At 48.5% G+C, this 57,671-nt stretch carries 52 protein-coding genes and 1 pseudogene (1 of these 53 running past the window's edge); 20 read left to right on the top strand and 33 right to left on the bottom strand.

The features are described 5' to 3' along the window. Window positions 1-2,021, top strand: the 3' portion of a protein-coding gene (gene recJ / locus H6G00_RS32270) for a single-stranded-DNA-specific exonuclease RecJ (protein WP_190799867.1). 343 nt of this gene lie to the left of the window's left edge; only the last 2,021 of its 2,364 coding nucleotides appear in the window; its start codon lies beyond the left edge, outside the window; its stop codon occupies window positions 2,019-2,021. Here recJ and H6G00_RS32265 read toward each other — a convergent pair. The 10 genes and pseudogenes from H6G00_RS32265 to H6G00_RS36935 all read right to left on the bottom strand — a co-directional run. Beyond that, window positions 2,009-2,365: a thioredoxin domain-containing protein gene (locus H6G00_RS32265; protein ID WP_190642618.1), complete on the bottom strand. Its 357-nt coding sequence runs from the start codon at window positions 2,363-2,365 to the stop codon at window positions 2,009-2,011. The two genes, recJ and H6G00_RS32265, sit on opposite strands and share 13 nt — an antisense overlap. 43 nt (window positions 2,366-2,408) lie before the next feature. Then, on the bottom strand, window positions 2,409-3,122 hold the full coding sequence (locus H6G00_RS32260; protein WP_190799926.1) for an NnrU family protein: 714 nt from the start codon (window positions 3,120-3,122) through the stop codon (window positions 2,409-2,411). Window positions 3,123-3,171: 49 nt separating this feature from the next. After that, window positions 3,172-5,076: a protein kinase gene (locus H6G00_RS32255; protein WP_190799866.1), complete on the bottom strand. Its 1,905-nt coding sequence runs from the start codon at window positions 5,074-5,076 to the stop codon at window positions 3,172-3,174. A gap of 198 nt (window positions 5,077-5,274) precedes the next feature. Continuing rightward, the gene (locus H6G00_RS32250; RefSeq protein ID WP_190799865.1) at window positions 5,275-5,928 is read right to left on the bottom strand and encodes a V4R domain-containing protein; all 654 of its coding nucleotides are present in this window, start codon (window positions 5,926-5,928) and stop codon (window positions 5,275-5,277) included. 18 nt (window positions 5,929-5,946) lie between these two features. Then, complete coding sequence (locus H6G00_RS32245; protein ID WP_190799864.1) at window positions 5,947-6,432, bottom strand: hypothetical protein; 486 nt, start codon at window positions 6,430-6,432, stop codon at window positions 5,947-5,949. Window positions 6,433-6,505: 73 nt separating this feature from the next. Beyond that, window positions 6,506-6,844 (bottom strand): hypothetical protein, encoded by a 339-nt coding sequence (locus tag H6G00_RS32240; RefSeq protein WP_190686789.1) that lies wholly within the window; start codon window positions 6,842-6,844, stop codon window positions 6,506-6,508. Further along, window positions 6,841-7,527, bottom strand: a complete 687-nt coding sequence (locus H6G00_RS32235) for a V4R domain-containing protein (protein ID WP_190799863.1) — start codon at window positions 7,525-7,527, stop codon at window positions 6,841-6,843. Before H6G00_RS32235 ends, H6G00_RS32240 begins: the two co-directional genes overlap by 4 nt. 223 nt (window positions 7,528-7,750) lie before the next feature. Then, window positions 7,751-9,373: a GDSL-type esterase/lipase family protein gene (locus H6G00_RS32230; protein ID WP_190799862.1), complete on the bottom strand. Its 1,623-nt coding sequence runs from the start codon at window positions 9,371-9,373 to the stop codon at window positions 7,751-7,753. 247 nt (window positions 9,374-9,620) lie between these two features. Further along, entirely contained in the window at window positions 9,621-10,268 is a 648-nt protein-coding gene (gene hisH, locus H6G00_RS32225; protein ID WP_190799861.1) for an imidazole glycerol phosphate synthase subunit HisH, read from the bottom strand. Window positions 10,269-10,343: 75 nt separating this feature from the next. Next, window positions 10,344-10,435 (bottom strand): annotated as a pseudogene (locus tag H6G00_RS36935) (DUF4058 family protein); the annotation flags it as partial. A 95-nt stretch (window positions 10,436-10,530) separates the two neighbouring features. Here H6G00_RS36935 and H6G00_RS32220 point away from each other — a divergent pair. Further along, window positions 10,531-11,082, top strand: coding sequence for a peptidase C15 (locus H6G00_RS32220; RefSeq protein ID WP_347278254.1), 552 nt, complete (start codon window positions 10,531-10,533; stop codon window positions 11,080-11,082). On the opposite strand, the gene H6G00_RS32215 is transcribed toward H6G00_RS32220, so the two are convergent. Next, a complete protein-coding gene (locus tag H6G00_RS32215) occupies window positions 10,994-11,368 on the bottom strand; it encodes a class III extradiol ring-cleavage dioxygenase (protein ID WP_242042634.1) in 375 nt (124 codons plus the stop codon). The genes H6G00_RS32220 and H6G00_RS32215 overlap by 89 nt on opposite strands. A gap of 258 nt (window positions 11,369-11,626) precedes the next feature. Here H6G00_RS32215 and H6G00_RS32210 point away from each other — a divergent pair, with 258 nt between their 5' ends. The 5 genes from H6G00_RS32210 to H6G00_RS32190 all read left to right on the top strand — a co-directional run bounded on the left by H6G00_RS32210 (window position 11,627) and on the right by H6G00_RS32190 (window position 14,948). Continuing rightward, window positions 11,627-12,454, top strand: coding sequence for an aldo/keto reductase (locus tag H6G00_RS32210; protein ID WP_190799860.1), 828 nt, complete (start codon window positions 11,627-11,629; stop codon window positions 12,452-12,454). A gap of 75 nt (window positions 12,455-12,529) precedes the next feature. Then, a complete protein-coding gene (locus tag H6G00_RS32205) occupies window positions 12,530-13,027 on the top strand; it encodes a hypothetical protein (protein ID WP_190799859.1) in 498 nt (165 codons plus the stop codon). Window positions 13,028-13,114: 87 nt separating this feature from the next. Continuing rightward, entirely contained in the window at window positions 13,115-13,990 is an 876-nt protein-coding gene (locus H6G00_RS32200) for an MBL fold metallo-hydrolase (RefSeq protein WP_190642607.1), read from the top strand. 129 nt (window positions 13,991-14,119) lie between these two features. After that, window positions 14,120-14,473, top strand: a complete 354-nt coding sequence (locus tag H6G00_RS32195) for a DUF4870 domain-containing protein (protein ID WP_190642606.1) — start codon at window positions 14,120-14,122, stop codon at window positions 14,471-14,473. A gap of 208 nt (window positions 14,474-14,681) precedes the next feature. Continuing rightward, a complete protein-coding gene (locus H6G00_RS32190) occupies window positions 14,682-14,948 on the top strand; it encodes a hypothetical protein (protein WP_190642605.1) in 267 nt (88 codons plus the stop codon). On the opposite strand, the gene H6G00_RS32185 is transcribed toward H6G00_RS32190, so the two are convergent. The 6 genes from H6G00_RS32185 to H6G00_RS32160 all read right to left on the bottom strand — a co-directional run bounded on the left by H6G00_RS32185 (window position 14,940) and on the right by H6G00_RS32160 (window position 23,241). Continuing rightward, window positions 14,940-16,322 (bottom strand): DUF3370 domain-containing protein, encoded by a 1,383-nt coding sequence (locus tag H6G00_RS32185; RefSeq protein WP_190799858.1) that lies wholly within the window; start codon window positions 16,320-16,322, stop codon window positions 14,940-14,942. The genes H6G00_RS32190 and H6G00_RS32185 overlap by 9 nt on opposite strands. Window positions 16,323-16,447: 125 nt before the next feature. Beyond that, the gene (locus H6G00_RS32180) at window positions 16,448-18,991 is read right to left on the bottom strand and encodes a glycogen/starch/alpha-glucan phosphorylase (RefSeq protein ID WP_190799857.1); all 2,544 of its coding nucleotides are present in this window, start codon (window positions 18,989-18,991) and stop codon (window positions 16,448-16,450) included. 281 nt (window positions 18,992-19,272) lie between these two features. Then, window positions 19,273-20,820 carry an FAD-dependent oxidoreductase gene (locus H6G00_RS35890; protein WP_190799856.1) on the bottom strand — a complete coding sequence of 516 codons (1,548 nt, stop codon included), beginning with the start codon at window positions 20,818-20,820 and terminating at the stop codon, window positions 19,273-19,275. Window positions 20,821-21,002: 182 nt separating this feature from the next. Continuing rightward, complete coding sequence (locus H6G00_RS32170; RefSeq protein WP_190799855.1) at window positions 21,003-22,394, bottom strand: peptidylprolyl isomerase; 1,392 nt, start codon at window positions 22,392-22,394, stop codon at window positions 21,003-21,005. Between the two features lie 233 nt (window positions 22,395-22,627). Continuing rightward, window positions 22,628-23,014 carry a type II toxin-antitoxin system VapC family toxin gene (locus H6G00_RS32165; protein ID WP_190799854.1) on the bottom strand — a complete coding sequence of 129 codons (387 nt, stop codon included), beginning with the start codon at window positions 23,012-23,014 and terminating at the stop codon, window positions 22,628-22,630. After that, complete coding sequence (locus H6G00_RS32160; protein WP_190642599.1) at window positions 23,011-23,241, bottom strand: DUF2281 domain-containing protein; 231 nt, start codon at window positions 23,239-23,241, stop codon at window positions 23,011-23,013. Before H6G00_RS32160 ends, H6G00_RS32165 begins: the two co-directional genes overlap by 4 nt. 269 nt (window positions 23,242-23,510) lie before the next feature. On the opposite strand from H6G00_RS32160, the gene H6G00_RS32155 reads away from it, so the two are divergent. From H6G00_RS32155 to H6G00_RS32145, 3 genes are all read left to right on the top strand, one after another. Beyond that, window positions 23,511-23,705, top strand: coding sequence for a hypothetical protein (locus H6G00_RS32155; protein ID WP_190799853.1), 195 nt, complete (start codon window positions 23,511-23,513; stop codon window positions 23,703-23,705). Between the two features lie 122 nt (window positions 23,706-23,827). Further along, a complete protein-coding gene (locus H6G00_RS32150) occupies window positions 23,828-24,178 on the top strand; it encodes a hypothetical protein (protein ID WP_190642597.1) in 351 nt (116 codons plus the stop codon). A 303-nt stretch (window positions 24,179-24,481) separates the two neighbouring features. Next, entirely contained in the window at window positions 24,482-24,727 is a 246-nt protein-coding gene (locus tag H6G00_RS32145; protein WP_190799852.1) for a hypothetical protein, read from the top strand. Between the two features lie 114 nt (window positions 24,728-24,841). On the opposite strand, the gene H6G00_RS32140 is transcribed toward H6G00_RS32145, so the two are convergent. From H6G00_RS32140 to H6G00_RS32115, 7 genes are all read right to left on the bottom strand, one after another. Next, the gene (locus tag H6G00_RS32140; RefSeq protein WP_190799851.1) at window positions 24,842-25,447 is read right to left on the bottom strand and encodes an AAA family ATPase; all 606 of its coding nucleotides are present in this window, start codon (window positions 25,445-25,447) and stop codon (window positions 24,842-24,844) included. A gap of 453 nt (window positions 25,448-25,900) precedes the next feature. Continuing rightward, window positions 25,901-28,387 (bottom strand): phosphoketolase family protein, encoded by a 2,487-nt coding sequence (locus tag H6G00_RS32135; protein ID WP_190799850.1) that lies wholly within the window; start codon window positions 28,385-28,387, stop codon window positions 25,901-25,903. Between the two features lie 242 nt (window positions 28,388-28,629). Further along, window positions 28,630-28,755 (bottom strand): hypothetical protein, encoded by a 126-nt coding sequence (locus H6G00_RS36400; protein ID WP_277882017.1) that lies wholly within the window; start codon window positions 28,753-28,755, stop codon window positions 28,630-28,632. A gap of 201 nt (window positions 28,756-28,956) precedes the next feature. Next, window positions 28,957-29,457: a 2-oxo-4-hydroxy-4-carboxy-5-ureidoimidazoline decarboxylase gene (gene uraD / locus H6G00_RS32130; RefSeq protein ID WP_190799849.1), complete on the bottom strand. Its 501-nt coding sequence runs from the start codon at window positions 29,455-29,457 to the stop codon at window positions 28,957-28,959. A gap of 9 nt (window positions 29,458-29,466) precedes the next feature. Then, window positions 29,467-29,823 carry a hydroxyisourate hydrolase gene (uraH, locus tag H6G00_RS32125; RefSeq protein ID WP_190642589.1) on the bottom strand — a complete coding sequence of 119 codons (357 nt, stop codon included), beginning with the start codon at window positions 29,821-29,823 and terminating at the stop codon, window positions 29,467-29,469. Window positions 29,824-29,835: 12 nt separating this feature from the next. Continuing rightward, window positions 29,836-30,999, bottom strand: coding sequence for an FAD-dependent urate hydroxylase HpxO (gene hpxO / locus H6G00_RS32120; RefSeq protein WP_190799848.1), 1,164 nt, complete (start codon window positions 30,997-30,999; stop codon window positions 29,836-29,838). Window positions 31,000-31,243: 244 nt separating this feature from the next. After that, entirely contained in the window at window positions 31,244-32,890 is a 1,647-nt protein-coding gene (locus H6G00_RS32115; RefSeq protein WP_190799847.1) for an alkaline phosphatase family protein, read from the bottom strand. 283 nt (window positions 32,891-33,173) lie between these two features. Here H6G00_RS32115 and H6G00_RS36395 point away from each other — a divergent pair, with 283 nt between their 5' ends. Next, on the top strand, window positions 33,174-33,899 hold the full coding sequence (locus H6G00_RS36395) for an acyltransferase (protein WP_190799846.1): 726 nt from the start codon (window positions 33,174-33,176) through the stop codon (window positions 33,897-33,899). Window positions 33,900-33,984: 85 nt separating this feature from the next. After that, the gene (locus H6G00_RS32105) at window positions 33,985-34,986 is read left to right on the top strand and encodes a glycosyltransferase family 2 protein (RefSeq protein ID WP_190799845.1); all 1,002 of its coding nucleotides are present in this window, start codon (window positions 33,985-33,987) and stop codon (window positions 34,984-34,986) included. Window positions 34,987-35,055: 69 nt separating this feature from the next. On the opposite strand, the gene H6G00_RS32100 is transcribed toward H6G00_RS32105, so the two are convergent. The 4 genes from H6G00_RS32100 to H6G00_RS32085 all read right to left on the bottom strand — a co-directional run bounded on the left by H6G00_RS32100 (window position 35,056) and on the right by H6G00_RS32085 (window position 41,871). Further along, window positions 35,056-36,726: a GMC family oxidoreductase gene (locus tag H6G00_RS32100; RefSeq protein WP_190642584.1), complete on the bottom strand. Its 1,671-nt coding sequence runs from the start codon at window positions 36,724-36,726 to the stop codon at window positions 35,056-35,058. Between the two features lie 158 nt (window positions 36,727-36,884). After that, window positions 36,885-38,582: a GMC family oxidoreductase gene (locus tag H6G00_RS32095; RefSeq protein WP_190799844.1), complete on the bottom strand. Its 1,698-nt coding sequence runs from the start codon at window positions 38,580-38,582 to the stop codon at window positions 36,885-36,887. A 253-nt stretch (window positions 38,583-38,835) separates the two neighbouring features. Continuing rightward, window positions 38,836-40,917 carry a GDSL-type esterase/lipase family protein gene (locus H6G00_RS36390; protein WP_190799843.1) on the bottom strand — a complete coding sequence of 694 codons (2,082 nt, stop codon included), beginning with the start codon at window positions 40,915-40,917 and terminating at the stop codon, window positions 38,836-38,838. A 690-nt stretch (window positions 40,918-41,607) separates the two neighbouring features. After that, a complete protein-coding gene (locus tag H6G00_RS32085; RefSeq protein ID WP_190799842.1) occupies window positions 41,608-41,871 on the bottom strand; it encodes a hypothetical protein in 264 nt (87 codons plus the stop codon). A gap of 38 nt (window positions 41,872-41,909) precedes the next feature. Here H6G00_RS32085 and rfbF point away from each other — a divergent pair, with 38 nt between their 5' ends. The 5 genes from rfbF to H6G00_RS32060 are packed head-to-tail and all read left to right on the top strand — an operon-like array spanning window position 41,910 to window position 46,828. Beyond that, window positions 41,910-42,683, top strand: a complete 774-nt coding sequence (rfbF, locus tag H6G00_RS32080) for a glucose-1-phosphate cytidylyltransferase (RefSeq protein WP_190642581.1) — start codon at window positions 41,910-41,912, stop codon at window positions 42,681-42,683. A 32-nt stretch (window positions 42,684-42,715) separates the two neighbouring features. Continuing rightward, on the top strand, window positions 42,716-43,930 hold the full coding sequence (gene lhgO / locus H6G00_RS32075; RefSeq protein WP_190799841.1) for an L-2-hydroxyglutarate oxidase: 1,215 nt from the start codon (window positions 42,716-42,718) through the stop codon (window positions 43,928-43,930). An 8-nt stretch (window positions 43,931-43,938) separates the two neighbouring features. Beyond that, entirely contained in the window at window positions 43,939-44,964 is a 1,026-nt protein-coding gene (locus H6G00_RS32070; RefSeq protein ID WP_190799840.1) for an SDR family oxidoreductase, read from the top strand. Continuing rightward, window positions 44,964-45,512, top strand: a complete 549-nt coding sequence (gene rfbC / locus H6G00_RS32065) for a dTDP-4-dehydrorhamnose 3,5-epimerase (protein ID WP_190799839.1) — start codon at window positions 44,964-44,966, stop codon at window positions 45,510-45,512. Before H6G00_RS32070 ends, rfbC begins: the two co-directional genes overlap by 1 nt. Window positions 45,513-45,514: 2 nt before the next feature. Next, window positions 45,515-46,828: a Gfo/Idh/MocA family oxidoreductase gene (locus H6G00_RS32060; protein WP_190799838.1), complete on the top strand. Its 1,314-nt coding sequence runs from the start codon at window positions 45,515-45,517 to the stop codon at window positions 46,826-46,828. Between the two features lie 1,058 nt (window positions 46,829-47,886). Here H6G00_RS32060 and H6G00_RS32055 read toward each other — a convergent pair. Further along, a complete protein-coding gene (locus H6G00_RS32055; protein WP_190799837.1) occupies window positions 47,887-48,201 on the bottom strand; it encodes a hypothetical protein in 315 nt (104 codons plus the stop codon). Between the two features lie 8 nt (window positions 48,202-48,209). Here H6G00_RS32055 and H6G00_RS32050 point away from each other — a divergent pair, with 8 nt between their 5' ends. Further along, window positions 48,210-49,085, top strand: a complete 876-nt coding sequence (locus H6G00_RS32050) for an urease accessory protein UreD (RefSeq protein ID WP_190799836.1) — start codon at window positions 48,210-48,212, stop codon at window positions 49,083-49,085. Here the strand turns inward: H6G00_RS32050 and H6G00_RS32045 are convergent. Beyond that, window positions 49,080-50,006 (bottom strand): glycine betaine ABC transporter substrate-binding protein, encoded by a 927-nt coding sequence (locus H6G00_RS32045; RefSeq protein WP_190799835.1) that lies wholly within the window; start codon window positions 50,004-50,006, stop codon window positions 49,080-49,082. The genes H6G00_RS32050 and H6G00_RS32045 overlap by 6 nt on opposite strands. Window positions 50,007-50,174: 168 nt before the next feature. Here H6G00_RS32045 and H6G00_RS32040 point away from each other — a divergent pair, with 168 nt between their 5' ends. After that, on the top strand, window positions 50,175-50,690 hold the full coding sequence (locus tag H6G00_RS32040; RefSeq protein WP_190799834.1) for a DUF411 domain-containing protein: 516 nt from the start codon (window positions 50,175-50,177) through the stop codon (window positions 50,688-50,690). 95 nt (window positions 50,691-50,785) lie between these two features. Here H6G00_RS32040 and H6G00_RS32035 read toward each other — a convergent pair whose 3' ends face one another. From H6G00_RS32035 to H6G00_RS32025, 3 genes are all read right to left on the bottom strand, one after another. Then, window positions 50,786-53,428, bottom strand: a complete 2,643-nt coding sequence (locus H6G00_RS32035; protein ID WP_190799833.1) for a DUF4114 domain-containing protein — start codon at window positions 53,426-53,428, stop codon at window positions 50,786-50,788. A 542-nt stretch (window positions 53,429-53,970) separates the two neighbouring features. Further along, window positions 53,971-55,758 carry a peptidoglycan-binding domain-containing protein gene (locus tag H6G00_RS32030; protein WP_190799832.1) on the bottom strand — a complete coding sequence of 596 codons (1,788 nt, stop codon included), beginning with the start codon at window positions 55,756-55,758 and terminating at the stop codon, window positions 53,971-53,973. A gap of 218 nt (window positions 55,759-55,976) precedes the next feature. Continuing rightward, on the bottom strand, window positions 55,977-56,333 hold the full coding sequence (locus H6G00_RS32025; protein ID WP_190799831.1) for an MGMT family protein: 357 nt from the start codon (window positions 56,331-56,333) through the stop codon (window positions 55,977-55,979). Between the two features lie 570 nt (window positions 56,334-56,903). Between H6G00_RS32025 and H6G00_RS32020 the strand changes: the two genes are divergently transcribed. Then, complete coding sequence (locus H6G00_RS32020; protein WP_190799830.1) at window positions 56,904-57,629, top strand: hypothetical protein; 726 nt, start codon at window positions 56,904-56,906, stop codon at window positions 57,627-57,629. The last annotated feature ends 42 nt before the right edge of the window (window positions 57,630-57,671 follow it).

Below are 57,671 nucleotides of genomic sequence, written 5' to 3'. Positions count from 1 at the left end.
AGCAGCTTACTTACTTCATTCCCAATCGCCTGACCGAGTCGCACGGCTTATCGGTTCATGGAATTGATGCTCTGGCAGCGCAAAACTGCCGCCTGATCGTTACCTGTGACACGGGTAGCACTAATTTGCCTGAACTCGAATACGCCAAAAACTTGGGAATCGATGTGATTGTCACCGATCATCACACTTTGCCCAGAGATCGCCCTCCCGTCACCGCCATCATTAATCCCCGCTACTTTCCCCCAGAGCATCCCCTAGCGCATCTCTCCGGTGTAGCAGTTAGCTATAAGCTAATCGAGGCACTCTACCAGACCCTACCAAACCCCGATCGCCCATTAGAAGGGTTATTAGATTTGGTCGCGATCGGGCTGATCGCCGACTTGGTTCAATTGACAGGAGACTGCCGTTATCTGGCGCAACGAGGCATTGAGCAGCTTCAAAAAAATACTCAAGCTGCTCCTGCTCGCCCTGGAATTGCTCGGCTTTTAGAACTTTGTAAGCGCAGTGGCGATCGCCCCACCGACATTTCCTTTGGCATTGGCCCTCGGATCAACGCTATCAGCCGCATTCATGGAGATGCCCGATTTGGGGTTGAACTGCTGACCAGCCAAGATGCAGAGCGTTGTCGCTACCTGGCAGAAGAAACAGAGCTAGCTAACGCCCGCCGCAAAGCCCTGCAAAAGGACTTGCTGCAGCAAGTGACTGCCCGCTTAGCCCAAATTGACCTCTCTACCACTAGCGTAATTGTACTGGCTGATCCTCAATGGCCGGTCGGTGTGCTGGGATTGGTAGCAGGTCAAATTGCTCAAACCTACGGTCGTCCCACCATTCTTTTAACCACTGAATCTACTGATTTAGAAGCAGTTACATCAGTTACACCAGAAGGAGCGATCGCGAGGGGTTCAGCCCGCTCCGTCAATCAAATTGATCTGTACCAGTTGGTTAAGGAACAGTCACACCTGCTAACCAGTTTTGGTGGGCATCCCTACGCAGCAGGATTGAGTCTACCCGTTCAAAATCTTCCTCTGTTTACCGAAGCGATTAACCGCCAGTTTCGGCAGCAGTTTGGCAATGAGTCCATTTCTGCCGTTATTCGGGCTGACCTGACCGTAACAGTGGCAGAACTAGGCAAGGATCTCTTTCGGGAACTCAAGCTTCTAGAGCCTTACGGGATGGGAAACCCAATTCCCAGGCTGCTCCTGCTAAACTGCTGGTTTAGAAATGTCAGGAACCAAAATATCAAGGACTGGAAAGGGCGCAAAATTCGCTATATCAAAACTGAGTTTGATATCTGTGATGATTCGACTGACCAGAGCTTTCCAGGAATTTGGTGGGAGCATTACCGAGACGAAATTCCACCCGAGCGGTGTGATGCGATTGCCGAGCTAGACTACAACACTTACAAAAAGCGATATGAGATTCGACTGATCGCTCTTCGCCCTCGCATTGGAGACAGCCCAATTAACGCCACCGTCCTAGCAAACTGGATTCTAGATTGGCGGCAAGGGAAAAACCTACAGGGGCTAGAGCTAGACAACAATCCGCTACAAATAACGCACTGCCCCAGCAGTTGGACTGAAATGCAATTTTGGTTTCGTAGAGCGCTACAGGAAAACCGCAAGCTGGCGATTGCCTATCCTCCTCCCAGCCAGCAACAACCCTCCCAAATCTGGCAGCAGCTTGTCGGAATTGCCAAGTACCTCAGCCGTACTGGACAAACCGCTACTCGCAAGCAACTTCACGAAAAATTAGGGATCGGCGATCGCAGCCTTCAAATTGGGTTCAAATGTTTGAAAGCACTAGGGTTTGAGGTGACTTCCTCAGACCAGGGTTTTCAGATTACCTGGCAAGCATCGCAAGGAGCAAGCTCAGACCAGCAAACGACTCAAGTTACCGCTCAATTTCTCTCAGCCGTTCAGGAAGAGCAATTCCGTCAGCAGTATTTCTACGAAATTCCCCTTCCCGTGATTCAATCCGTCGCTCAGCAAACCGAGCGCCTTGGGCAGGCTCAAGCCGTATAGCTATAGCTCGTGATCGCATCTAAGGTCATTTGCAGGTCGTCAGCAGCAATCCGCAGATCATCGCGATTACGGAATTTATCTAGCCGATGCAGCACCTTACCACCTGCAAACACAATGACGGTTGGCAGAGTTGTAAGCCGATAGGTGTTAGCTAGCTTTAGATTTTCATCTGCATTTATACTTACTAACTTGATTTCAGCACCGCATTCACTTTGACACTTAATCAGCATTGGGTTGATCAAGCGACACAGTCCGCACCAAGGGGCCCAGAAATTGACCACAACAGGAGTCGAGGCAGTTAAAACTTCTTCTTTAAATGTTTTTTCAGTAACAGCTAGCACCATGATCCCTCTAAATTTCTTGTTTAAAATCCGCTTTGGGATCATGCTACCAGCCTATGCTCCCTGTCGCACGGATCAAAATTGGATGTGCCCACCAAAGTAACAGCACAAAAACTACTATACCCACGTATGCAGGCTTAAGGAACTCTTTAATATCAAGGGTTTGCCGCCCTTGAAAAATTGCCAGAAAGGGCATAATCGAAGTTCGAGATTTTAAGGTTTCAAAAGATTCGCCGTAGCGGGCCTGTAGACGGCGATCGCCATGCCATACACCAAATAGATGATGCAAAATCAACCCAGCCGATGTAACCAGCATAAACGTCGTACCTAGCCAAAGGGCATGGGCGACACACCAAATTACCTGTCCAACCATTTGAGGGTGGCGAGTAATCCGAATAATTCCGGTTTCAAATAGATGCACCTGGGGTTTTTGAATTGCCGCAATTTCCAGCAAATTAAAAGTTGCTGGGTAGAGAAAGATAAAAGAAATTGCCGAAAGTGTCCATACAGCAATTTCTACACCGGGAATGCCCTGCAATTGCCAAAGCTGTAACCCGTCATAGCGGTGATTAATAAAGTAAATAATCAGAACTGTCGCCAAGGGCAAACTAACCAGCGCAAAAAAAACGCGGTAGAGTCGTGCACCAACTAGTTTCTCAGCACGAGGGCGCAATGCCGCCAAACCACTATGGGCGATCGCAAACCCAACCAATAGCCCCAAAATCACAAAATGACTGGGCGTTAGCCATTCATTAGACATAGCCACTAACAGACACCTATCCGCGATGTATCAAGCACTAACGTATACTCTAAAACAATAAATCGATGTCTAGCTGCATGAGATCAACGGTATAGAGATTGCCTTGGTTGCCGTCCCAGGTAGCAACCAGGAGATTACTTTGGTTGAACGGGGCGATCGCAGTAATGGGAGCTAGTCCATCAATCCGGCTAATTTGCTGCCCTTCACGGTCTAGAAGTACAATTTGCCCCTGGCTATCTGCCAAAATGTAGCCCCAACGAGTAGCCAGCAAAAGTTCAGGCACAATTTCAACTCCGAGCCGTGTAATTCTGAAGGGTTTCAGGTCAATCAGCAATACAGACTGAGGATTGCACAAATCAGTTGATAGCAGTTGATAAGGGACAGAAGTTGCAATAACTTGTCCTATCGGCACAGGCACAACGAGAGAACCGAGACGATTGCCCCGGCGCGTAAACCCTTCAATCAAGGTCGCTGAAGAATGCTGTTTTGAATTTGGAAACAGCGACATCGTTCGAGACGGCAAACCAGAAGCAACTACGACATGACGAGAATCCAGCGCAATCAACCTAATACTAGAAGGATGTCCTTTGAGCGATAGCTTAATAGATTGAGTAGAAGTCTTGAATTTAAAGTCCATCTCCGAAAGATGCCAAAATTCCAAACTATTGAACTCGGCATCAGTAGGAGTAGTCAGAGTCGCCAACCAGTTCCCTTTGGCAGCAGCAACAAAATCTTGACTTGGCACAGTTACGAGTTGTGGCGTAGGGTGCGCTGCCTGATTAAACAAAGGGAGAAAATAAACTGCCTCAGATGTGACCGCAAAACAACCTTGAGAATGAAGCCATAAATTCCGCACGGGTGAAGGCAGAATTGTGTGCCAGGTCTGCCGCAAATCACCTGCGCTAATCAAAGTGTCAGCAGGGAGCAGTTGATGAGCAACCTGAGTGCCCGTCGTCCAACAAAGATTTGCCAGTGGAATAGAGTGCGATCGCTGTAATGGTGTGTTGGACTGTGGAGCCAGCGACAACTGGGCGATCGGGTGAGGCAGTGGCTCACACTGCTGATAGCCAAATTCGCAAACCGGAGCAGGTCGCTTCGGTTGCAGCAATGGCACGTTTGCCTGCGATTCCAGCAAAGAACCAAACCCTTGCTCCATTGCAACAATCTGTAAAGCAGACAGCATCTCTGCTGCTGAGCGAAACCGTCGAGCCGATAGCTTTTGCAACGAAGTAATCAGAATTGGCTGCCACGCAGGTGGGATGGAGTCAGGCAACTTTAAGGGATGATTCAAATGAGCCGACATCAACTCTGTTGGAGTACCTGAAAACGGGCGGTGCCCAGTAATCAGTTCAAACAGCAAAATACCTACTGAGTAAAGGTCAGAGGCAGGCGAATATTGCCCGTAGAATCGCTCTGGAGCCATATAAGCAGGTGAACCCGTATTGCCCGTTCCCTGCTCAACCAATTCCTGATTGAGACGAGCAATGCCAAAATCAGAAATTCGTGCCGTCCAGCCTGAAGGTTGCAAATTCAGCAGAATGTTCTCTGGCTTAATGTCGCAGTGGACAATACCCCGACTGTGAGCATGGTCCAGCCCTGCCAAAATATCAGCCACTAGCTTCAGGCTTTGCGGCAAATTCAGGAAGCTATCTCCCACCATCAGGTTGCGAAGGGTGCCGCCTTCGCAATAATCCATCACCAAGTAGCGCCCTGTGCGAGTGTGCTCCAAGGCTTGACAGGTAACAATATTTTCGTGCTGCAAACTCAGCAAAAATCGCAGTTCACGCAAAAACTTGTGCGTTGGAAATCGCTGATGCTCTAGATTTTTCAGCGCTACCAAACGACCCGTCTGCCGGTGTACGGCGCAGAAAACCCGGCCAAACTGCCCTTGCCCCACCAATCCGAGGAGCCGATACTTCGATCGCTTTAACTCACTTCCAACGGGGCTGGACACAACGACAATTTTCTATAGCTTAGTCTATAGAACCTAACAAAATTAATAGAAATCTGGCTCAGATGAGGCTGCACTCTGAGCGGTACGACCTTTTTAGACTTAGGCTTTAAAGCTTAACTAGAAAACTTAGAGTAGAAGTTGCAACCAAACCATATTTCCATATGTACCTGGGTGCAAGCTTAGCAACGAAGGTTTAGTTTAGCCAGAAATTTGCTGCATTATAGCTTCGTGTTCCAGATTTGTAACCAGAGTCTCAGCAGGCTCTAGGCGCTTGGTCAAACCGATGACAAACCGATTACAGTCGGCTTCAAGCGACTCGCAGGTCGTCTGGACGCAGTGAAGTTCTCGTCCTGTCAGTTGACTGAAGAAAGTACTCAAAATTCCAGCTTCCAGGAAACAACTGGGTTGTTTACCCTGGGGAGCTAATTTAGCAAAGGGAGAGTTCCAAGTTTTAATGACCAAAAACCCACGATGCTGGTAGGTTTGGTCAAGCTCAATCTTGCCCCAGCCATGCGTAATCCAACATTGCTGCAAGGATTGGAGAAACTCGACCATCGGCATATCGGCAGGTGAGACGCTGTAATAATCCGTCAATTGTTCACAGAAGCGAACGTAGAAGTTCTTACCCCACCAACGACCGCAGTTAAACAACACTAACCGCGATGCTTGTCCTGTTTCCTTTTCTAATCCAGCATAGATGCCCTGGATCAGGGTTTCAGGAATTGCCAGCAGGCGATCGCCCTGACGATTTTCCAGCAAGCCTAACTCCAGATCACCCCGCACATAGGCATCAGTTGCGAAGTAATTGCTGGGAATACGATTATTGGTGAGTAAATCAGCAACGGAAATCATGGTTTTGGGGAGTGAGGATTAGCGGTTAGGAGTTGAAGTATTGGCAGGCTGCTGGAGCGTGTTTTGCGCTAGCAGCAGCATGGGGCTTAGTAGGGTTAAGTGCCTGGGATTTAGGGCTTGCTTAAGACGCTGATTGAGGAGTCGGTATAACACTGCGTCTATGGAGCGGGTGTCGTAAACCTGAATAGTTTGGCTCAACCAGCCCAACAACCGTTCTTTGACAAATGTTTCATCGTTGAGTAGCATTCCCATCGCGCAGTAGCGAAGCAGCAGCAGCGCATTTTTGATACTGCGTTCCAGCATCTCAACTTTTTGCTGAGGCAGTTCTAACTGAAGCTGATCTGCGACCGACTGCATGATTTTGAGTTCGCGATCGCGCAAGTTGCGATAGGCTTCTAGCCGCTCAGGGAGAGAGTCTACGTATTCACCTAGAAGGCTAAGTTCCTCGGGCTTGAGATAACGATTCTCTGCTTCATCAAAAATGGTTTCAAGTTGTGGATGCATGGCGGAGAGAAGTGATGAGGGATGAAGGAAAATTGGAAGGTGAATGGCTAGGGTTGGGAAGTTGTATTGAACTTTAGAAGAGGTCAGAGAAATCTTCTAAGGTGAAGTCTTCGTTGGATGATGGGGTAGAGGTTGCTGGGGTGGGCGTAGTGGCGATCGCGTTGCCGTCCCAAGCGATCGCGCCGAAGAATTGACTAACAGTTAGGGTCAAGCTCAGTGATGCGTCATTGCCGTGTAGAGCAGTGAGCTTGAGTTCTTGTACCTCTGGTGAATGTCCTTCCCAGTTGAAGGCGGTGAAAAACTGATGGACGGTTTGCTGCAACCAAGGTTTTGAAGTTGGGGTAGAACCATTCATCCCACCATTCATCCCATTGGTCTTTCCGTTGGTGTGTGCTACTGCTGCATTGCTCATCTCAACAGTTCTCCACCCCGCAGACGCTTCTCAATGTCTCTAGCTGTTGCGCCTTCGTTGAGCCAGAAGGAGGCTGCATCAATCCGATCTTGGCTGCCTAAGAGGAATTTGCAGTAAGTTTCGCCCATTGAGTAGCACTGAATCTCGATACAACCAAGCTGTTTTTTGACCAGTTCGGTGAAGAAACCAGCAAACAGTCCGGCGTAAATGTGGCAGACCGGCTTACCTACATCTCCTAGAGTACGAGCAACAGCAGAATCAAAGATATTGATAAACATGAAGCCTTGTTTGCGATCGCCCATATCTACCTCCCAGCGTCCCCACCCTTGAGAGGTGAAGGGCCACCACCAGGTTTCTAAGAGAAAGAGCAAATTGGTTTGACGAACAGTGCGGTCATATTCTTTCTCAAACCACTTCTCGAAGAAGAAAGCATCTTTTTGACCCCATTCACAGCCAATCGTGTACATCGTAGCTGCGGAGGCATCACCCACTTCTTCTTCCAGTCCTTCAACCAGCCCGATGATGAAATCCTCGGTGGTGAAAATGTTTTGACTGCCGTTCCAGTCTGTGATCGTGCCCTTGTCAGGGTTGAATTGGAAGAAATCACGGAACCCATAGTGGTTGTGTTTTCTAGAGTTTTTTGATTTGGGCAGGTTTTGAGGAGGTTGGGTCACCGTCACCATAGGAGTTCTCTTGACTGGGTTGAGTATCGATGAGAGCTTGAGTAACTCAGGTAAATAGATGCTACTTCCTATAGGAAAATTGACTGAAACGGCCAAGCGCAAATCTACTGGTTTGCTCCCCTTGGGTTACTCTTGTCTTCAATATTCCCCCGATTTGGTGAATCTAACGGACAAGTATCCGTAGATTTTTGTGAACCTGAATCCGCAGCGTCAATGGATGGCGCTAGGCAACAATCCTAAACTGGCTGCGGCCGAGAGAGGGAGTGCCGGAGAGGGTGGCGATCGCGAGCGCTGACCCACTGCCCACGCCATCGCGATCAAAACTAAGCAAACCACTGCTGGTGTTATATAGGAAGTTGGCACTCGTCCCGACAGATGTGGGATTACTGCCGCTGATGAAGGCTCCGGTTGCAGATGCGGTGCCACGCAAGCTAACTCCCCGTCGCAAACCGCCGCCAAATCCTGAAGCCGAAATTTGCAGCAGGTCATCTCTACCCAAGTCGGTGATGGTATCTCTACCCTGACTGGCGAACTTGTAAGTAAAGGTATCTGCTCCTCCTGCTCCTCTTAGCAGGTCACTTCCAGCACCTCCCGTGAGAACATTTGCGCCACTGTTTCCAGTTAATTCGTCGTCAAAGGATGAGCCAGTCAGGTTCTCTAGGTTGGTTAAGCGATCGCGACTGTTAAAAGAAGAAAGAACGCCTTGGTTAGATAGTCGGGCATACCAGGTATCTCCCAATTTGTCGTAACCTGCTTTGGTGGGGTGAATGCCATCACTGCCAATATCACCTAGGTTTAAGGAACCTCCTGCATTCACAAACGTAACTCGCTTACCTTGAGCAGCTTTAGCACTGACCAAATCTGGAATGGCTTCATTGAAGTCCTGCAAGCGAGCATTTCGAGATGAGTTTGTAACGGGTGTGACGGTAGATATGACGAGTCTGGCGTTGGGCGATCGGCTGGTAATCTGATCAATCAGCTCACCCAAGTCTGCCTTCATTTGGTCAAGTGTTCGGTTGTTGCTAGCGCTGGTGTCGTTTGTGCCAATTTGCAGAAGAATAACGTCAGGACTGTAAGTTTCAAAATACTCAGAATCATCCACGATATTGGTAATCTGGCTAATTCTTAGTCCAGGGTTGCCCTCGTGGTCTTTGTCCCTTAAGTCGCTGGGACCGTCAGATCTTGAACCGATTAGATCAACGGCAAAGCGATCGCCAATAAATCGATCTTCAAGCTGAGTGCGATAGGCTCCTGCGACCCGATTTGTATGTTCACCGGAGGTAATTGAGTCTCCCAGTGGCAAAACTGAGATGATGCGGCTGGCACTTCCAGTGCTCAGGTTGGCAGAAATGCGATAAGTTGACCCGGCATAACTAGCAGTGTCTATTCCCGTACCGCCATTCAGGGTATTCCTACCAGTGCCTCCAGTCAGCGTGTCATTGCCGTCTCTACCATCCAGAGAATCATTGCCAGCGCCGCCATTCAGTGAGTTGTGCCCTGCATTACCCAGGATTCTATTGTTTAAGCTGTTACCAACACCGTTTAACGAATTTCTTCCTTGTAGAGCAAGGGTTTCAACGTGATCAGGCAGTTGCAGGCTGACCGTAGATCTGATTAAATCTATCCCCTCATTTGCTTCTTCAACGACGCGATCGCTTTGGCTGTCTACTACGTAAGCATCATTACCCAAGCCACCAATCAGAGCATCTCTACCGATGCCACCATCAAGCGAATCGTTCCCGAGTAATCCTAATAATCTGTCGTTGCCACCTAGCCCGAAAAGTTGATCGTTTCCGTTGGTGCCTCTAATTCCGTTATCTCTGGAGTTACCCGTTATCCTTGCCATTTTGCTGCCTTGTAATAGTCATGGATTGTCATGCTGAAGCTGACGGAACAGATATCACTGCACCGCTTCCCCGTAGGCAGAAGATAGTTTCTAAAGCGCTACTTTGATGGGTTTGTCGGGTTCTACGTTAACGGCTATATCTAGGTAGCACTACTGAACAAAGGAGATCTTTACTGAGCTTTCAAGCTATTTGGGCTTTGGTGAGAAAAGGATGAAGGGTAGGGAATGAAGGATAAGGAAAGGATTTTTAGCTATGGGCTGTTGCGAATTGCAGGCTGTTGACGTGGGTGACGAAGTTAGAGAGGATTTGCAATCCGCTAGTTGAAGATTTTTCGGGGTGAAATTGGGTCGCCATCAAGTTATTGTGGGCGATCGCCGCAGTCACGGTTTGACTACCATGCGTGATCGTTGCTGCGGTGACTGTAGAGTCAGTCGGGTCAGCGTAATAAGAGTGGACGAAATATGCCCAGGGGTCAGCGGGAAGCTGCTGCCAGAGTGGAAGATTAGGCTGGGTGAACTGGAGTTGATTCCAACCCATGTGAGGAATGGTAATACCTGATTCTGGGCGAAAGCGACGCACGGTTCCAGCAATTACTCCTAGACCTAGTTCGTGACCTTCTTCACTGTTTTCTAGAAGAATTTGTAAGCCTAAACAAATTCCCAGGAAGGGTTTGCCGCTAGCGATGATGTCTTTGATCGGTTGAATTAAATCGCGCGATCGCAAATGTTGAATTGCCGGATCAAATGCGCCTACTCCCGGTAAAACGACTGCATCAGCTCGTTCTAACTCTTGAGCGGAATCGGTAATTTGGGGGGTTGCACCTGCTTTCTCTAAGCCTTTGCAGGCAGAGTGCAAGTTTCCCATGTCGTAATCGACAACGGCAATAACAGTCATTTCCTGCTCCTGGAAGTGATGGCTTCTTTCATCCTACTCGTTTGACGGTCACCGGGAAAGAAGCGAGGCAGCGGTGTCAGCGATCGCCACGATTAATTGATTATGAACTTCAGACCATAGGTCAGGGTTTCTAGACAAGGGTTCATTCCTGGAAATAGAGACGGCATAACGACACCTCAAATGAAGCAGTGGCAGAAGTAAGACTCAGATAGATATATTCTTATGGTCAGGCTTACGCTTTTAGTCTTTCTCAGAAATCTCTGTGACTCAAATTCTACTCACTTCTTTTACGACCTGGATGGCGCATCAGCAATCGAATGCATCAGATGATTTGCTGGTAGAAATTCAGCAGAATTATCCTTCAATAGGTTTGCATTTTTTGAGGCAGCTTCCAGTTGATTTTCAATTGGCCCCGGAGCAGGCGATCGCTCACTTTAACCAGCTTCAACCTGATGCTGTAATCTTGTGTGGAATGGCAGAGTCTCGTCAGAAATTGACTGTAGAGTCGAGGGCGATCACAGATGACATACTTCTCCATACAAGAGTCAATCTAGAGAAACTAATCACAGAACTAGAGTTTACTGAAATCAGTCATGATGCAGGACAGTTTGTTTGCGAAGCACTCTATCATGCGATGCTGAAACATCTACAGGAAGCTGGTTTAGACTGCCCCTGCATCTTTGTTCATATCCCTGTTTTGACTTCAATGAATTCTCAACAAATTGTCAAAGACTTCCAAGCGATCGTCGAGTATGTTCGCAGCGAAACCCATTATGTAAATGCAAAAGCTGACATGCTAAAACCCCATAGGTAAAGCTGGAATGCAATTGAGTTGCTTTGGCTTCTGCACCGCCTGCTCCCATTGCAACAAATAGCGGCAAGAAGTGTTCTTCGCTGGGGTGATTTTGAGCTGCATGAGGAGCAGTACGTTGACCGCCTAGTAGGTCATCAACGCGCTGGTGTGTGACGGTTTCTGTTAGCCATTCGTCAAACTGAGCAACCCATTCGGGCGGAGATGCCTCAAATGGATAAGCGCCAAACATACGTAGATTGTGCGTTGCGGCACCACTTGCCACGATCAACACATCGGACTGACGCAACGGTGCCAGAGCTTGCCCTAGACGGAGATGATGTGCTGCCCCTAAATGCGGCTGAAGTCAGAGTTGCGTAACTGGAATATCAGCGTCAGGATCCATCAGCATCAGTGGTGTCCAGGCACCATGATCCAAGCCTCGCTACAGATTGTTTGATTTCTTATTGTACTAATTCTTACAACTTATTTCTGCCACTAGTAGGGTGTAGAGTGTTCTGTCTCTCTGGCAAGGTGGTTACGATAGAGAGCGGCACAAAGGTTAATCATGCAAACTGTGAAGCTAGTTTCGGGCGCAACGATGCCTGTACTTGGGCAGGGCACTTGGCGGATGGGGGAAAATGGCAGGCAACGCAAGGAAGAGGTGGATGCTCTACGGTTTGGCATTGACATGGGCATGACGCTAATCGATACCGCTGAGATGTATGGGGAAGGCGGTGCCGAGGAAATTGTGGGAGAAGCAATCGCCCCCAACCGCGACCAAATCTTCCTGGTCAGCAAGGTTTATCCCCACAACGCTACTCGCCGAGGCACTATCGCTGCCTGTGAACGTAGCCTGAAGCGGTTGAAGACCGATCGCCTTGACCTTTACCTGCTCCACTGGCGCGGTTCAACGCCTTTGGCTGAAACCATTGAAGCGTTTCAGGAATTGCGGCAGGCTGGAAAGATCCGCGACTTTGGCGTGAGCAATTTCGACCGCGATGACATGGAAGAAGCTCATAGCCTGGATCAGGGGTTAACTACGACCAATCAGGTGCTTTATAACCTGAGTCGGCGTGGCATTGAGTGGGATTTGTTGCCCTGGTGCCGGGAGCAAAATGTAGCAGTGATGGCTTATTCACCGTTAGAACAGGGGCGAATGTTGAATAACTCGTCGCTGAAAACTATTGCGAAACGGCATCATGCTTCTGCGGCTCAGGTGGCGATCGCCTGGTTACTGCAACAAGGAGTCATCGTTATTCCAAAATCGAGTAATCGCGATCGCATTCAGGAGAATTACGCAGCGCTTGACCTGACACTAACCGATGCTGACTTAACTGAGTTGAATCAAGCTTTCCCACCGCCCCAGAAAGCCAAACCGCTTGAAGTTCTCTAAAACTCCTCTTGCAGATCTGGCAATTTAGTACAAAATTACTATATTGAGACTTGCCCAGTTGAGCAGAGATACCTTATGAGTACCATTGCCAGACGACCCTCGATGGTTGAGCTAAGCCAGCGCATTCTGGATATGGCAAAAACTGGGGTTTATCGGGAGTCCGTGTTTGAGGCGCTGAAACCCGTCGCGACTAAGAAACAAATTCGAGAGGCGATCGCCCATGCTAAAAAGTTTGGGCTGCATTCGGTTGCTAGTTTGCGGGACGAGGAATTGGGCACCTATTACGAAGTTGATCTGGTCAAGCTGCGATCAATAGAACATACGATTTCCACTTCTGTTCCAGCCAGTCAGTCAACGGATTTAACGAAACAAACAACGGATGCGATTGTCACGATTCGGCTAATGTTGACAGCAGCGAAGGGAGCAGCGATCGCTCTTACCATCATCGGGTTTGCTTATCTGCTCACAGGGAAGCAGCAGGCTAGCTTTGGCTTGTTTAGCAGTGCTGCTAGTGCAGCGGGGCTGTGGATGTTGCAGAAAGCTTTTGCCAAAAAGGTAGACGGTCAGAGTTAGGTTGCAGTTTGTTGAACAGTTCCTCTAAAACGCCACAAAAGCGATCGCAGTGTGTAGCGTGGAATTATTCCACCACGAGGTGCAGCTATGGCGCAACTGAGTCAACGTCGTCCTCAAAACGTGAGTGGCGATTTTTATGTCGATCGCTCCTGCATCGACTGCGATACTTGCCGCTGGATGGCTCCAGAGGTATTTCATGAAGCTGGAGATCAGTCTGCTGTTCATCATCAGCCTGTGAATGACGATGAACGATTACGGGCAATGCAGGCATTGCTGGCTTGCCCAACTGCCTCGATTGGCACGGTTGAAAAACCGACTGACATCAAGCAAGCACAAGCAAGTTTCCCGATTTTGGTTGAAGGTCCGGTTTATCACTGCGGCTATCATGCCGAAAGTTCCTTTGGTGCTGCCAGTTACCTGATTCAAAGACCAGAAGGAAATGTGCTGGTCGATTCGCCCCGCTTTGCCCCTCCTCTGGTGAAACGACTGGAGCAACTGGGTGGAGTTCGTTACCTTTACCTGACGCACCGGGATGATGTAGCGGATCACCAGAAGTTTCACGATCATTTTGGCTGCGATCGCATTCTCCACAAAGACGAGATTAGCCGAGGTACGCAGTCAGTAGAGATTCAGCTATCGGGCACAGAACCCACGCCACTTACCGATGATTTGCTGATTATTCCAGTTCCTGGTCACACCAAAGGGCACACGGTTTTGCTGTATGACAACAAATTTTTGTTTACGGGCGATCATCTTGCTTGGTCAAATGAGCTAAACCACCTTTACGCCTTTCGCCGTGCCTGCTGGTATTCCTGGACAGAGTTAGTTCAATCGATGGAAAAACTGGCGAATTACTCCTTTGAATGGGTATTACCTGGTCATGGTCGTCGCTATCATAGCGATCGCAAAACCATGCACCAAAAAATGCAGCAGTGCCTTCAATGGATGAAAAATGAGAGATAAAGTTGTCTTGCAACCCTCGTTTTTCATCCCTTTAAAAGTACGGTAACTTCGACTCTTCAGCCTGAAGAATGGATATTAATATTGAGGTGTAGCGATCGCCAGATAACCACCACCTTTAGGAAAACTCGAATGCAAGATTCACCAAACACTTTTGGCATAGATAAACAAAAGCTGCTGTCAGCGCTCAGTCATGGCTCAATTTTCCTGAGTTCTTTGATTGCTTCTGTGGGCATCCCGATCGCGATTCTGTTTATCTCGGAAGATCCGGTTGTCAAAGAGAACGCGAAGGAAGCAATCAACTTTCACCTCAACGTGTGGCTGTATGGCGCAATCTTTGGTTTTCTTTGCCTGTTGCTGATTGGCTATCCGCTGCTGCTGGTTTTGTTCATCGTTCACTGGACAATGCCTGTTTTGGCAATTATGCACACTTTCCGCGAACCTTCACAGCCTTATCGCTATCCGTTTATTTTCCGCGTAGTGTAAGGAACTGGGAATTAGGAACCTAAGTAATGTGATCCTATTCGAGCTGTAACCTTGGCTCTTCAGATCTCCAACTTCTCAGAAAAGTTGGAGATTTTGTCTTTGTAGTGCAATCCTCAAACTCTGCCTTTTTGCTGAGCGCATCTGGTAAACCATCAAGCTAGCATCGTTACAGAAGTTAACAAACGAGTGTCGCGCTTTAAGGTTTCAGATGTTTAATCTACTAGATGCAACAAAAGATTATTGGCGCAAGCTAGACGAGCTAGAGGCGGCTTACCAGCGAGGTGAGGTTTCTCTGGCTGAAGTTAATACAAAAGTGCCTGAACTGATAGCAGAGCTAAGCCGCGAACGTCGTGCTGCGATCGCCCTGATGCAGTCTAGTTGGAGCCGCGTTTGGCGCGAACATCAGCAAGCGATCATTGGCACTGTGGCAATTGGTGTTTTGACCTATGCCTGGATGGTTGCTGAATTAGTTTGAGTCAGTTCGCTCCAAAGTTTGAACAGTTAACACTTGGGGTGGCGTAGAGTCAGGCGGGTAGAGGAAATCAACCTGAACAAGACGGCGATCACCCTCTGGCATTTCCAACGTCACTAACGGCTCGCCTTGCTGTCCTCGGCGCTGTACGACATGAATGTATCGTGTTCGAGGTAAGCCCCGGTCGTCGGTGTAGCGCACTCTCACCGTTCCTCGAAAGAAGGTTTGGGTGGGCAGTGGCTCAAAAAAGCGCAGTCCATTTTGACTCAGTAGGTCTTCTTTGATCGGAGTTTGTAGAGCGATCGCTACCTGTTGAGTTTGATCTGTTGGATTGTGTAAAGGCAGCGAGAGGCTGTACTGAATAGCATAGTTGCCGTGCGCCTGATAAGCTGTGTCCGGGTAACGTATCAGCATAGGGGCGGTCTGCACTTGATTTGTGCCTAACCTGCCAGCTACCAAAGTACTGAGTCCATAGGAAAAAGCTTCACCCGGTGCTGGAATACTTAGCGTAAGGGCATCAGGGCTATCTGCTACCTGAGCTTCCCAAACAGAACCTTGAGCCACTCCAGCCACTCGTCCATAAACCACCTGTCCTCCCGTTTGGTCTAGGGGTGTGGGGGTGCGATCGCGGGCTCCAGCAAGACTTCCGGTTTGCAGGAGCGATCGCCACTCATCCAAGGTAGGAGCCTGCTCATTCCCTGTCTCATCTTCTCGGGCAAATAGGGCTAGACTCGCTACATACACCCGACCATCACTTCGCAAGCGCATCAGGGTAGAACGTCCGTTGATTGGCGGGTCGAGCGTTTCAACGGGTATTGGCACGTTCAGCAACATCTCATAGCCTCCAGGTGGAACGATCACTTGAGGCGAAAAGCCTTCCTGACGATGCCCCCGCAAAATATCATTCATGACGCGACCACCCGGTCCGGCATACACTTCTCCTAGAGGATTTTCTACTAGGGCAGGCAGGTCAATGAAGGGGGCATCCGGTTGGCTGAGATAGGTTGCAGCCTGCAATACATCTACTGCAACCGGTTGACTACCAGGGTTGTGAACAATCACGCCTAAATAAAGACTCGTCAATTCTTCTGGAGACGGTGCCCGATAAACGTGGTGAGCAAATAAATCAAACCGTCCTTCAAATGGAAAATTTAAGTGTGCGGCAGGCTGCTCCATTCCTTCTGTGGGAAAAGTTGAGAGCAGAATTCCTTCTGTCTGCACCAGTTCTGGGCTGTTGCTGTTAAACATCGGAATTTGGTCAAGCCCACCCGGAAGCGATCGCACTTCTTGAGGACGGACAAATTCTTGAGGTTCTGGTGGCGGTGGCGGAGTAGGGGTAGGGGTAGCCTGAGCAAGGGTGAGTAGAAAAGCGAACATGCAGGAAGTAGTCGTAGATAGACGGTAATGCTAGTTATTGGTCATTGGTAGCTGTTTATAGCCAATTTGTAGTCAACGACCAATAACTAGTGCCTAAAAATGTATCACCAACTGGTCACGAATCCTCAACCCCCGTTACTTCCCAATCCTGCGGTTGCCTGAGCATATTCCCGCAGTTCGACTGGGACGGGTTGGGCGTGCCAAATGTCCTCACAGTATTCACGAATGGCGCGATCGGAGGAAAATTTGCCCGTCCGCACTGCATTAAGAATTGACATGCGAGTCCAGTTATCCTGATCTCGGTAGGCTTCACTCACTTTGTCTTGACAGTCAACATAAGATTGATAATCTGCAAACAGCATGTAAGGGTCGTGATGTAGCAGTGAGTCTAACAGCGGTTTGAACAGGCTAACATCACCGTGGGAGAAGTGCCCTGTAGCAATCAGGTCAATCACTTCACGTAGTTGAGGATTGCTGTGGTAATAGTTCCAGGGATTATATCCTTTGGATTTCAAATCATTCACTTCATCGGTGGTTAAGCCGAATAAAAAGAAGTTTTCTGCACCCACTTCTTCTCGGATTTCAATGTTGGCACCATCGAGTGTACCGATGGTGAGTGCGCCATTCATGGAAAACTTCATGTTGCCTGTACCAGAGGCTTCTTTCCCTGCGGTAGATATTTGCTCAGAAAGCTCGGCTGCTGGGTAAACCCGCTGGCTGAAGGTGACGTTGTAGTCAGGCAAGAAGACTACTTTGAGGCGATCGCGCACGTCTGGATCATGATTCACCACATCTGCAACCGAGTTGATCAGCTTAATGATCAGCTTTGCCATGAAATAACCGGGCGCTGCTTTACCGCCAAATAAGAAAGTACGCGGCGTAATGTCAATATCTGGGTTGTGTTTAATCCGACTGTAAAGCGCAATAATGTGCAGCACATTCAGGTGTTGACGCTTGTACTCATGAATCCGCTTCACCTGGACATCAAACAATGAGTCAGGATATACGGTTATTCTAGTCCGCTGGTGAATGTAAGTTGCTAAATCCTGTTTGATGTCCTGCTTGATTTGTCGCCATTCCTGACGGAAACTCGCATCATCAGCAAAGGGTTCTAATTCTCTCAAATCTTCTAGATGCTTAATCCAGTTGTCGCCAATTTTGCTGGAAATGAGTTTAGTCAGCCTGGGATTACTCAACACCATCCAGCGGCGTGGTGTAACTCCATTCGTTTTGTTGCTAAACTTCTCTGGCGAAAACTCATAAAAGTCGCGCAAAACAGTTTCTTTGAGTAGCTCAGAGTGGAGAGCGGCGACTCCGTTTATGGCGTGGCTACCCACAGAGGCAAGATTAGCCATGCGAATATATCTCTCTCCTGTTTCGTCAATCAATGACATGCGGGCAACTCGCGCCACGTCGCCAGGATATTTCATTCTCACTTCATCCAAGAAGCGAGTGTTGATTTCGTAGATGATTTGCAGATGCCGGGGCAAAAGACTACCAAACAAGCTCAAAGACCAGCGCTCCAGAGCTTCTGGCAAAAGGGTGTGATTGGTGTAACTGAGTGTGTTTCGAGTGATGTTCCAGGCTTTGTTCCACTCCACTAAGTGTTCGTCTACGAGCAAGCGCATCAGTTCTGCAACGGCGATCGCAGGGTGAGTGTCATTCAACTGGAGCGCAAACTTTTCGTGTAGGGTGTCTAACGTTTTACCAGTTTGCAAGTGAATTCGGATGATGTCTTGCAGGGAGCACGAGACAAAGAAAAACTGTTGAATCAGCCGCAGTTGCTTACCCTGAATCTGCTCATCGTTAGGATAAAGCACTTTGGTGATGTTTTCAGAACTCATTTTTTCATCGACCGCACCGTAATAATCTCCTTTGTTGAATGCCTGAAAGTCAAAGGATTCTGGTGCTTCTGCTTTCCAGAGTCTTAAGGTGTTGACGGTGTTGTTTCTGTATCCGGTAATGGGTGTGTCATAGGGAATTCCATTCACCGTCTGATTGGGAACCCAGCGCACGCGAAGTCTACCGATGTCATCGTGGTAGGTTTCGATGTGTCCGCCAAATTTAACCTCGACGGTCTCTTCAGGGCGAGCAATCTCCCAAGGGTTGCCATAGTGCAGCCATTTGTCGGTGATTTCGACCTGCCAGCCATCTCGAATTTGCTGATCAAAGATGCCAAATTCGTAGCGAATGCCGTAGCCGATTGCAGGCACCTCCAAAGAGGCAAGAGAATCTAAGTAGCAGGCTGCTAATCGCCCCAAGCCACCATTTCCCAAACCTGGCTCTTCTTCTTGGTTGAGCAAATCTTGCAGATCTAAGCCTGATTCTTCAACGGCTTGACGCACCTGATCATAAATATCCAGGTTGATCAGGTTATTTCCCAGGTGTGGACCCATCAAGAACTCGGCAGATAGGTAGCCTACAACTTTAACGCCCGGTTTGCGGCAAGTGGTGGTGGTGTTGAGCCAGCGCAGAAGGAGGCGATCGCGCACAGTATAGGCTAGCGCCATGTACAAATCATTCTTGGTGGCATTGCTGGGAAATTTGCCCTGAATGTAGACCAAATTATCTGCTAAGGCACGTCTGAGGGTTTCTACCTCTAGACCTGTGCGATCGTCGTCCACCTGAACTGGAATATTTTGAGTTTGTGTAGGGTTTTGGGTCTGCATGTAGATTAACAGGAGTCCTGTCTATAGCTCGATTAAAGCGCTAGGTTCAAATGCGGTTTACAACCGTCCCTACTAATATCTGTGCTGATGGTTAAGACGGGTTGATTCTCCCTAAAGAATTAAGGTACGTAAAATTCGTAAGTTGCGTGAAGCACAGCGGAACCTAACACTTGCAGGACTCCCCGTTGGGTTTCGCAATGCTCCACCTAACCTACATCGCTGTAGGGACATGGCAATGCCATGTCCCTAAGGAATTCATACATCAGATCAGCATATGTCGCCTATTTTGTGGTTTTGGTCTTTGCAGGACTTAATCCTTTAATTGCGGGTGCGTTTACGACCTCACCTGTGGCACTAAAGCGGGAGCCGTGGCAGGGGCAATCCCAGGATTTTTCAGCAGAGTTCCAGGCAACAATGCAACCTAAATGAGGACAAACGGCTGAACATTCGTGTAGTTCGCCAGATTCATCCCGGTAAGCGGCTATTTTGGTAAGTCCCTGTCGAACGACTGCCCCTGTCCCAGGAGCCAACTGCTCAGCGTCATCAATCTCACCGCCTGTCACCCAGTCCGCGTACTGTGCAGCGACATTGATTCCTTCTGTAATTAGGTCAGAGGCAGCACCCACTGGCACTCGTCCTGGATTGTACAGCTCTTCCCAAAGGTTCTTATGTCCAGCAATCAGGTCGGTTAAGAGCATTCCAGCGATCGTGCCGTGAGTCATACCCATTCCTGAATCGCCTGTTGCGATGTAAACGTTCTCTGCTTGGTCAGGACTTTGCCCAATATATGCCAGTCCATCTGCTGATTCCATGACTTCACCTGACCAACGAAACTCAATGCTTTCCACCATTGGGAACCTTTCTTTTGTCCAGGTTTCCAGGGCCGCATAGCGGGCATCGGCATCGTTTGCCTGTCCGGTTTTGTGGTCTTCACCCCCAACAATCAGCAAATCGTAGGTTTCTCCACTGGTTTGCATTGTCTGTAAACGGACGTAGTGATAGGGGTCAAGCGTATCCCAATATAAACCTTTGGCGATCGCCCCCTCTGGCACTTTTGCAGCAATCACATAGGTTTGATAAGGTGCCTGCTTTAAGTGAGTAAAGACGCGATCGTTAATCGGAGAATTGGTTGCAATCACAAGTGCATTAGCAGTGACGGTGAACCCTTCCCGCGTCTTTACCTGGGTTGGAGAACCGCCCTTTACCTTGCTGACGTGAGTGTGGGTGTAAATGCGTCCACCATGACGGGTAATTGCATCTGCCAGTCCTGCCAGATACTTTTGGGGGTCAAACTGGGCCTGTTGGGGAAAGCGCAAACATGGGCCGGTGTCGAAGCTGCTGATAGGCGATCGCGCCAACTTTTCAACCCCAGTTAAACCGGAGCGATGAACAGCTTCTAGCTCTTGATCTAAATCCTTAACATCATCTAGTGTGGCAGCAAACAAGTAGCCATCCAACCGCTCAAAATCGCAGTCAATGTTCTCAGCGGTAACAATGGATTCGACACAGGCGATCGCCGCTGTAAAGCTGTCAGCGACTAATTTTGCCGCTTCTTTATCATGAGTATTCTCAATTTCGTAGTAGCGATCGTCGAGTGCTGTAGCAATGTGAGCGGTTGTCCGAACTGTTTGACCACCCCCAATCGTTCTACCCTCCAATACCACGACAGATTTCTTTTGCTTGGCTAACAAATAAGCCGTTGTGAGTCCCGCAATTCCTGCTCCGACTACACACACGTCTGCATGAAGAGATTCCTTTAGAACGGATTGCTCAGGAACCTTTGCGGTTCTCATCCAAACCGAAGTACTTTCTCCAGAATTCTGGTGCATTACTCTTATTCCTCGTTTCTCATTACAAGGAATCTTTACATAGCTTTACAAAAGCTGGGTTCTTTCGAAAGAGGGAGAGGATAGCAAAAGTAACCCTTAGGATAGGCGATCGCAGCAAAGACTAGAAGCTGAGCCGCACTATCCAAGGGTAAACCTCTGTTTTTTGTTCTACAAATAACCCATCACCCTACAAAATCGGACTGGGTTACCAGGTTCGCATTTACATTTTCTAGTGTCAACAGATTAGTACGACCCACCTGAATGAGGGTATCACTTTGCTGTTGACGAATAGTTAGCTGCCCAAACGACAACCCCCCACTCAGTTGAATTTTGTCGAGTCTGTTAGCGAAATCTGTGATTACATCTAAGCCTTCTCCACGACCGATGATAAGGGTATCTCGACCGCCTCCTGTGGTGATCCGATCTCTGCCAGCGTTCCCTGCAATCCGATCGTTGCCTGCGCCACCGTTGATCGCATCGTTGCCAACTCCACCCTGAAGAAAATCGTTGCCTGCACCCCCAACTAGTCTGTCTGCACCAGCTTGACCCAGCAGGCGATCGTTTCCGTTTAATCCTAAAATTTGGTCGTTGCCTGCCAATCCTCGAATCGCGTCATTTCTGTTTGTGCCCACTAGGTAGTCAGCCCCAGCAGTAGCCCTTCTGCTTGCAACCGCTACAGAGAACGTGTCTTGAATCGTGTCTCCCAGCAAATTAGTTGCACGAATTGTGATGGCAGCTATTCCCGTTCGAGTGGGACGGTAATTGAGTTGAAGCTGGTTATTGCGAACTGTCGCATTCACCAGGTTAGGGTTGGAATTGTTAATAACTCTGAACCGCAACTCATTGACGCGGGAAACTGTGATGCTGCGATAGCGAACTAGATTCTCATCACCACTCAATACGGGATTTCTGGGATCTGCAACGCTTAATGGCAAGTCGGTAAAGGCAGATTGACCAAAGAAATTAGCAGCCCCGAAGATGGGCAATCTGGCGATCGCATCAATGACATTCAAATCACCCCTTCCACGCACCTGACCAAAGACAGTAAATCCACCATTTTGGTTATCCAAGTTGCGAGAGTTGTTAGCAAGGTTGAAGAACCATTGGTTCGTCGCACTATTGGGATTGTTGCCCACTTTAGCCATCGCGATCGTGCCACGTAGGTTAGAGCGACCCGCACTAAACTCATTGCGTACAGGAGCATCCGCTGGAATCACCTCTACCGCATCCGCACCGCTTCTAGGGGTTTGCTCTAATACCTTATCCAATCCATCAACGGTAAACCCCCCACCTTGAACGATAAAACCAGGAACAGAGCGATGGATAATTGAATTTCTATAGGCCCCACGACTGACATAGTTTTGAAAGTTTCGCACAGTCAACGGAGCGCCTGCCCCAGGCTGATCGAAAAGTACAACATTGGTGACTCCACCACCCAAGGAGGTGTTGAATAGCTCAAAGCGAGCAACTAGCCCTGTTGTAAATGGATCGTCAAAATTGTTTAGTAGGTTAACAGCAGTATTTTGAGCATTTCTAATCACTAAATCAGAAATGGGGTTCACCACAATTGACATAAACGATCTCACCAAGACGACATCTGATTCAAATCCAGAGTGATCTTAAAGTTGATGAGTCAAGATAGCAACCTACAGTTGAGGCAAAGCTGAGAACATCACTAAAAATTTAACTAATCCCCATTTAGCGTTTGTCCAATGGAAATCATTGGACAAACGCTAACGGTGCGGAATTGATTGAGGGAGCTTCTCACCCGTGCAGTCGAGTTCATTTAAAGGATTTTTGTCTGTGTTCATACCCACATCCGTTTTACCGGATACGCATCAAACTTTTTATCAGTACTAATAATGGTGAGAGAGTGGTTGATTGCTTGTGAAATTAACATTCGGTCAAACGGATCGCCATGATGCAGGGGGAGGTTCCGCACTTGCACCGTATCAGCAAAAGAGATCGGCAGGATGAGGATATCTGAACTATCGATCGCGATTCCAATCGTTTCATAGCTCTGTCGAAGCGATAACTTGCCAAGTTTCAACTTGATGGCAATTTCCCAAAAACTGGCAATGCTTAGATAGACTAAATCTGCAGTGTCGATCGTTGTTCTCAGATTGCCTGGAAGGCTTGAATCATTTTCAGTCAGCCAAATAAAGGCATGAGTATCTAAAAGAAAGGTACTCATTCCATATATTCCTTAAAATCTTCAAGAGGCTCATCGAAGTCGTCAGGCAAAGGCAACACAAAAGTGCCCTTTAAGATGCCAGATCGACGTTTTTGGGATGGTAAGTTTTCCTCGGGGATATCTGTTGAATAGTTATTAATTAAATATTTGGCATAGTGCAGAAGCTCTTGCTTGAGTGGTTCTGGCATTTGAGTAATGGTTTGCAAAATCTCTGCATCAATTGTCATAAGTGCTCCTTTTTATTGCCATGATTTATATTCTTTGTTTACTTCTACCAAAAACATCACAGCAATTCCAGCTTGAATTGTAAAGGAAGAGTCTGCTTTAACGCTACGAAAAACAGCACGGAACAGGTCAACCATTTCATGACTGTGAAATAGGCGCTGACGTTGATAGGTGGCAAGAGTGAAAAAGTAAGTTTTGCTTCACCCAACCTCCGTGGGACTGCATTGAGGTGACAAAACCTTGTTTCGGCACAACAAGACCTCTTTCCGGCATGACAAAATCTTTTTCCAGCACGACAGAACTTTATTTCATTGCGACAGAACTTTGTTTCATCACGACAGAATCTCTTTCCGGCACAGCAAAACCCTGTTTTATCATGTCGGAATCTCTTTTCGTCGTAACAGAAGCTTGTTTGGTCACGATCGCCAAGCTATTTGTAAAGTTTTTTAGTAACGATCGCCGTTAAACTACGCTGTTTCTGATCAAACTTGGGTAAAACGGTTGGAATGCGATCGGTTATTGCTGAGGCTACAGTTGCGCTGGTGTAAGTACCTTGAATTTGTACTCTACCCACACAGGTAATCCATCATGGCGCGTCAAAAGCGTAGCTCTAAAGTTTTGGGAAAAGCAGAACGTCGTTTGGCGGCAATCAAGTCTATTAGCTCCTCTCTGGATTTGGGCAACGGGCGGACGGTTGAGACGTATGAGCAGGCGATCGAATTGGGTCGTAGAAGGCTAGAGTTTTATAACACCACACTCTCGGCGGCTGATGCAGCTGCGACTGCGGTTACAGAGTTTGAGAAATCTTTGAGTGAACTGTCTGAAGATATGTTGTTAGCGGTCGCCGCTAAGTTTGGCAAAGACAGCCCCGAATATGAGATGGCAGGAGGAGTGCGCCGCAGTGAGCGCAAGCGTCCGACCCGAAAAGCAAAGCAATAGACGACACGATAGCAAACATAATTCACCTAAACACCTTGACGAGAGTATCCATTCCCGGATATGCTCTCTCGTCAAGGTTGTTTTTATTACACATCACAACCGACACAAACCCAAAAATCTAGCGCTACTCAAGGCTGTTACAGCAACCTTGAGCAGCTAACCGACAAACTGAGTACAGCAGTCTGGCGGCTAACGGTGAATTTTACCACTCCCTTAGCCACCTCGACTTGTCGCGTCAAATAGTCTGAAGGTGGCTAGGTTTTTGGGGTTTCCTTGCAAACCCTAAACAGGAGTCAAACCCTAATGCCTGAGAACTTGTTAGAGTCTCTCTGCTCAGTTGTCGCAGAGAGCAATCTTTCCTCTGCTCATCCAGAACGCGAACGGCTGCAAATTTTAGTGATCGGTTCTCGTGATGGAGTGATGGAAGCAATTCATACGCTTCACGCTCGTGGCTTTGCTGAAGTAGGCGCATGGAGTCTTTTGTTGCCTGCACCTCATCTGAGTGAAGTGATGAGCATTCTGACGCGCTATCGCAAACGAGATAACTAAGTCCGCTGTAGGGCGAAGCGGTCGGCAGGGAAATCCTTAAATAGTTCCAGATCTGTGACCGACCGCTTCGCCCCTACCTCGTGATGCTGGGTTAATGAATAGCTTAAACAGATTCTACGGTTGTTTAACTGGTAACTGCTCTAGCGCAGGTGAAACTGCTGGCTGTGTTGCCAATTCACTGAGATTTAATAACCAATCTTCTGTTGTTTTTGGGGATTGTAGATGTATCACAGATAAATGAGCATATTCTGGCTGCTGAAACAGTGCAGGGTACTTTTTACGATTGCGCTGATAGGTTTGCAATAGCCATAGCAGGATAGAGTTTTGACTAAAGAACGATAGCCAAACGTTCTCCCGATTGCCATTCCAAAGTTCTTCTTGTCTAAACGATCGCTGCACGGTTCGTTGCAGCAATCGGTTCATCACTAGCCAGAATGGGTAATCCAGAAATACAACGGTATCCGCTCGACTCCAAACTAGGTCACGAGCTTTACTGTAATTGCCGTCTACAACCCAGCGATCGCCTGCAAGCGCCTCTGTTATCCGGTCACGAAACACTTGATCTGAAGCCTCTGTCCAACCTGGCTCCCAATGAAGTGCGTCTAACTCAACATGAGAAATTTGAAGCTGCTGAGCAATTCTTTGTGCCAGAGTTGTTTTTCCTGATCCGGTAGTTCCCACAACCGAAATCCGTTGACCGCAATGAAAACTGTCTTGCATAGGTTCCTTACCAGCCCTAGAACTCAACCCAAGTGGAAGATAGAATATAACCGTTTATTTTGAGGAAAAGAATAAGTATGCAATTTTCTAAAGTTTGCGTTTCGCTAATTTTCTTATTTCTTACCTCATGCGCTTTCACTTTCCAGCTGTAGAGTGGCGGTATCGGTAGGGGCGAAGCATTCGGTCACAATCCTTGCAACTTAAGCACAATTCTTTTGCCGAATGCTTCGCCCTTACACTAAATCGTGCTTCTTCACGAAAGGAATTCTGTATGAGTTAGTAATTTGCCTGTATGAGTTAGTAATTTGTGTAGGTTGAGTTTTGTACATCGTTTGATTTTCGTTCCTGAGCAAAGCAGGGAGCCGAAACTCCCTGTTTTAGTAGAATTTGCGATCGCAGGAGTTAAGATCTGCGACTTCTCTCAGAAGTTGTAGATCTAAGTAACACAGGTGATTAAGCACGGGATTTAGAAGCGCCTTCTTCTCCGGCTTGAGAAGGAGAAGTACTATCGTGTAGTTTTGTTCCAGAGTCCTGTACCGCAGCAGAATCAGGGTTGCTGTAATACGCCCATTTCCAGTTACGAATCTCTGGCATATCATCACCGTGTTCAGCAATGTAATGCTTATGTTCGATTAGCTTGTCATGCAGCATTTGCTTGACATGAGCAGCGGTGTACCGCAGTTTAGGAACGCGATCGATCACATCATCAACCAGGCTAAACCGATCCAAATCATTCAACACCACCATGTCAAACGGGGTAGTGGTAGTTCCTTCTTCTTTGTAGCCCCTCACATGCAGGTTGTGATGATTAGTCCGGCGATAGGCGAGACGGTGAATCAGCCAGGGATAGCCGTGATAGGCAAAAATGATGGGCTTGTCGGTGGTAAAGATAGAGTCAAAGTCTTTGTCACTCAAGCCGTGTGGGTGTTCAGATTCGGGCTGAAGTTTCATCAGATTCACCACATTCACCACCCGAACCTTTAGCTCAGGGAAGTATTTACGAAGGATATCCACCGCAGCCAGCGTTTCTAAAGTGGGTACATCTCCGGCACAAGCCATCACTACATCTGGCTCCACGCCCTGATCATTGCTGGCCCAACTCCAGATGCCAATGCCTTTGGTACAGTGTTTGACTGCTGCATCCATATCGAGATATTGCAAGGCGGGCTGTTTGCCTGCGACGATCACATTCACATATTGGCGGCTTCGCAAACAGTGATCCGTCACAGACAGCAGCGTATTGGCATCCGGGGGAAGATATACCCGAATCACTTCTGCTTTTTTGTTGAGTACGTGGTCAATAAAGCCAGGGTCTTGGTGAGAAAACCCGTTGTGGTCTTGCCGCCAAACGTGAGAAGTGAGCAGGTAATTGAGAGAGGCGATCGCCCTTCTCCAGGGGATGTGATTAGTTGTTTTTAGCCACTTCGAGTGTTGGTTAAACATCGAGTCAACGATGTGAATGAACGCCTCATAACACGAAAACAACCCGTGCCGACCTGTAAGCAGGTAGCCCTCTAGCCAACCCTGGCAGGTATGTTCACTCAAAATCTCCATCACCCGACCATCTGCCGAGAGATGGTCATCTTCCGGCAGGGTTTCAGCTACCCAGGTGCGATCGGTGGCTTCAAAGACAGCGCTGAGACGATTAGACGCGGTTTCGTCAGGACCAAATAGGCGAAAGTTACGCTGCTTTTGGTTGCGCTGCATGATGTCTCGCAGAAAAGTTCCCATGACACGGGTTGCCTCAGCGACAACGGTACCCGGTTCTGGTACATCTACCGCATAGTTTCGAAAGTCGGGTAGAACCAAACCCCGCAGCAGAACACCCCCATTGGCGTGGGGGTTGTCGCCCATGCGATGTTGTCCCTGAGGAGCTAGCTCTGCCAATTCAGGAATCAAGGTGCCTTTCTCATCAAACAGTTCCTCTGGCTGGTAGCTTTTCATCCACTCTTCGAGCAGCCTGACGTGGTCGGGCTTGCTGGCCATTTCGGAGAAGGGAACCTGGTGCGATCGCCAATAATCTTCCGTTTTCTTGCCATCAACTTCTTTTGGACCCGTCCAGCCCTTAGGAGACTTGAGGATGATCATCGGCCACTGGGGGCGCTTGCTAAAGCCGTTGGTGCGAGCATCAGATTGGATCTCTTTGATTTCGGCGATCGCCACATCCATCGTTGCTGCCATCAACTGATGCATTGTTTCTGGGTCTGATCCTTCCACGAAGTAAGGCTTGTAGCCATAGCCCTTGAACAGATCTTCCAGTTCCTCATGGCTTAACCGCGCTAACACCGTTGGGTTTGCAATTTTGTAGCCATTCAAGTGCAAAATCGGCAGCACTGCACCATCGTGAACTGGGTTGAGAAACTTGTTAGAGTGCCAACTGGTAGCAAGCGGTCCAGTTTCCGCCTCACCATCTCCAACTACACAAGCGACAATCAGGTCAGGGTTATCAAACGCCGCACCATAAGCATGAGAAACTGCATAGCCTAACTCTCCCCCTTCATGAATTGATCCAGGCGTCTCAGGTGCCACATGGCTCGGAATACCCCCAGGAAATGAGAACTGTTTAAACAGTTTTTTCATTCCCTCAGCATCTTGAGAAATGCTGGGATAGTAATCGGTGTAGGTACCTTCCAGGTAAGTATTAGCAACTAGCCCTGGGCCGCCGTGTCCAGGACCTGCAATGTAGATTACATTTAAGTCCTGAGCCTTGATGACTCGATTGAGATGAGCGTAGATGAAATTGAGTCCTGGAGTAGTTCCCCAGTGTCCCAGCAGTCGTGGCTTGACGTGTTCTAACTTCAGCGGCTCTCGCAACAGAGGGTTATCGAGAAGATAAATTTGCCCGACAGAGAGGTAATTGGCTGCCCGCCAGTAGGCATTTATCTTCCGCAGTTCTTCCGTTGCCAGAGGCTTTGTCTGTAGAGGAGTTGCTACTACCATGACTATTAAGAAATAGGGGTAAATTGTTCCGACAAGCAAACGCTTCTTGAGGCATTCAAAGCTCTTGCTTGAAAATCTAAATCCTCCCTAAGTAAGGCATTCAGAGTTAACCCTATTTCTTTAGTTTTAGAAGAAGTTTTGTTGCCCTAGTGGTAGCTCTTACCTCTTATTCCTTGAATTACCTATTCAGGGAGATATGCTTGAGCCATGCTGTTGCTTAATTGGATAAACTCTTCAGTTGTTCAGCCATCGTTGTTAACGAGGCTAGAGTCAGCCATTCCAAGGCTGAAGGCGATCGCCAAATTTTGACTCAGGTAAACCATCTGTTCAGTTGTCCACGCTTGCCGATTGTCGATATTGTTTTGCATTGAGCCCTCTGTAGTTTGGATATTCTTAACGTCTACATCATAGGTATAGATGACATAGGCTACAAAAATCGGCTTGAACCGTTTCTCATGAGTAGCTTCGATAGATGGGCACTGCTTAGGAATAAATTTCTAGCGTGAGCCGTTGCGCGAGCCAGCTCGCGCAACGGCTCACGCCCTCAAAAACCAATTTAGGCAAGGAATCTAATGAGCAACTATATCGAATAGACGAAATTCAGCGATTTGAGCTATTTCGGCAAGAGATTGAGCTATTTCTGTCTCAGTAGTGTGATTGAGACGGCGCTCAAAAGCTTCCAAGATGCTGTCCTTTGTATGGTTTTTGACCGCGATGATAAAAGGGAATCCAAACCTCTCCTTATAGGCAGCATTCAAAGTTTGAAACCGATCATATTCAGAAGCAGTGAGTTGATCTAACCCAATACCTGCTTGCTCTTGCACAGAAGCTTCTGCCATTTTCGCCTTGCTGCCCAGGTCAGGATGGGCACGAATTAGGGCTAATTGTTCTGTCAAACTCAGCGCATTAACAACGACAACCATTTGCTGATGCAGTTCTGCCACATTGGCAAAGGGGCGCTGATGCCAAGCAGCTTGGGCGATCGCCGGAGTGTCTTCAAACACGGCTCCCAAAACATCAACAAACTCCTCTTGACTCATTTGATTGAGCTGAGCAATCGAGTAAGACATAAATCTCGTTTAGCTTCCCCGGTAGGTACTGTATGACCAGGGCGACACCAGCAGCGGCACATGATAGTGTACCGTCGAGTCAGCAATGCCAAACTGGAGCGGAATGCGATCGAGAAAGGGTGGGTTGGGCAACGAATCTATCTTTTGCCCAAAATATGCGCCGACAGTAAACACCAGTTCGTATAGACCAGTGGTGAACTCCCGATCAGTCAATAGAGGTGAATCTGTCCGCCCATCGGCATTAGTCGTAACCGTTTTGAGCAAAATCTTTTGTCCTGTCGTTCCTACAAACCACAGTTCGATCGTCATCCCAGCCGCAGGACAACCATGAGCCGTATCCAAAACATGCGTCGTGAGTTTTCCCATAAATCAAGAGGATTAATGCAATGGACCTGCCAGGATAGTTTTTGAGATGGCGTTTAGAATCTCAGTTCCATCTTCGTGCCTTAATTCTTCATACCACTGTTGAGTTTTTTCGGGGTCTTTGCCGTGCGTCATGTTCGATCGCTTGCGGGCGCGAGTAATGATGTCGGCAACGCGATCGCACCGAGCCGTCTCATATCGCTTCAAAGCATCTGCCACGCTGATGTTAGTGGTCTGTAAGTAGGTCGCCAAAACCAGCGCATCTTCAATTGCCTGACAGCCGCCCTGTCCTAAATCAGGAGCCGTGCTGTGAGCAGCATCTCCGAGTAAGACAACGCGATCGCGCACCAACGTCTTCAACGGATCAACGTCGTGAATTTCAACCCGATTGGTCTTCAACGGATCGAGCCGCTGAATCAGGTTTTGTACTGGGTCTGCCCAACCTTTGAAGAAACTCGCTAATTCATCTCGATAGGTTTCAGGGCTAATGACGGTGCCTGTGGGGAGAGGCACATCAAAGAAAAAATAGAAGCGATCGCCCCCCACGGGCATCATCGAAGCTCGCTTATATTCACCCACATAAATCACCCAGCTATCTTTGGGAGCAAGATCATCGCTGGCAGGTACCAATCCATTCCAATTGACATAGCCAACATATCGCCGCTCAACCGCATGACCCAACACATAGCTGCGCGTGATCGAATGCGTTCCATCGGCTGCAACCAGCACATCTCCAGTAGCTTTACGTCCATCTTCAAAAATGGCAGTGACGCTATCAGCATCTTGTTCAATTGCGACACACTTTGAATTAAGCTGGACGTTTTCTGCACCAAAAGCATTCAGCAACATATTCTGTAAATCAGTACGGGCAACCGGATAAGGACGCTGCCCGACGCAATCGATCAAAGGTTGCAGGCTAAAATCAGTGAGTTTTTCGCCTGTCTGACTACAATAGGTCACGCGATTCATCTGTCCACCAATTGCCGCAATTTCCTGACTTAAACCCAGACGATTTAGCACTTTTACGCCGTTTGACCAGAGTGAAATTCCGGCTCCAGCGGGACGCAATTGGCTGACGCGATCGTAAATTTTGACCTCATAGCCCGCCTGACGCATAGCGATGCCTGTAGTTAGACCGCCCATGCCAGCGCCAATAATCACAACCTTCAGGTTGTCCATGCTGCTTCCTCCTGTACTTATTTGCTGATGGTGCGATCGCTTCTAAAACTGTCAGGACAAACTACAGCGCAAAGCTTTAACTAACATCCCAGCCCAACCAATTGATGTAATTGCTGATACAGCTATAGCTATGCAAATTAGGACTATAAGAGAAGATTAGGCTTGCACAGCAACAGAGGCGCACCCCAGAGAGATGCGCCTCTTAATAATCTGCTCAGCTAACTCGTTTCGCCGTAACAAATGCTTAGCTGCTTGAATTTGAGACGTTAGAAACTTCGCGATTAAACAACGGTTTGCCTTCGCAATAATCAGGAGTCGGCGCACCGAGCAAATTCAGTACAGTGGGAGCCAAGTCAACTACGCGACTGGTTGTTGGTAGGTCAGAGTTTGGCTGAATGCCTGGACCCTTTGCCATGAGAAAGCCAACAGGTTTGTGTCCGCCCGTGTTGCAGTAAGGAATTGGACCAATCCGCCCAAAGTCGGGGCTGTCTACGACATCGCTGGGATAGTCCTGCCACTCAACCAACAGGTCAGCATCGGGAATTCCTGGATCAGCATCTAGAGCATTCTGGCGCGTCCGAATCACACGGGTCACCATTGGCTGCCCCGTCCGAGCATCCTTAAGACTGTAAAGATGCTGCATCAGCTGTTCACAAAGGCTGTCATATTCAGACACAGGCACGATCCCTTGTTTCTCACGACCTTGCAGATTGATCCGAATTTGACCATCTCCAAAGCTAGGTAAGGCAAAGGCTTTCATCTGGGGCCAAAGTGCTTTGTACCACAGCGTAGGCTGCCAAAACAGGGAAGGATACTGTTTTAACAACTGGTAGGGGGACGTGAGCGCAGGTCTTTGAGGTGAACCCAGATATTGGTCTAGCTTGTCTTGATACTTACCGGGCAGCAAACGTCGAATTGCTCCTCGAATCGGGTTGGGGTCGTGTCTCAGTTGCCAAACTTCACCAGCCCAACTCTGCCGCTTGGGGTTGGCAACCGGAGCGGGGGCAGGAGTTCCCACCTTGCCTTTCGCTAGTCCATACTGTCCAGGGAAGTTGAATCGATACAGCAATTCAGGCAGGAAGACCATGCTAGGAAGGTCGGTCGTATTCCAGCCCATACCGTCGATCGAGAAGACAAGAACGTGAGCATTTTCAGGAACTTCAGCCAGGATTTCACCGAGGGAGCGATCGGCAGCTTCATAGACATCCATTAGCGGATCGCTAGAGAAAATGTCTTTTGACCGATAGGGATGGAGCGGATGGTCGGGCTGACTGAGATACCAGAAATCGTGACTAGCGTAATGCGGTTCATCAATCACCGTCACAAATAAATCCCAAGGCTCCCGATGCAGCAAATCCTTGCACATAGCGGTGTGGCGGGCGATGCCCTCTTGGGTTGCCTTATGTAGAAAGGTTAGATTGCCGCGATCCCACCAGCAGCCATATTCCTTGTATTCACGAATCTTGCCATGTTTCTCGGTTAGCTCACCGACCAGGTCAGTGGGTAGAGAGCGCCGTCTGGAAACCTGTACCCCGCTGACTCCTTCTGCAATGGGTGCTTGGGGGGTTTTCAAGATGGCAACGCGATAGTCATCGCCTAACGCATAAAAAGGCTGATGTTTAGAGAAGCCATAAACGCTGGATTCTCCTACGGCGTAGCTATCTGGACTAAACGTTAGTCGGCTCCAATGTCCGGTTTGCTCTGGTGTGCAACCTGTGACAAAGGTTGTCCACTGCATTTCTTCAGAAGAGTTTGCGTAGGTCAGATGCCCGTAAGCTCCCTGCTCCCGCAACGCTTTCAGGTTTTTAAGATATCCCTTGGACATCAAGTCTTCCAATAACTGGGGGTTGGCGGTGTCCAAGCCAATGGCAACAATAGGATTCTTTGTCATTTCTGCGATTGGGGTTAAGTTAGCCTTTGGAATTAAGTGCCTACGGTTAGAGACAAACAAATATGCGGGACTTTTGCTGATCCTAGTGAAGCTGTCCGTATTAATGCTATTGGTTAAACGGCATCTTTATCTCTTCTTAGTAGTACTGCGTTGGCGATCGGGAAGTCGATAAAGTTTTGGTGAAATCTATGTACATCCTGAAAGAAGGATAGTTTTAGGCTTTGCTTCTCGGTTCTGGGTTTGGTATATCAGTAGGGATGAGTTCTCCTATTGGTTGTTAGCCATGTCTACTGAAAAGTCTCAGCCTCGCTCAACATGGCTAAGCCGCAAGGGGGCAACAATTACAGCCCTAGTTGGGTGGATTCCGCTATCGCAGGGGTTGGCAATCCGGCGATTTCTCTACAGCAAAATCTTAGGGAAGCTGGGTAAGTCGGTCTACATTGAGCCAGGTGCAGAATTTTTGAATACGCCTGCGATCGCCATCGGTAACGGCGTTAAAATCCTCCGGGGCGTTCGACTGGATGGTCAAGGACAAGATAGCCAAATCTGCATTGGCGATAATGTACAGTTTGCCTATGGCATCGGCGTAAAGGTCAGCCGCGATAATTGCCGAATTGAAATTGGCGATCGCACCTCCATCGGACCTTACACCGTCATCCACGGTCCGGGCAACATCTCCATTGGCAAGGATTGTCTGATTGCGGCTCACTGCGGCATCTATGCCAGCAATCATCAGTTTGCAGATGGCGATCGCAAAATCCGCGACCAGGGACTTAGCCGGAAGGGAATTGTAATTGAAGACGATTGCTGGATCGGGCACAGTGTTTCCATCTTGGATGGAGTAACGGTCGGACAGGGCAGCGTGATCGGCGCAGGCGCAGTAGTGACCAAAGATATTCCACCTTACTCAATTGCGGTCGGTGTTCCTGCCAGGGTGATTTCCCAGCGGCGCAGCAACGATCCGGTTGAGGAGTTAAAAGAAGCGTTAGCCCAAGCCCCGCAATCTTAAATGACTTTCCATCTACTTAGTTGCGATTAGTCCTGTGCCAAGATTTAGGGGCAATTGTAGTTTTGTCTTCAGTGAAGAGGTTTAGATGTCTTACGAGCTAGAAACGCCAGTAGCCATGCTGATCTATCGGCGACCTCACACCACCGAGAAGGTGTTTGAAGCGGTTCGTCAGGCAAAACCCCCTAAGCTGCTGGTGGTTGCCAATGCACCCAGACCCGAAAAGGAAGGCGAAGCCGAAAAGTGTGCCCAGACTCGCGCCATTATCGAACGGGTCGATTGGGATTGTGAGGTATTAACTAATTATGCCGATAGCTATTTAAGCTGCTTGGGGCGGATTTATAGCGGACTGGACTGGGTATTTAACACGGTTGAGCAGGCAATCATTCTAGAAGATGACTGTGTTCCTCATCCCAGCTTTTTCCGCTATTGCCAGGAATTGCTAGAGCGCTACCGGGACGATGAGCGAATTGTTGCCGTCTGTGGTGACAACTTTCAGATGGGGCGGAGGCGTACTGAGGACAGCTACTACTTTTCCCGCTATACCCACTTCTGGGGCTGGGCCAGTTGGCGGCGGTCCTGGCAAAATTATGACCCGGAGATGAAGCTCTGGCCAGAGCTTCGCGATAATGGTTGGTTGACCGATGTTCTAGGCGATCCAAAGGCGGTTCGGTGGTGGCGCAACACGTTCCAAACAACTTATGACAAAGGGATTGATACCTGGGATTGGCAGTGGATTTTTGCTTCCTGGGTACAGAATGGACTGGCGATCGCCCCCAACATCAACCTGGTGTCTAACATCGGCTTCAATGCAGCAGCGGCTCACACCGGAGATGTGTATGATTGGCGGGCAAATATGCCAACCCAGGAGATGACCTTTCCGCTCAAGCATCCTCAAGTTGTGATTCAAAATGCCAAAGCCGATGCCTTTGAGCAGCAGGAATACTACGACTTTCTAACCAATCAACGCGCCCTAAAGCATCGGCTCAGACGCAAAATCAGACGAGCCAAAAAGATTCTCCAGGAGTCACGGAATGGACAGGACTATGGCGGTGTCTTCGGGCTAATCGAGCAAGTGGTTAAGGGATAAGCTCGACTGTGTAGTCTATCCGTAGGGGCGAACAGCCGTTCGCCCCGTAGGGTTTTCCAAAGAAACTACCTATTCCGCCATCGCGACGTTAGAGGCCATGACTTGCTTAACCTGATCGGCTAGGCGCACAGACAAAGCAACAATAGTGAGCGTAGGATTAACCTGTCCCCCAGTTGGGAAGACGGAACTGCTGGCGATAAACAGGTTTGAAACGCCGTGAACCTTGCAGTTTTCGTCTACTACGCCTTGTTGGGGGTCGTTGTGCATTCGGGTTGCACCCATCAGATGGTGAGCGCTGCTAGCAGTCATTTCTGGCTCTGCGTTTGGGTCGCCAATTTCTAGACGACCTAAACCAGCTTTCTCAAATTCTTCCTTGAAAATCTGCTGTGCTCGCCTGATGGTGCGGAGGTCGAGGTCGTTTTTCCAGGTCCAATGAAGCTGTACCCGGGGACGACCAAAGCGATCGCACTCTTCCATCAGCGTGATTCGATTATTGGGGTCAGGAATTTGTTCCGCAGAGAGCAGCAGTTCAAATGAGTTAAACAGTTTGTCTTTATCCGGTAAATATGACCAGCCGCCCTTATCCGCAGCAGCTAAATCAGCGGTAGGTTTAGATAACCGTTTGCGGGCAACCGCGACGAGATCACCGAATCCACCCAAAACATCTCCCAGATGCTTGAACAAATTTTTCGGCAGTTTGCCGCGACGCAGAGAATTTGCCAAGGTTCGGGCTGACTGGATTGCCGGAGAGCGATAACCTGCCTGCCGAGGATGCAGGAAGCCAAACACATTAAGAATTCCTTCCTGACGCACGACCTCAGAGGTAAGGGCGAGTCTACCCATGACCGGGGTACCGTTTACCTGGCGCAGATCGTATAAATCACTGGTGTTTAGCATCTGCTTACGCGATGGGTACCACACCCCACCGAAGTAGCAGGGATGATCCATAAAAAATCTGCCAACCAAGTCGTGCTGATTACCCAATCCAGTTTTTTGGACTTTGTTAGACAACAGCAATAGTCGCGGAATTTCAAAGCCACCTGCCGCCAAAATTACGACTTTGGCTTTCACAAAAAACTCTTGTCCGGGTGCTGATGCAACTCGCACACCCGTTGCAATGCTGGCGGTTTCATCCGTTTCAACCTCCAGTACGTTAGCGTAATAGTAGGTTGTAATGTTTTTCGCTTGCTGGATGACCTCGCGATTCTTCTGAATAAAGGTCTTGATGCGAACAAACTGACACATCACCGTTTTAAGGCGATCGTCCTTCAGCGGCAGTTTCGGCGTTTTCGCGTCAGACCAATAATCTGGGTCGTAGTTGTAAGGTCCAAGTCCACAAATGCTCTGGGCACGCTGATAAAACGGGTCTAGGTCAGCCCGACTGAAGGGCCAACCGCTGTAGGGAATTTCCTCGCGATATTCAAAATCTGTTTCGTTGTAGGGAACAAACCGCGCCCCCATTTCATTCTTGCCAACCTGGATATGCCAGATGTTGGCTGTGCCACCAATTTGACGATTGTAGGTGACTTCTAGATCGGGGTAGCGGTGAGCCGTTTTACCCCGGCTCAAATCTTGAATTTCTTCGTCCCGCTCAATGCCACCGCTTTCTAACATGCAGACGCGGAAATCCTTGTTTGCAAACTCTAGCGCGAGTGCCATGCCCGCAGGCCCAGTGCCAACAATGCAAACATCGGTTTCGATGGTTTCGTTGAGGGGTAGTGTGCGTGCGTCAATCATCATAAAATCAATGCCTTGTTGACTAGCGGCTTGGGACAGTTCAAATCAAAATGTTAGGAATGAAAGCTTTTACTTCTCTCATTTCTAACTCACGGGGAAGTGCAGTATCGTAATGTTTTGAAGAATGGTGGGTGGGGCACTCTGTGCCCCACCCACCATTCCTATACAGGACTACCATTCACGGTACTCACATTTGCTGCCATCGTTGTTTTTACATGGTCTGCTAACCGCACGGCAAGCGCAACAATGGTGAGCGTGGGGTTAGCATAACCGCCCCCCGTAGGAAAGACAGAACTACCTGCAACAAATAAGTTCGCAACGCCGTGAACCTGACAGTTTTCATCGACCACGCCCTGCTTGGGGTCGGGGTGCATTCGGGTGGTGCCAATGTGGTGATGGGTGCTGCCAAAGCGAGGAAGTCCGCCTTCGATTTCATCGCGGGGTTGAAATTCGCCTAGCCCAGATTGAGCAAATTCTTGAACCAAAATCTGCTGAACTCGTTTGATCGTTTCCAGGTCAATGTCACTCCAACGCCAGGTGAGGCAGACTTTGCGGCGACCGAGGCGATCGCACTCATCCGTCAGTGTTACGCGATTTTCAGGGTTAGGAGCCTGCTCTGCCTGAGCAATTACCTCAAACGCTTTGAGGTTGCGAATGTCTGCCGGACGACGCGACCAGCCACCCATACGGGGGCTGTAGATAAACTCCAGCTTTTTAGCTCGACGGTAAGCATAGTTAACGATGTCATCTAGCTCAGACACAACGTTCTTTACATGCTTCCAAATCTCTTTGGGCAACTGTTTGCGCTTGACAGCAGACAGTAGATTTCTCCAGGAGTTGACTGCTCTGGATTCGTAGCCGCTGGGTCTGGGCACTAGCATGAGGCAAATGTTGAGCAGCTTTTCTTGACGTAAGACTTCTTCGCTCAGAGTCAACTTGCCCATGATTGGCGTGCTTTTGACTCGATGCAGGTCATACAAGGCGGTTGTGTTGAACAATTTGCGATCGGCGGGGATGAATACGCCAAATCGAAAGCCAGGATGATCCATAAAGAATCTACCAACCAGGTCATTCTGATTGCCTAGCCCATTCTTCTGAACTTTGTCTGAAAGCAACAACAGTCGAGCATTTTCAAAACCGCCAGTTGCCAACACCACGATTCTGGCTTTGACGCGAAACTCTTTGCCGTCTAAGGTAGCAACGCGCAAGCCCGTTGCCGCAGTGGCAGTTTCATTGGTCTCAACTTCCAAGACATTGGCGTTGAGGTAGGTGGTGACGTTGCTTGCGTGATTCAGCTCTTCTCGATACTCGTGGGTGAAAACGGCGCGAGGTCCAAACTGAAAGACGCTGGATTGAATGCGATCGCCCTGAAACGAAAGCCGTTTTGCCTGCTCAGTTTCCCAGGCAGCGGCTTCGTAGGTATCTGGGCCAATTTTGCAGATCGCGTTAGCTTTTTGGTAGTAGGGGGCAAGGTCAGCCTTGCGAAATGGCCAGCCGCTATAAGGAATCCAGTCTCGCTGCTCAAAATCAATGTCGTCTGGCGTGACGTGCCGAACGTGAGCCTGATTTTCGTCACGATCGATCTGAATGCACCAGTAGTTGGCAGAGCCGCCAAACTGCCGACAGCGTCCTACATGCAGTTCGTCAGCGGGATAGCGCTGCGGAGAAACTGTCTTGCCTTCGCAGAGTGCTTGAGTATCAGGATCGAAGTCCAGCCCACCGCTTTCTAGCAAACAAACTTGAAAATCTTGCCCAGCCAGTTCTCGTGCTAGCGTGACTCCCGCAGGACCAGCTCCGACGATGCAAACGTCTGTTTCAACAACTTGATCAGCAGGTAAAGTGCGTGAATCAATTAGCATAATGAGTAGATTAACTGGCTATTTCAGACAACAGATTCCACAGAATTTTCTGTAATTCCCTGCAAATATACGTCGCTTTACTTTAACCTGGGGAGCGAAGCTGCGACCTTTTACTGAATCTTCAAGTTGTCGTGCTTTATTTGAGGAGAAACTCTTACGCAAAAACACGTTTGGTAGTTTTCAACAGGCAGCGATTGTGAGTGGTGTAGACGTTAACCATACGACTCACAATCGCTGCCTCAATTCCTACGTCCTAAGCGACAATCGAAATTTGGTTGACATTCAGTGATGGATTACCGGCGAAGGTGGCGATCGCCACTGCTGCCCCGCTACCTGTACCATCCTGGTCAAACCTCAGCACACCGTTGTTATAGAGGAAGTTGGCGCTGCTGCCAACAGGTGTATTTCCCTGAACTAGAACTCCTCTAGCGGCAGCAGTGCCGCCGCTCAATGCAACACCTGCTGCCAGTCCACCGCCAAAGCCAGAAGCCGAAATCTGCAGGATATCGCCCGTGCCAAAGTCGGTAATGGTGTCACCTCCCTCGTTTGCGCTTCGGAAAACAAAAGTGTCACCGCCGCCGCCCCCAGTCAGGCGATCGCGTCCCCTTCCGCCTTCAATCACATTTACGCCAGAGTTACCCGTCAAGCTATCTGCAAAGGCTGTACCGACAAGATTTTCGACGCTATTGAGGGTGTCTTGACCGTTGAATAGTACGCCCTGTTTGGCGATCGCGTCATACCACTTACCGCCCATCTTGTCGTAGCCAGCCGCACTAGGATGCAGTCCATCTGGGATGAGGTCTTCCAACGTGAGACTACCCCCCACGTTTACATAGGAGACCCGCTTTCCTTCAGCAGCCTTATCGCTAACCAGACCAGGCAAAAGTCGGTTAAAATCGCTGGCTCTTTGGACACGGTTTTCCCCGTGCACCTCTCCATTAATTGGAGCAATAGAGCTAACTAATAAATGAGCATTGGGTAAGCGCTCAGCAAACTCATCGATCAAAGCTTTAATATCGGCGGACATTTGCGCCACCGTATCGTTAGTGGCATCATTGGTTCCCATCATGATCATCACAATGTTAGGGTTGTAACCCTCTAGGAATCCAGGATCATTCACCAAGTCAATCATCTGGTTGATTGTCCAACCACCATGTCCCTCATGATCCTGATCGAATGAGCCACTGGGACCATTGCTTTGAGAACCTACGAAGTCAATACCAATGCCATCGGCCGCCAGCTGATTAAACAGCTCAATGCGGTACGTTCCAGGTCTTGGCTGTTGCCTATGTTGACCTGCGGTGATGGAGTCTCCTACAGGCATAACTTTGGGCAAGGCTAACCCACCATAGGCAAGCTTTGACACTTTGCCTGTGCTGAGATTGGCAACAATTCCTTTAGAAAATTGAGCGTAGTCAGCAGTGTCGTTACCTTCTCCACCGTTCAACGTGTCGCTGCCTGAACTGCCAAACAAAACGTCATTCTCCGCAGTGCCATTGGAGGTGGTGCTGCCCGGAGGAGTTGAGGCAGAAAGGTTAACTTGAAAAGTTCCGACGGTTCTGGCGACGACTGCATTACTGCGATTGTCTTTGACCTGGTTAGCCTGAACGGTGATCGTATAGCTGCCGTTGTCAGTTGGGTTCCAGGTGCCACCGGGCGCATCAATGCGATAGGTTACGGTACGCGGAGTGCCATTGGTGCCAGGTTCCACTTGAATGAAGGTAGCAAGCTGGTCAAATCCATCGGGCCCAGTCACGCGAACATCATTGGAATCAAGACTAGACAAGTCAATTGCAGCATTGTCTGCATACGTGACTTGAATGTAGGCTGAGCCGCTATCCAGAACAATTGATGGCGCTTCAAACGATTGAACGGTAGGGGCCGGATCGGCTGGAGTCGGAGGATTTGCAACCCTGGCTCGAAAGTAGCCTAGGTTGCCTCTTTTCACCAGGTTGCCGCTGGTGTCCTTGACCCTGCTTCTGTACATGGACAGTCGGTAAATGCCGTTGTCTGTTGGGTTCCAGGTGCCACCCGCAGCTCTGAGGCGATAGGTGACGACCGCAGCTCTATCATTACTGCCAAACCTTGTGCTAACCAGCGTAGCAAGCTGCCTATAACCGTTTGGACCAGTCACTAAAATATCTCTTCCCACCACGCTAGAGCGGTTAATTCGTATGTTGTCGCGGTAAGTAACGGTAAAGGTATGCGTTCGACTACCAAACTGACTCACGTTGGCAGTCCGAAGCGTCGCTGTGGGAGACAGCAAATCTCTTGTAGCTCTCCTGATCAAACGAGGTTGGTCAGAACCCGATTGAGCTTGATTGTGGAATGCCATAATCTTTCAGATCTATTTGTAGTGTTTAGCTTTAGCAGTTTGCACAACTTGATTTACAACCACCGTCTAGAGCCAAAAATGGCTTTGCTGGCGCTCAAGCGTAAATTATTGGACTACCCCCTTGTAAGCCGGACTGATTGAGATGCTTAAGTCCAATGCCTTTTAACAAAGCAATTTCAGGGTTCGTACAGGCAAAACAAATCACGGCTCAAATTCTTTTCACTCAGCCAAATGCCAAAAAATTTAGGGGTTGGAAAGGCTGATAAGTAGAGTCTCTTAATTGAACCAAGTACAGAAAAACTGGGGAGTGATCTAGGGGTTACTCCCCGGTTTTTCTATCTAGTTTCTAATTATGTCCATCTGCTTACGTATCGGCTAACGAAGACAGTGGAGTATACAAGAGTTAGAAGTGTGCATGAATGCACTTAATCCTCATGTTCTATCTGTCACACCCTAGCTAATTCTGCAACGTGGCGCTATGGGTAAAGCATGACTTTACTTAGTCTTTAAGTAGATTTTGGGTTAAGCCTCAAAGTTATGAAACTTCAGTGAAGCAGTAGAATTGCTGATTTTACTTGATTAGAGTGAAATCAACGCAAAAAGCTTGAGAGTTTCCATTCATCCACCCAAATTTGCTACGGTTTCTACTAACAACTCCCCCCATGCAAATCCGAAAAGTACGTATACCTTTCATGTAGTTTTCACACAAGAAATTGGTTTGTTCACCACGACTTTACAGCTTGGACCTAAACTTCCTGCTAACCTCACTTTAGATTCTTGTTGCATCAGTCGTCGCCATAGCAAATGCTTTAGATAGTTCAACTGCTTAGCGATCGCACCATGTTTAGTGTTTCCCCTGTCTCTGCTGTTCACTGTCCGCTTCTGATTTTCTGGGTTTTCCCGATTCCAGTTTTGCTGTTTCAAAATTTCCCTGACTCGGCTGAGTTTATTCATCTAAGAAATTGACCCCTATCAAGCTGCGAGGTAATCGTATGAAAGCAGTGATATTGGCCGGAGGACTTGGCACTCGTTTGAGCGAAGAAACCTCAATTAAACCGAAGCCGATGGTTGAAATTGGTGGTCAGCCAGTTCTTTGGCACATCATGAAAAGCTATTCTGCTTATGGCATTAACGATTTTATTATTTGCTGTGGCTACAAAGGTTATGTAATTAAGGAGTATTTTGCTAATTACTTCTTACGTATGTCAGATGTAACGTTTGATATGCGGTTTAACCAGATGAACGTTCACAACGGCAACGCTGAACCCTGGAGAGTCACGCTTGTAGATACGGGCGAATCCACCATGACGGGTGGACGGTTGAGGCGCGTTCGTGAACACATCGGGAATGAGGCATTTTGCTTTACCTATGGCGACGGTGTCAGCAATATCAACATTGGAGAACTGATTGAGTTCCACAAATCTGAAAAGACCCTGGCAACGTTGACCGCAACTCAGCCACCTGGACGATTTGGAGCAATTTCTCTAGGACAAGAGCAAACCAAAATCACTAGTTTTCATGAAAAGCCCGGTGGTGATGGAGCCTGGATTAACGGAGGCTACTTCGTTTTAGAACCCGACGTAATTGACTACATTGCCGATGATTCAACCGTCTGGGAACAAGAACCGCTGCAAAAACTAGCTCATGATGAGCAGCTATCTGCCTTCAAACACAGTGGTTTTTGGCAACCGATGGACACGCTCAAAGACAAAAATTACCTGGAAGGGCTGTGGAAGAGCGGCAGTGCGCCCTGGAAAGTTTGGTAATGCAATCAATAAGGTGATAGGGGCACATACCCATGTATGATTTTGCGATTGTCGGTGGTGGAATTGTTGGACTATCTACAGGAATGGAACTGGGTCAGCGTTATCCTGATGCCCGCATTCTTGTTTTGGAGAAGGAAAACCGTTGGGCGTTTCACCAAACGGGCAACAATAGCGGTGTGATTCACTCTGGCATTTATTACAAACCGGGAAGCTTTAAGGCGAAGTTTTGCCGGGATGGTTGCCAGTCAATGGTGGCATTCTGTCAGGAACACGGCATCGATTACGAAGTTTGCGGCAAGGTGATCGTGGCAACGGAAGAGCGAGAGCTACCGATGCTGGAAACTCTCTATAACCGGGGTTTGGAGAACGGCATTCAGGTCGCCAAAATCACCGCTGAAGAGGTGAAAGAAATTGAACCTCATGTGAGTTGTCTGGCTGGAGTTCGAGTGTTTTCCACTGGGATCGCCAACTACAAACAGGTGTGCCAAAAGTATGCTGATTTAATTCAGCAACAAGGTGGCGATTTGCGTCTCAACACAAAAGTGTTGAAGATTGTAGATACACCAAAAGGTCAGGTAATTGAGACAAATCAAGGCTCTTTTGAGGCACGGTTTGTAATTAACTGTGCGGGATTGCATAGCGATCGCATTGCCAAACTCAACCAGGTCGATCCGCAAGCCAAAATCGTTCCCTTTCGAGGCGAATACTACGAACTCACTCCTGAGAAGCGGTATCTCGTCAAGACACTGATTTACCCTGTTCCGAATCCTGCATTTCCCTTCCTAGGCGTTCATTTCACCAAGATGATTGACGGTAGTGTCCATGCTGGACCTAACGCCGTGCTGAGCCTCAAACGTGAAGGCTACAAAAAGACTGATTTTGACCTGCGTGACTTTACCGAAGTCATGACTTATCCTGGCTTCTGGAAGCTAGCTGCAAAGCACGCTGACGAAGGCATTCAGGAAATCATTCGTTCCTTTAGCAAAGCTGCTTTCGTTCGCAGCTTACAACGACTAATTCCAGAGGTGCAATCTGAAGACTTGGTTCCCACCCATGCCGGAGTTCGGGCCCAAGCGTTGATGAATGATGGCAAGCTGGTTGATGACTTTCTCATTGTCAAAGGCGAGCATTCCATTCACGTTTGCAATGCCCCGTCTCCTGCTGCAACATCCTCCCTTGAGATTGGCAAAGCAGTTGCCGCACAAATCCCTACTCCCCAACATTTACAACCCACCCTGAGTGTCTAGGAAAAATTATGCAAGTACTGGTTACTGGAACAGAAGGCTATCTCGGTTCACTCCTTGCTCCCTTGTTAATGGAGCGAGGACATGATGTGACGGGGGTAGATACTGGCTATTACAAAGTTGGCTGGCTCTACAACGGCACTGATTTGACTGCCAAAACTCTCAACAAGGACATCCGTCATATTGAGCTAGAAGACCTAGCAGAAATCGATGCGATCGTTCACATGGCAGAACTGTCGAACGACCCCACCGGACAGCTTTCCCCCACCATCACTTACGACATCAACCATAAAGGCTCAGTTCGTCTAGCAGAACTGGCAAAGCAGGCGGGAGTACGGAGATTTGTCTATATGTCCTCATGCAGCGTTTACGGCGTTGCGACTGAGGGCGATGTAACAGAAGAAACTCCAGTTAATCCCCAAACTGCTTACGCTGAGTGCAAAACCTTTGTTGAGCGCGATGTCACCAAGATGGCGGATGACAACTTCTCCCCCACCTTCATGCGAAATGCGACCGCCTTTGGTGCGTCGCCTCGGATGCGGTTTGACATTGTGTTGAACAACCTGGCGGGGTTGGCGTGGACGACCAAAGAGATCAGAATGACCAGTGATGGAACGCCCTGGCGTCCTCTGGTTCACGCTTTGGATATTGCAAAGTCAATTATTTGCGCCCTGGAAGCACCCCGTGATATTGTCCACAATCAAATCTTCAACGTGGGCGATACCGCAAATAACTATCAGGTAAAAGAGATCGCGGAAATTATTGCTGATATTTTCACGGGTTGTCAACTCAGCTTTGGCGACAATGGAGCAGATAACCGCAGCTACCGGGTTTCCTTTGAGAAGATCAACACTCAACTACCTGGCTTTAAGTGTGAATGGGATGCTCGACGCGGTGCCCAACAGTTGTTTGACCTATTTAGTCAGATTGACATGGACAAAGACGTGTTTCAATCGAGAGGGTTTACTCGTTTGAAGCAACTGGAATACCTAATTCGCACTCAGCAAATTGACAAAGATTTCTTCTGGAGCAAGTAATGTTATTTACCGAAACGAAGCTCAAAGGCGCTTTTATCCTAGATTTGGAGCTGCGCGAAGACCCTCGCGGTTTCTTTGCTCGTACTTTCTGCATGAAAGAGTTTGAAGCGCATGGCTTAAAGCCGACAGTGGCGCAGTGCAACCTGTCTTACAACCATAAGGCAGGCACGTTGCGAGGAATGCACTATCAAGTTGCTCCTGCGACTGAAACCAAGCTGATCCGCTGTACTCGTGGCGCAATCTACGATGTGATCATTGATATGCGTCCTGAGTCACCCACATACAAACAGCATATTGGTGTGGAGCTAAGTGAAGATAACCGACGGGCGCTCTATGTTCCCGATATGTTCGCTCACGGCTATCAAGCACTCACGGATGGTGCAGAAGTCGTATATCAAGTTGGTGAGTTTTACACTCCAGGCTATGAGCGTGGTTTGCGCTACAATGACCCTGCTTTTGGGATTGAGTGGCCGATGCCCGTAAGCGTTATTTCAGACAAAGATGCTGCTTGGGCACTATTTGATGAAGCTGTTTCTGTAGGAGTTTAGCCATGATTATTGTTGATAATGCTCTGAAAGCTCGTGCAGAAGCAGGGAATCCGATCAGAGTTGGGATGATCGGGGCAGGCTTTATGGGTCGCGGTATCGCTAACCAGATTGCTAACTCGGTCCCCGGCATGGAACTGGTTGCCATCTTTAACCGCAGTACTGATGGCGCAAGGCGGGCGTATACCGAGGCAGGTATTGAGGATGTTCGAGTCGTCAAGACAGTTGCGGAGCTAGAGGAAGCGATCGCCCAAAACAAATACTCCATCACCGATGATGCTAAACTGCTCTGTCAGGCTGAGGGCATTGACGCGATTGTTGAAGTAACCGGCACAATTGAGTTTGGCGCAGAAGTGGTGCTGGAGGCGATCGCCCACCACAAGCACGTCATCTTAATGAACGCCGAACTCGACGGCACCATTGGCGCTATTCTCAAAGTCTACGCCGATCGCGCTGGTGTAATTCTGTCTGCCTGTGATGGTGATCAGCCCGGTGTGCAGATGAACCTGTACCGCTTTGTCAAGAGCATTGGCGTAACCCCGCTGCTCTGCGGCAACATCAAAGGCTTGCAAGATCCTTACCGTAACCCTACTACTCAAGAGGGGTTCGCCAAGAAGTGGGGACAAAAAGCGCACATGGTGACTAGTTTTGCTGATGGCTCTAAGATCTCCTTTGAACAGGCGATCGTTGCTAACGCCACGGGCATGAAGGTTGCTCAGCGTGGCATGTTGGGCTACGACTTCCAAGGTCATGTGGATGAAATGACCGGAATGTATGACGTAGACCAGCTTAAAGAGCTTGGTGGTATTGTGGATTACGTGGTGGGTGCCAAGCCTGGACCGGGTGTCTTCGTCTTCGGCACTCACGATGACCCCAAACAACAACACTACCTCAACCTCTACAAACTCGGCGAAGGCCCGCTCTACAGCTTCTATACCCCCTATCACCTCTGTCACTTTGAGGTACCCCTGTCGGTCGCTCGTGTGGTTCTCTTTGGGGATGCAGTGATGGCTCCGTTGGGTGCGCCCCAAGTTGAAGTAGTCACCACTGCCAAGATTGACTTAAAAGCAGGAGAAACCCTAGACGGCATTGGTTTTTACATGACTTACGGACAGTGTGAAAATGCTGATGTGACTCAGGCACAAAACCTGTTGCCGATGGGCTTAGCTGAGGGCTGCCGCCTCAAGCGAGATGTGCCTAAAGATCGGGTACTCACTTACGATGATGTGGAGTTACCGGAAGGTCGGCTCTGTGACAAACTGCGGGCTGAGCAAAACGCCTACTTTGGCGTAGCAAAACCAATGGCAGCAGTCGGTTAAGGGCGATCGCCCATTCTCCCTATCTCACTCACTTATAGGGTGCAGTTTCCTGCACCCTTTATCTTTGTTGACTAGATGAATTGCTCATTTTTGCGGCGGTTTTTAGTTTTTTAAAGTGGTGCAATAAAGTGACCTTTACAGAAGTGATTGCTCCCTACCGCTGCTGTAACCGCTGCAACCCGAAAATCTCTGACGGATACTTTTTTACTCTCCAAAATCCTCTCCGTGGGGGTTTCCCTGCCTAGACTGCTGTTCCTGATAAAAACGAGCATAATCTTTAGGTCTTGATTTTTGCTTGCGTAATCCAACCGGGCTGAATAGTCTAAGTAAACATTTGATGAAGGTTTGCATGTGCTTTTGAACCTCAATTGAAGATGTAGCAAATGTAAAGACATGTAACAAAGTAAACCTGCTTGTTGCCTCAGCGGTTGAGTTTAGTATCTTTTAATACAATTTCCTCGGAAGCACTCTTACTCCATTCAACAGACTTACGGAGATGCCCTTAACCCTCAAAATGACGGCGACCCTAGACTAGCGGATAATTTCAACGGTCAAATCAAGCCGCACCCAGTTTTCTATTTGGCCTGCTCCTGCGTTAGTCCTAAGAAACCTGCCAATTGTTCAAGATCTCAATTGAACTGATGTGTTGGGAACAAATTAAGCTGTCGAGCTATCTATCAGTAATTATGGTAGTTCGTATCGTTTTTATCTTGGTCGCTTACGTATATTGTCGTAAGCTTTAAAGAAGACGCATCTTTGTATACTGAGGATAAAGCCAGTAGACTTCTCGGGAAACGGCGAAACGAAATAGGGTTAAATTCACACTGACAGAAGTTTTCAGTTCTTGAAGTTAGAGCAATATCTTAAGCTTGCCGCGTTACTACTACAAAGAGCCTTTAGCTCACTAGCGTGAGGAGCGAGTTCAGAGCCTGAATTAGCCTGAACTACTAAACAGAACTAATTAGGCAAATCGCTGATTTTTGTTGCAGTTTTCAGTTTCTCTAAAGTGGTTGGAATAAAGCTAATTCTGTGGCAGAGATCGCTCACCACCGCCCTATTCAACCGCTGCAAAGCCAAAATTTTAGTTGGTAATATTGCCTCTGAGATTTCTCATTCAGCGCTTCATCGGGAAACAATTCACAGCGATAGACTTTACAAATGTTTTGGACACGGGCATAGTAATTCACAGCGTAGGCTTCATTTCCAAAGACTTTGGTTTGATAAAACGCTAACCGCTCCGGTGCCCAGTGTTGCTTCAAAAACTTCTCGACGCTCTCGACAGGAATGCGATACCAGTGCTGTTCACAGGCGCTCTTCATATCCTGCACGTTATTGAGGATTGCAACCAGCACCTCACCCCGTCGTGTTGTCATGTTTTGCTGTGAATCAAATTCTTGAATCAACGTCTGACTTATGGGCAGGTTGGCAGGGCAACCTACAGCTAGAGTTTGCCCAGCGTGAGGGTACTACTCAACTCAGTCGTGCCTTTGCTCAAGCCCCGCTCAAAGTGCAGCGACCGTTCTACCCAGAAGGTTCTGAGGTTTGCCATAGCGTAATTTTGCATACGGCTGGCGGCATTGTGGGGAGCGATCGCCTCTCTCTCAATGTTTCCCTGCATCCCCAAGCCCATGCACTAATCACAACTGCATCCGCTGCCAAGGTGTATCGGAGTAAGGGTGTGGAAGCAAAACAATCGACTCACCTTAAAGTTGCTGCTGGAGCCTGCCTGGAATGGCTGCCCCAGGAAACAATTGTGTTTGATGGCGCAAACTATCGTCAGAATTTGCGAGTTGACTTAGCCGAAGATTCGCTATGGCTGGGCTGGGAAATGACTCGACTGGGACGCAGTGCCAGAGGTGAAAAGTTTGCTAGTGGCGAATGGCGATCGCACACCGAAGTCTGGCAAAATAACCAACTCCTGTGGGTAGACCCCCAATGGCTACAGGGAGGCTCTGAAATGCTGACTAGCCTGCACGGGTTAAACAATTATCCGGTGGTTGCTAGCTTTGCTTTGGTAGGGCGATCGCTCCCCAATGAAGTGATAGAAAAAGCTCGACAGCTTTGGGCGGAACGGAAAGTAGGGAAGGGCGATCGCCCAGGTGAGGCTGGCGTGACTCGTTTGATGTCAGGGATGCTCTGCCGTTATCGTGGTTGCTCAAGCCTGGAAGCTCGACGCTGGTTTACGGAAGTGTGGCATCTGATGCGGCTCGCTTGCTTGAATCGCCCCAGTTGCAACTCAAGGGTTTGGCCATCATGAACTTTGGTCATTGAGGAAACCCTCTTGAACTAAAAACTCTTGGGCAACCTCAGCAGGTTCACGCCCATTTCCATCTACCTCATTGTTTAACCGACGCATGGTTTCATCCGTAAGTTTGGGAGCCAGAGCATTGAGGGCATCCTGAATTTCTGGATTTGCGTCTAGCGCTGCCTGCCGCACCACAGGAGCAACCTGATAGGGCGGGAATAAGCCTTTATCATCTTCCAGGACAACCAGATTGTAAGCGCTGATTTGTCCATCGGTTCCAAATGCCTCGACTACATCTGCCTCGCCTCTGACCAGTGCTTCATATCTCAGCCCTGCGTCCACTGGAATCAATTGCTTAAAGTCAAATTCTCCATACACCCGTTTCAATCCTGGCAAACCGTCTTCCCGCTCTTGAAACTCAGGCGTTGTCACAATCGTAAGCTGCTCAGCTTGACCGACCAGATCAGAAATCGTGCGAATGCCATACTGCTCGGCTTTCTCCTGAGTCATGGCAAGAGCTTGGGTGTTGTTCATGGGAGCTGGGTCTAGCCAGACTAAATCAAACTGTTCCTTGTATTCCGATGAAACGGTGTCAAAGACCTGCTGGCGATCGCTATTCACAGGCAACTTCAAAACGGTCAGCAGCGCAGTACCCGTATATTCAGGGTAAAGGTCAATCTCGTCGTTGATGATCGCGGACTGGGCTACGGGCGTACCACCCAAATTGAATTTTCGTTCTACTTGAAGACCGCTGTCTTCTAGCACCAACGCATACATTTCACCCAGAATGAATTCCTCTGTAAAATCTTTAGACCCCACTCGCACAGGAGCAGCAATATTATCCCCAGTTCCACCAGAATTACAAGCTACCGCGATCGCCGTCGTCAGGACAACGATGAGAAGAAATGTCAACAAACGACGGACTATTTTCATAGAATGGCCCTCATGCACCAATTACCCATAAATTACTACAAGACTAAAGCATGTTTTAGAGCAGGTTGAAAGGGTTGGGCTGTTACATATACTTCGCGAACTGAAAATCAACTTCTAAAATAGACCGTAGAGCAATCTCAGGAATGGGTGATCAATTAGGAACGAGTCATGATCAAAGTAATAGGTTCTCAGATTTATCAATATGTCAAATTGATTGTAGTGTGTTGGATGGCGATCGCCACCGTCATTGTGCTAACAACTGCAAGTGCAGAGGCCGCTTCAACGCCTGATGTGATGTCTGAAGCTATGCCCGAAATTGTGGTCTATCGCGATCCATCCTGTAGCTGCTGTGGAGGATGGATGGAACATTTGGAGACTCAAGGTTTTCAGGCTACCAATACGCCTACGCCCGAAGTTGATGCTCTCAAACAGCAATACGGAATTCCAGATGACTTAACCTCTTGCCATACTGCAATCATTGATGGATATGTAGTCGAAGGACACGTCCCGGCTGAAGACATTAAACGACTGCTAGCGGAACGTCCCAATGTTGTAGGGATTGCTGTTCCAGGAATGCCAGTCGGAACACCAGGTATGGAATCTGGAGATGAGCGAGAATCTTTCAGCGTGTTTTCGTTTGACGAGCAAGGAAACACAGAAGTTTTTAATCATTACTCATTTTAAGCATCGGACTTTTTGACAAAAAAGGTGAGGGTTTTACCCTCACCTTTTTTGTCTCAATTTAAATCGCTGACTTCATGCGCTGTTTAGAAACTGTCTTACACAGCACTCTGCACGTTTACCTTAAAGGCAAAGTCATTGAAGTCCTGATCGCCTCCGCCCAACTTATCCTCAAAGACAAGGGTATTGTCGTTGAGCAGTTTGACGTGATCCTTCTTGTCAGGGTTGGCTACTCCAAAGGCAAAGAAAGCATTGAGCGGTTCACTGTTTTCCAAGTTGCTGGGGTTCTGGCTGAGGAACTCATCTGCCGTGCCGTTGGAGATAATGTATGGTGCCAAAAGCGCACCCGTTTCTAAGGAAGTTGCAAGTTCTCCTGTAGCTCGGTCGAGTTCTACATCCGTTAGCCGTTGTTTGAGTGCTGCCTCTGCGTAACCTGATTCTCCTGGGCGGATCAACTGGTCAGTGTCTGAATCAAGCACTGCCCCTGATTCATCTACCACAACGTATAGCCCAACTGAGTTGCTGTAGGCTGCGTTGCTAGTAACCTCATCAAATGTTGCTGCAACTTCTGAGTTCAATTCACCGTCGCCATTGAGATCAATGTTACGCAAATCAATTAGTTTGGTTTGCGTAAATAGACTAGGCTCAGGCTCAACAGGGGATGGAGTTTCAGGCGATGGGGTTTCAGGGGATGGAGTTTCAGGCAAGGGCTGACTGGGCGACGGAGTCGTCGGCAACGGAGTTTCTGGCAATGGGTCTTCGGTGACTGTAACTTTGACCGTTCCAGAGACACTTTCGCCATTCCGACTTAACCGATAGGTAAAACTATCTTCGCCTGTGGCATCAGCTTCAGGGGTGTACCGGATGAAGTCATCTGTTAGGTTGTTGAGCGTACCGTTGTTGTCAAGTGTGACATTCCCCTTAGTGGGGCGATCGCCAATGGAAAGGGTAAAGTCACCTGCTACCTGGTCGTTGGCAAGCACCTCAACTCTGACTTCGGTGTTCGCCTTCGTCGTAATGGTATCTGCTTCAGCAACAAGAGGGTCAGGCGTGCTCGTATCGGGAGGAGTAGGAGAACCACTGTCCGGTGGTGTAGTGTCTGGTGGTGTAGGAGAACCACTGTCTGGGGGTGTGGGAGTCTCACCGCCATTATTAGGAGGCGTAGGAGTGCCACTGTCTGGTGGTGTAGTGTCTGGTGGTGTGGGAGGCTCACTAGGAAGGGAAGGCTCCTCTCTGGGGGGAATTGTCGTTTGAGTTTTTACCTCATAGGCTCCAACGTCTGGTCTGCTGTCCCGTGTAACTCCTCTCTGATCAGTTGTAGTTGCACCGTTGGTCGTGCCTGAATTGATAGCTGGGCTATCCTGCAAAAGCTGACGCACATAGTCATTACCGACCTTTAACAAGTCACCCAGATTCACATCATCTACATAACGACTGTTTTGCGTGACTTTGGGTCCTCTGCCATCCACAATGGTTTCAACAATGTTGCCACCGCCATCGCGCAGGGTGAAATTGGAGTGCCCTTGTTTGGTCGATTGTGCAACGTTCCCTGCCAAGAGGGTGTTAGTCAAGGTGACATCGTCACTGTTGCTACCGCCCGTCCAGATTGCGCCGGCATCCCGTCCAGCGAAGTTGTCAGCGATGGTGGAGTTGGTGATTTTGACAGGTTTTCCGTCCCAAGTATTGATGAACATTCCACCACCTGCATCCTCCAAGGCTTTATTGCCAGAAATGGTGGAGTTGGTGATGGTGACAGCAGAGGTATTGTTGTTCACCCACAATCCACCACCTTGGACTGGAGAGGTGTTATTCGCAATGGTCGTGTCGACGATCGTGAGTTTACTGCCAGCAAACTCGATTCCACCGCCGCGTCCGAGGTTGTTTGAACCACCTCTAGTGACGGAGTTGCCCAAAATGCTGCTGTCTTTGACAATTACTTCGTCTCCGGTGTAAGTCCACAGGTACAGCGCTCCTCCCCCTGCTGTGGCTTTGTTGCCCTCAAATTGGCTGGACTCAATCAGGATCTTGCCACCCACAGTATCTCGTTCGTCGCCATTGGCACCATCGGTGAAGAGGGCTCCTCCTTCGCGAGTACTGGTGTTGTTCTTGAAAACTGAGTTCTTGATGGTAACAGGTCCGAGCAGATTGTAAACAGCTCCACCGTTCACCCCCCTGTTGTTGGTGAAGGTGCTGTTTTCAATCACGAGTTTGCCTGTGCCTGCCGCTCCGCCTGCACCGTAGGTGGCGATCGCCCCAGCGCTAAAGCCATCGTTTGAGAGGGTGCCGTCGTTACTATCAAAAGTGCTGCCTCGCACTGTCAATCCGCCGCCGTAACCGACGCGAATTGCACCACCACGACTCGCCTTGTTGTTGGTAAATTTACTGTTTTCTACAGTCAATGTGCTGTAGTCACGCACCTGAATTGCGCCACCTTCACCCGCACTTCCTACACCTATGGTTTTTCCACTGGTGAAATTCAAATTCTTGATATTGACATTTAGAAATTTCTCGACAACGAGGATACGGGTGGAGTTATTACCACTAACGGTTAAGTTAGGCGCTTCTGAACCATCAATGGAGATTCCCTTGTTAACTGTAAGCTGTCCGCCGGTTAGCGTAATTTTTTGGTTAGCAAGGTTGGATGAAAACTTGACAGTGTCTCCCGACTGGGCATTGGCAATTGCTTCTCTCAGTGAACCAGTTCCGCTGTCTGCGGTGGTTGTAACCGTGATAATAGCCATGAATTATCCTTTGAGTGAACGTCAGTCGGCAGAGCACCCAAGCTATCTTCTTAGACATTTCGTACAACAATAAAGTTCCCTTAAAGGCAGCAATTCTCACACTTCAGGTAGAAGAAAATTAGATAAAGGCGAACTAGAAGCCTTTCCGTTGTTCAAGCCTCGGATTCATTGATCTCCGGATTTCATTAATTTGAGCGATGCGAGCTACTTTACAATCATCACTTACAAAAACGCAATTTCCTGTATCTTTACCAGAAATTCTAATCAGTCGTTAAAGAAAAACCGTTGTCCTTTGAGTGACTTTTGAAAAGTACAGAACTCATGCAGACATAATGCAAAACTGATATCGATTTAACCAGGCTTCGCGACACATCAACTTCTGTAAGGGCTCATTGCGATGAGTCCTTACCCGCATCTGCAACCTCTAAGAATCAAGTTGGTATGACACAAACTCCACGTTATCTCGGGCATAAGCCGTGGATGACGTGAACGAATGCGTAAGTCCTTCAAGAGTAAATATTTATCGTTTTGCAGTCGTTTCTTTAGGCTGAGCGGGCTACTTCCGCTGCGTCATCATCGTCGGTTTTTGTGAAGTTCACTACGAATGACTTATCAACCTGCGTCCCTTTAGCGTCGGTGCGGCGCAAGGTAATTGCATGATCAACATCGGATTCAATTTGAACTAGGGCAGAGTCGTAAATTCTCAACTCATTTCCTTTCAATAGAAAATATCCTTCAGCGTTATCAAGCAGCGCGTAAGTGTAGGAATTGTTAGTTTCAGGGTCTTCATCAGGCAAAGTGGCAATTAGAGTGCTGGGGGCTTCGGCTTGATTTGAACTTTGCTTTTGGGATTGAATAAACCCGGGCGGTGGGGGAGGGGGGGCGATCGCCTTATTTCGTCTACGCTCTGACGGCTGACCGCCTAGTGGATGCGGCAAGTCACTAAATAGCCCTCTAACTGGCTCAACGACCCCTCCATCTGCCCAAACCGGGGTTAGTTCCTGGTTGGATAGCCTGGGACTCTCATAAGCCAGCTTTTCCAACAAGGAAAAAATGGGAGGGTTGCTCATCCTGCTAGGAGGGTTTGAGTCTGTTTGAAGGTTTTCAGTCTCTTGTGAAGGGCTGTCTCCCTCCCTTGAAAAGTAAAGAGGGGAGTCATGCTGGCTCACCAAATTCTGCTTTTCTTGCTTAGAAGAATTAGAAATCGCGGCACCAAATCCATCGGAATCATCTGAACTCTGCCCATAGTCTAAAGCAGAGGCAAACTCACCCATTGTGGTTTGTGGTCCAAACGTGGGAAGCTGAATGTCTTGCGGTTCAGTATCGTCAGTGCCCCATGTAAGACCCAATTTACTGATGATGTTGTCTTTGAAGATAAATACCATTCCTCCAATGTAAAAAATTGCCCAAGCACCTATCCAGAAGTAGAAGGGGATACCGCTGGGTGAGGTATCAAAGACAAATTCGGGAGATTGTTGGGATTCGCGATCGGCAGATGACTGCTCTAAGTCAGCGTCTTCTACTTGATCCGTATCTTCTGTGGGTGGAATCTGACCTTCTCCGGCGGTAGAGGCATTGGCTGCCGTTTCTCCTGCTGTGCTTGCAGTCTCTGTGCGCTCTGATTCTGCCGTTTGAGCTGCTCGATCGGGTGATGGAGATTCTGTTGTTGCAGGGGCTGAGCCTGATGCGTCGCCTGAACCCAGTCTCGCCGTTAGTCGGTTAGGCTGCGTTGAAGGAGTGGTAGAGGCTGCTGAAACCTGCAACCTACCCCAAGTGACCGGGCCGGCTATGCCATCGACCGTTAACCCTTCTGCTTGTTGAAATTCGGTGACAGCCGCCAAGGTTAGTTGACCGTAGATGCCATCTATGGCACCCGTGTAGTGTCCGAGCTGCTGCAATCTTTCCTGGAGCCGACTTACGGCTTCACCCCGACTACTCAACCTCAATGAACCAGGTAACTCAACGGAAGTCGAGTTAGCTGAAGAGGACTGGTTAGACTGAGGAGCATTCGTTGCGGTTGGTGGTTTTGTAAAGGTCTCAGGCAGGATGAAGGGTTCAGGAGGCGCGATTGCTCCCTCAGTCACAACAGTTTGAGCGGTAGTTTGAACTGCAGCTACAGGCTGAGAAGCAGTAGTTATAAAAGCCGGAATCACCTCTGGGGCACTAACAGAATGAGTGCAATCGATCGCACTCTCTAACCGCCCGGATCGCTGCGGCTGAACAGAAGCCTCAACCGTAGAGCAGTCCAACATAGCCGGATGGGCAAAACTGTCAGGGCTGTCAGCGCAAGTAACACAAGTCAGCAGCAGCAAAATTGATGGGTCAGACATAGGAGGGGGTGCCGTTCGGCTATTGCACGGTTAGCTGAAACGATGTGGCTTCAACAGCGTTAAGTGAACGGTAGTCCCCTGAAGCGAGTTAGCAGTTTGCTAGCTCTGTCCTGTCAACTATAGCAAGTTAGTAGCGATCGCATTTCTTTTTAGGATGCCTTGCCCAACAGCAGTCAGTATAGCCCAACACATCCCTTTTGTCGTATAACAGAATTTCCTTACTCCTCATCCCGCGTCTCCCAAATCGGCAATTTTGGTCGCCAACGGTACTCGTTCAGATTAACTTTACCTTCAGAGCTAAACAGGATGCCTTCTTGCTCCAAGAGCGATCGCTGCAAATAGTCTGTTCCGTAGCGTAGAGGTGACTCTGACACCTCACCTTTTGCATTAATCACTCGATGCCAGGGAACATCTGATAGCTGCATATCTACTCGATAGAGTGCATAGCCAACTAACCGTGCCTGTCCAGGTAGATCTGCCAAATCTGCTATTTGCCCATACGTAGCTACCCGCCCTTTGGGAATGAGACGGACTACTTCATAAATCACGTCATAGCTCGTTTTTGTCTTAGCCATTCAAACACTGGTTCCCAAACAAGGGTAGAAATGCTCTGAATTCAAGAATATGTCTGAAAAGGAGCAAATGCCTCTATCAGGGTATAACGTCCAGCAAATATCCCCTGGAATCCAATCAGAATTATTGCTCAAATGCCTCCCCTCAGACCCTTCTAGACTACAGATTGGACTCTTCAAAGCTCCTCCAAATCTATGCAGATATTAACCAATATCAAACGACCAGTAGCCCAAATATATTGAGCTCGACTTTAACGGCTAGCTATAAGATTAACAACCGCTGCATTTAGCAGCATTACAAGCTTTCAGAATGTTTGGAGTGATCTCGTTTGGGGTGAGATTTAGTGCTGCTTTTGACGAAAAGTGTATGTTCTTGGGAAAAAACTCAAAAATACCGATATAAAAGACTAAAAAGCGATCGCTTTAAGAGTACTTGTGCCATACAATTGCAAATAAGAGGATTTCAACCTTCACACATGCGCTTCTGTAGAAAACAGGTGTCGAATGGGTTGAGACCATCCATTCTTTACCTAGCGTTGATGTTCAACATTTGAATAAAAGGAATTCCCTACTGTGCAAGACTCTCAACCTTCCAGCAAAGCATCTGACCCGATTCTTTCCAAATTGATTGAGGCCGATTCTGAACTCACACAGCAAGAAGCTGAACTACTCGCTCGGCTAGAAACAATTCAGGAAAAAAGGAAGGGACTGAAAACAGTCATCGGCATGTTTTCGCTGGGGGGGGCATCGACTTCTGATTTGTTGCAACAGCTAGGTGAGACTCTGCCTAACAGCAAAACTAACGGTACTGCTTCCAAAATCTCAAGTGAAGCGCCAACCAATGGAACAGTGGCGATCGCAGAAAGCAAAACAGAGATTCCACCTGCTGAAAACACCTCTCAAACACCTAAAAAATCTAGGGGTAAAACACCTCGAAAAACTACCTCTGCTGCCAAAGAGTCTGCTCCCAAAAGAAAGGGTGAAAGAGCTAGCAAGGTGACGAAACCAGCCCGTAGGTCATTAGGCTGGCAGCAATACATCCGAGATGAGTTTGGGAAGAGTTCCCTTGCCGAAGCAATTCCTCAAGTGCTAGGACGTAAGCCGGGCGGGGTACTTGAAACTGGTGAAATCATTGATGCTATCTTTGTCGTTGATATTCCTAAGGAAGCCCGGAGTACAGTTCGTGAGCGGGTTTCAAACATCCTTTCTGCTGGCTTAAAGGTCAACAAATGGTATCGCGGCAAGACAGGTTGCTATAGCCTCTCAAAATCAGCCGCCGAAGCTAGTCTTACCTCATAGTTGAGAGTATTCAGATTTTTGTGTAAGTGCGGGCATTCTGAG

Origin of the sequence: Leptolyngbya sp. FACHB-541, from assembly GCF_014695875.1 — a bacterium.
Taxonomy (GTDB): Bacteria; Cyanobacteriota; Cyanobacteriia; order Elainellales; family Elainellaceae; genus JAAUTN01.
This window is presented reverse-complemented; position numbering and strand designations above follow the sequence as displayed.

What these genes read in the sequence shown, in the direction of transcription:
- H6G00_RS32265 (WP_190642618.1), bottom strand. Translation starts at nt 2,365, where the DNA reads ATGGTGCTAGCTGTTACTGAAAAAACATTTAAAGAAGAAGTTTTAACT.
- H6G00_RS32260 (WP_190799926.1), bottom strand. Translation starts at nt 3,122, where the DNA reads ATGTCTAATGAATGGCTAACGCCCAGTCATTTTGTGATTTTGGGGCTA.
- H6G00_RS32250 (WP_190799865.1), bottom strand. Translation starts at nt 5,928, where the DNA reads ATGATTTCCGTTGCTGATTTACTCACCAATAATCGTATTCCCAGCAAT.
- H6G00_RS32245 (WP_190799864.1), bottom strand. Translation starts at nt 6,432, where the DNA reads ATGCATCCACAACTTGAAACCATTTTTGATGAAGCAGAGAATCGTTAT.
- H6G00_RS32240 (WP_190686789.1), bottom strand. Translation starts at nt 6,844, where the DNA reads ATGAGCAATGCAGCAGTAGCACACACCAACGGAAAGACCAATGGGATG.
- H6G00_RS32235 (WP_190799863.1), bottom strand. Translation starts at nt 7,527, where the DNA reads ATGGTGACGGTGACCCAACCTCCTCAAAACCTGCCCAAATCAAAAAAC.
- H6G00_RS32230 (WP_190799862.1), bottom strand. Translation starts at nt 9,373, where the DNA reads ATGGCAAGGATAACGGGTAACTCCAGAGATAACGGAATTAGAGGCACC.
- hisH (WP_190799861.1), bottom strand. Translation starts at nt 10,268, where the DNA reads ATGACTGTTATTGCCGTTGTCGATTACGACATGGGAAACTTGCACTCT.
- H6G00_RS32210 (WP_190799860.1), top strand. Translation starts at nt 11,627, where the DNA reads ATGCAAACTGTGAAGCTAGTTTCGGGCGCAACGATGCCTGTACTTGGG.
- H6G00_RS32205 (WP_190799859.1), top strand. Translation starts at nt 12,530, where the DNA reads ATGAGTACCATTGCCAGACGACCCTCGATGGTTGAGCTAAGCCAGCGC.
- H6G00_RS32200 (WP_190642607.1), top strand. Translation starts at nt 13,115, where the DNA reads ATGGCGCAACTGAGTCAACGTCGTCCTCAAAACGTGAGTGGCGATTTT.
- H6G00_RS32195 (WP_190642606.1), top strand. Translation starts at nt 14,120, where the DNA reads ATGCAAGATTCACCAAACACTTTTGGCATAGATAAACAAAAGCTGCTG.
- H6G00_RS32190 (WP_190642605.1), top strand. Translation starts at nt 14,682, where the DNA reads ATGTTTAATCTACTAGATGCAACAAAAGATTATTGGCGCAAGCTAGAC.
- H6G00_RS32185 (WP_190799858.1), bottom strand. Translation starts at nt 16,322, where the DNA reads ATGTTCGCTTTTCTACTCACCCTTGCTCAGGCTACCCCTACCCCTACT.
- H6G00_RS32180 (WP_190799857.1), bottom strand. Translation starts at nt 18,991, where the DNA reads ATGCAGACCCAAAACCCTACACAAACTCAAAATATTCCAGTTCAGGTG.
- H6G00_RS35890 (WP_190799856.1), bottom strand. Translation starts at nt 20,820, where the DNA reads ATGCACCAGAATTCTGGAGAAAGTACTTCGGTTTGGATGAGAACCGCA.
- H6G00_RS32170 (WP_190799855.1), bottom strand. Translation starts at nt 22,394, where the DNA reads ATGTCAATTGTGGTGAACCCCATTTCTGATTTAGTGATTAGAAATGCT.
- H6G00_RS32165 (WP_190799854.1), bottom strand. Translation starts at nt 23,014, where the DNA reads ATGAGTACCTTTCTTTTAGATACTCATGCCTTTATTTGGCTGACTGAA.
- H6G00_RS32160 (WP_190642599.1), bottom strand. Translation starts at nt 23,241, where the DNA reads ATGACAATTGATGCAGAGATTTTGCAAACCATTACTCAAATGCCAGAA.
- H6G00_RS32155 (WP_190799853.1), top strand. Translation starts at nt 23,511, where the DNA reads ATGACAAAATCTTTTTCCAGCACGACAGAACTTTATTTCATTGCGACA.
- H6G00_RS32150 (WP_190642597.1), top strand. Translation starts at nt 23,828, where the DNA reads ATGGCGCGTCAAAAGCGTAGCTCTAAAGTTTTGGGAAAAGCAGAACGT.
- H6G00_RS32145 (WP_190799852.1), top strand. Translation starts at nt 24,482, where the DNA reads ATGCCTGAGAACTTGTTAGAGTCTCTCTGCTCAGTTGTCGCAGAGAGC.
- H6G00_RS32140 (WP_190799851.1), bottom strand. Translation starts at nt 25,447, where the DNA reads ATGCAAGACAGTTTTCATTGCGGTCAACGGATTTCGGTTGTGGGAACT.
- H6G00_RS32135 (WP_190799850.1), bottom strand. Translation starts at nt 28,387, where the DNA reads ATGGTAGTAGCAACTCCTCTACAGACAAAGCCTCTGGCAACGGAAGAA.
- H6G00_RS36400 (WP_277882017.1), bottom strand. Translation starts at nt 28,755, where the DNA reads ATGCAAAACAATATCGACAATCGGCAAGCGTGGACAACTGAACAGATG.
- uraD (WP_190799849.1), bottom strand. Translation starts at nt 29,457, where the DNA reads ATGTCTTACTCGATTGCTCAGCTCAATCAAATGAGTCAAGAGGAGTTT.
- uraH (WP_190642589.1), bottom strand. Translation starts at nt 29,823, where the DNA reads ATGGGAAAACTCACGACGCATGTTTTGGATACGGCTCATGGTTGTCCT.
- hpxO (WP_190799848.1), bottom strand. Translation starts at nt 30,999, where the DNA reads ATGGACAACCTGAAGGTTGTGATTATTGGCGCTGGCATGGGCGGTCTA.
- H6G00_RS32115 (WP_190799847.1), bottom strand. Translation starts at nt 32,890, where the DNA reads ATGACAAAGAATCCTATTGTTGCCATTGGCTTGGACACCGCCAACCCC.
- H6G00_RS36395 (WP_190799846.1), top strand. Translation starts at nt 33,174, where the DNA reads ATGTCTACTGAAAAGTCTCAGCCTCGCTCAACATGGCTAAGCCGCAAG.
- H6G00_RS32105 (WP_190799845.1), top strand. Translation starts at nt 33,985, where the DNA reads ATGTCTTACGAGCTAGAAACGCCAGTAGCCATGCTGATCTATCGGCGA.
- H6G00_RS32100 (WP_190642584.1), bottom strand. Translation starts at nt 36,726, where the DNA reads ATGATGATTGACGCACGCACACTACCCCTCAACGAAACCATCGAAACC.
- H6G00_RS32095 (WP_190799844.1), bottom strand. Translation starts at nt 38,582, where the DNA reads ATGCTAATTGATTCACGCACTTTACCTGCTGATCAAGTTGTTGAAACA.
- H6G00_RS36390 (WP_190799843.1), bottom strand. Translation starts at nt 40,917, where the DNA reads ATGGCATTCCACAATCAAGCTCAATCGGGTTCTGACCAACCTCGTTTG.
- H6G00_RS32085 (WP_190799842.1), bottom strand. Translation starts at nt 41,871, where the DNA reads ATGAATAAACTCAGCCGAGTCAGGGAAATTTTGAAACAGCAAAACTGG.
- rfbF (WP_190642581.1), top strand. Translation starts at nt 41,910, where the DNA reads ATGAAAGCAGTGATATTGGCCGGAGGACTTGGCACTCGTTTGAGCGAA.
- lhgO (WP_190799841.1), top strand. Translation starts at nt 42,716, where the DNA reads ATGTATGATTTTGCGATTGTCGGTGGTGGAATTGTTGGACTATCTACA.
- H6G00_RS32070 (WP_190799840.1), top strand. Translation starts at nt 43,939, where the DNA reads ATGCAAGTACTGGTTACTGGAACAGAAGGCTATCTCGGTTCACTCCTT.
- rfbC (WP_190799839.1), top strand. Translation starts at nt 44,964, where the DNA reads ATGTTATTTACCGAAACGAAGCTCAAAGGCGCTTTTATCCTAGATTTG.
- H6G00_RS32060 (WP_190799838.1), top strand. Translation starts at nt 45,515, where the DNA reads ATGATTATTGTTGATAATGCTCTGAAAGCTCGTGCAGAAGCAGGGAAT.
- H6G00_RS32055 (WP_190799837.1), bottom strand. Translation starts at nt 48,201, where the DNA reads ATGACAACACGACGGGGTGAGGTGCTGGTTGCAATCCTCAATAACGTG.
- H6G00_RS32045 (WP_190799835.1), bottom strand. Translation starts at nt 50,006, where the DNA reads ATGAAAATAGTCCGTCGTTTGTTGACATTTCTTCTCATCGTTGTCCTG.
- H6G00_RS32040 (WP_190799834.1), top strand. Translation starts at nt 50,175, where the DNA reads ATGATCAAAGTAATAGGTTCTCAGATTTATCAATATGTCAAATTGATT.
- H6G00_RS32035 (WP_190799833.1), bottom strand. Translation starts at nt 53,428, where the DNA reads ATGGCTATTATCACGGTTACAACCACCGCAGACAGCGGAACTGGTTCA.
- H6G00_RS32030 (WP_190799832.1), bottom strand. Translation starts at nt 55,758, where the DNA reads ATGTCTGACCCATCAATTTTGCTGCTGCTGACTTGTGTTACTTGCGCT.
- H6G00_RS32025 (WP_190799831.1), bottom strand. Translation starts at nt 56,333, where the DNA reads ATGGCTAAGACAAAAACGAGCTATGACGTGATTTATGAAGTAGTCCGT.